General features: G+C 48.9%; 41 protein-coding genes (1 of these 41 only partly in view). 25 read left to right on the forward strand and 16 right to left on the reverse strand.

The window, feature by feature from the left end; genetic code table 11:
• The 4 genes from NG795_RS04255 to NG795_RS04270 form a co-directional block, all read right to left on the reverse strand.
• Positions 1-3,175 (reverse strand): DUF4347 domain-containing protein (locus tag NG795_RS04255; RefSeq protein WP_367287425.1); only part of this gene is annotated, 3,175 nt, incomplete at its 3' end.
• Between the two features lie 258 nt (positions 3,176-3,433).
• Positions 3,434-4,360, reverse strand: a complete 927-nt coding sequence (locus NG795_RS04260; RefSeq protein WP_367287426.1) for a S66 peptidase family protein — start codon at positions 4,358-4,360, stop codon at positions 3,434-3,436.
• Between the two features lie 239 nt (positions 4,361-4,599).
• Positions 4,600-5,796 carry a HEAT repeat domain-containing protein gene (locus NG795_RS04265; RefSeq protein ID WP_367287427.1) on the reverse strand — a complete coding sequence of 399 codons (1,197 nt, stop codon included), beginning with the start codon at positions 5,794-5,796 and terminating at the stop codon, positions 4,600-4,602.
• 170 nt (positions 5,797-5,966) lie between these two features.
• Positions 5,967-7,076, reverse strand: coding sequence for a DMT family transporter (locus NG795_RS04270; protein WP_367287428.1), 1,110 nt, complete (start codon positions 7,074-7,076; stop codon positions 5,967-5,969).
• Positions 7,077-7,424: 348 nt separating this feature from the next.
• On the opposite strand from NG795_RS04270, the gene sppA reads away from it, so the two are divergent.
• Positions 7,425-8,240 (forward strand): signal peptide peptidase SppA, encoded by an 816-nt coding sequence (gene sppA / locus NG795_RS04275; RefSeq protein ID WP_367287429.1) that lies wholly within the window; start codon positions 7,425-7,427, stop codon positions 8,238-8,240.
• A 95-nt stretch (positions 8,241-8,335) separates the two neighbouring features.
• Positions 8,336-8,725, forward strand: coding sequence for a chorismate mutase (gene aroH, locus NG795_RS04280; RefSeq protein WP_367287430.1), 390 nt, complete (start codon positions 8,336-8,338; stop codon positions 8,723-8,725).
• A gap of 132 nt (positions 8,726-8,857) precedes the next feature.
• On the opposite strand, the gene crtR is transcribed toward aroH, so the two are convergent.
• On the reverse strand, positions 8,858-9,763 hold the full coding sequence (gene crtR / locus NG795_RS04285; RefSeq protein ID WP_367287594.1) for a beta-carotene hydroxylase: 906 nt from the start codon (positions 9,761-9,763) through the stop codon (positions 8,858-8,860).
• Positions 9,764-10,070: 307 nt separating this feature from the next.
• On the opposite strand from crtR, the gene pyk reads away from it, so the two are divergent.
• Both pyk and NG795_RS04295 read left to right on the forward strand, forming a co-directional pair.
• Entirely contained in the window at positions 10,071-11,852 is a 1,782-nt protein-coding gene (gene pyk / locus NG795_RS04290; protein ID WP_367287431.1) for a pyruvate kinase, read from the forward strand.
• Positions 11,853-12,307: 455 nt separating this feature from the next.
• On the forward strand, positions 12,308-12,535 hold the full coding sequence (locus NG795_RS04295) for a hypothetical protein (RefSeq protein ID WP_367287432.1): 228 nt from the start codon (positions 12,308-12,310) through the stop codon (positions 12,533-12,535).
• Positions 12,536-12,801: 266 nt separating this feature from the next.
• On the opposite strand, the gene NG795_RS04300 is transcribed toward NG795_RS04295, so the two are convergent.
• Both NG795_RS04300 and NG795_RS04305 read right to left on the reverse strand, forming a co-directional pair.
• Positions 12,802-14,742 (reverse strand): CocE/NonD family hydrolase, encoded by a 1,941-nt coding sequence (locus NG795_RS04300; RefSeq protein ID WP_367287433.1) that lies wholly within the window; start codon positions 14,740-14,742, stop codon positions 12,802-12,804.
• 30 nt (positions 14,743-14,772) lie between these two features.
• Positions 14,773-14,970 (reverse strand): hypothetical protein, encoded by a 198-nt coding sequence (locus NG795_RS04305; protein ID WP_367287434.1) that lies wholly within the window; start codon positions 14,968-14,970, stop codon positions 14,773-14,775.
• 276 nt (positions 14,971-15,246) lie between these two features.
• On the opposite strand from NG795_RS04305, the gene NG795_RS04310 reads away from it, so the two are divergent.
• Positions 15,247-16,572: an MFS transporter gene (locus tag NG795_RS04310; RefSeq protein WP_367287435.1), complete on the forward strand. Its 1,326-nt coding sequence runs from the start codon at positions 15,247-15,249 to the stop codon at positions 16,570-16,572.
• A 236-nt stretch (positions 16,573-16,808) separates the two neighbouring features.
• Positions 16,809-17,792, forward strand: a complete 984-nt coding sequence (locus NG795_RS04315; protein WP_367287436.1) for an aromatic ring-hydroxylating dioxygenase subunit alpha — start codon at positions 16,809-16,811, stop codon at positions 17,790-17,792.
• Between the two features lie 80 nt (positions 17,793-17,872).
• Here the strand turns inward: NG795_RS04315 and NG795_RS04320 are convergent, their stop codons facing one another.
• Both NG795_RS04320 and NG795_RS04325 read right to left on the reverse strand, forming a co-directional pair.
• On the reverse strand, positions 17,873-19,513 hold the full coding sequence (locus NG795_RS04320; protein ID WP_367287437.1) for a DUF1565 domain-containing protein: 1,641 nt from the start codon (positions 19,511-19,513) through the stop codon (positions 17,873-17,875).
• Between the two features lie 332 nt (positions 19,514-19,845).
• Complete coding sequence (locus tag NG795_RS04325; protein WP_367287438.1) at positions 19,846-20,457, reverse strand: DUF1802 family protein; 612 nt, start codon at positions 20,455-20,457, stop codon at positions 19,846-19,848.
• Positions 20,458-20,540: 83 nt separating this feature from the next.
• Here NG795_RS04325 and NG795_RS04330 point away from each other — a divergent pair, with 83 nt between their 5' ends.
• Positions 20,541-21,503, forward strand: coding sequence for an aldo/keto reductase (locus tag NG795_RS04330; RefSeq protein WP_367287439.1), 963 nt, complete (start codon positions 20,541-20,543; stop codon positions 21,501-21,503).
• Positions 21,504-21,918: 415 nt separating this feature from the next.
• Here NG795_RS04330 and NG795_RS04335 read toward each other — a convergent pair whose 3' ends face one another.
• Positions 21,919-22,821, reverse strand: coding sequence for an ADP-ribosylglycohydrolase family protein (locus tag NG795_RS04335; protein WP_367287440.1), 903 nt, complete (start codon positions 22,819-22,821; stop codon positions 21,919-21,921).
• 180 nt (positions 22,822-23,001) lie between these two features.
• Here NG795_RS04335 and NG795_RS04340 point away from each other — a divergent pair, with 180 nt between their 5' ends.
• Entirely contained in the window at positions 23,002-23,715 is a 714-nt protein-coding gene (locus NG795_RS04340) for a pentapeptide repeat-containing protein (protein WP_367287441.1), read from the forward strand.
• Between the two features lie 119 nt (positions 23,716-23,834).
• A complete protein-coding gene (locus NG795_RS04345; protein WP_367287442.1) occupies positions 23,835-24,644 on the forward strand; it encodes a hypothetical protein in 810 nt (269 codons plus the stop codon).
• Positions 24,645-24,680: 36 nt separating this feature from the next.
• On the opposite strand, the gene NG795_RS04350 is transcribed toward NG795_RS04345, so the two are convergent.
• Positions 24,681-24,890 (reverse strand): Nif11-like leader peptide family natural product precursor, encoded by a 210-nt coding sequence (locus NG795_RS04350; RefSeq protein WP_367287443.1) that lies wholly within the window; start codon positions 24,888-24,890, stop codon positions 24,681-24,683.
• An 87-nt stretch (positions 24,891-24,977) separates the two neighbouring features.
• Here NG795_RS04350 and NG795_RS04355 point away from each other — a divergent pair, with 87 nt between their 5' ends.
• From NG795_RS04355 to NG795_RS04430, 16 genes are all read left to right on the forward strand, one after another.
• Positions 24,978-27,479, forward strand: coding sequence for a substrate-binding domain-containing protein (locus NG795_RS04355; RefSeq protein ID WP_367287444.1), 2,502 nt, complete (start codon positions 24,978-24,980; stop codon positions 27,477-27,479).
• 127 nt (positions 27,480-27,606) lie between these two features.
• Positions 27,607-28,173 (forward strand): phage tail protein, encoded by a 567-nt coding sequence (locus tag NG795_RS04360; protein WP_367287445.1) that lies wholly within the window; start codon positions 27,607-27,609, stop codon positions 28,171-28,173.
• 10 nt (positions 28,174-28,183) lie between these two features.
• Positions 28,184-28,999 carry a hypothetical protein gene (locus tag NG795_RS04365; protein WP_367287446.1) on the forward strand — a complete coding sequence of 272 codons (816 nt, stop codon included), beginning with the start codon at positions 28,184-28,186 and terminating at the stop codon, positions 28,997-28,999.
• A gap of 41 nt (positions 29,000-29,040) precedes the next feature.
• Positions 29,041-29,514, forward strand: coding sequence for a CIS tube protein (locus NG795_RS04370; RefSeq protein ID WP_367287447.1), 474 nt, complete (start codon positions 29,041-29,043; stop codon positions 29,512-29,514).
• 82 nt (positions 29,515-29,596) lie between these two features.
• Positions 29,597-31,753 (forward strand): VgrG-related protein, encoded by a 2,157-nt coding sequence (locus tag NG795_RS04375; RefSeq protein WP_367287448.1) that lies wholly within the window; start codon positions 29,597-29,599, stop codon positions 31,751-31,753.
• Positions 31,754-31,849: 96 nt separating this feature from the next.
• Positions 31,850-32,149, forward strand: a complete 300-nt coding sequence (locus NG795_RS04380; protein ID WP_367287449.1) for a hypothetical protein — start codon at positions 31,850-31,852, stop codon at positions 32,147-32,149.
• Between the two features lie 283 nt (positions 32,150-32,432).
• A complete protein-coding gene (locus NG795_RS04385) occupies positions 32,433-32,849 on the forward strand; it encodes a GPW/gp25 family protein (protein WP_367287450.1) in 417 nt (138 codons plus the stop codon).
• Positions 32,850-33,084: 235 nt separating this feature from the next.
• Positions 33,085-35,316: a putative baseplate assembly protein gene (locus NG795_RS04390; RefSeq protein WP_367287451.1), complete on the forward strand. Its 2,232-nt coding sequence runs from the start codon at positions 33,085-33,087 to the stop codon at positions 35,314-35,316.
• 38 nt (positions 35,317-35,354) lie between these two features.
• Positions 35,355-36,440, forward strand: a complete 1,086-nt coding sequence (locus NG795_RS04395; protein ID WP_367287452.1) for a phage tail protein — start codon at positions 35,355-35,357, stop codon at positions 36,438-36,440.
• Between the two features lie 178 nt (positions 36,441-36,618).
• Complete coding sequence (locus tag NG795_RS04400; protein WP_367287453.1) at positions 36,619-38,070, forward strand: hypothetical protein; 1,452 nt, start codon at positions 36,619-36,621, stop codon at positions 38,068-38,070.
• A gap of 63 nt (positions 38,071-38,133) precedes the next feature.
• Positions 38,134-40,056 carry a cyclic nucleotide-binding domain-containing protein gene (locus tag NG795_RS04405; RefSeq protein ID WP_367287454.1) on the forward strand — a complete coding sequence of 641 codons (1,923 nt, stop codon included), beginning with the start codon at positions 38,134-38,136 and terminating at the stop codon, positions 40,054-40,056.
• Between the two features lie 31 nt (positions 40,057-40,087).
• On the forward strand, positions 40,088-42,322 hold the full coding sequence (locus tag NG795_RS04410) for a hypothetical protein (protein WP_367287455.1): 2,235 nt from the start codon (positions 40,088-40,090) through the stop codon (positions 42,320-42,322).
• A gap of 86 nt (positions 42,323-42,408) precedes the next feature.
• Complete coding sequence (locus NG795_RS04415; protein WP_367287456.1) at positions 42,409-45,081, forward strand: transcriptional regulator; 2,673 nt, start codon at positions 42,409-42,411, stop codon at positions 45,079-45,081.
• 137 nt (positions 45,082-45,218) lie between these two features.
• Positions 45,219-46,739 (forward strand): pentapeptide repeat-containing protein, encoded by a 1,521-nt coding sequence (locus NG795_RS04420; RefSeq protein ID WP_367287457.1) that lies wholly within the window; start codon positions 45,219-45,221, stop codon positions 46,737-46,739.
• A gap of 46 nt (positions 46,740-46,785) precedes the next feature.
• Complete coding sequence (locus NG795_RS04425) at positions 46,786-48,480, forward strand: tetratricopeptide repeat protein (protein ID WP_367287458.1); 1,695 nt, start codon at positions 46,786-46,788, stop codon at positions 48,478-48,480.
• A gap of 420 nt (positions 48,481-48,900) precedes the next feature.
• Positions 48,901-50,028, forward strand: a complete 1,128-nt coding sequence (locus NG795_RS04430) for an RNA-guided endonuclease InsQ/TnpB family protein (RefSeq protein ID WP_367287459.1) — start codon at positions 48,901-48,903, stop codon at positions 50,026-50,028.
• A gap of 91 nt (positions 50,029-50,119) precedes the next feature.
• Here the strand turns inward: NG795_RS04430 and NG795_RS04435 are convergent, their stop codons facing one another.
• The 5 genes from NG795_RS04435 to NG795_RS04455 all read right to left on the reverse strand — a co-directional run.
• Positions 50,120-50,578 carry a type III secretion system chaperone family protein gene (locus NG795_RS04435; RefSeq protein ID WP_367287460.1) on the reverse strand — a complete coding sequence of 153 codons (459 nt, stop codon included), beginning with the start codon at positions 50,576-50,578 and terminating at the stop codon, positions 50,120-50,122.
• Positions 50,579-50,792: 214 nt separating this feature from the next.
• On the reverse strand, positions 50,793-53,777 hold the full coding sequence (locus NG795_RS04440) for an eCIS core domain-containing protein (protein ID WP_367287461.1): 2,985 nt from the start codon (positions 53,775-53,777) through the stop codon (positions 50,793-50,795).
• 158 nt (positions 53,778-53,935) lie between these two features.
• A complete protein-coding gene (locus tag NG795_RS04445; RefSeq protein WP_367287595.1) occupies positions 53,936-54,094 on the reverse strand; it encodes a GxxExxY protein in 159 nt (52 codons plus the stop codon).
• A 163-nt stretch (positions 54,095-54,257) separates the two neighbouring features.
• Positions 54,258-57,023: a C2 family cysteine protease gene (locus tag NG795_RS04450; protein ID WP_367287462.1), complete on the reverse strand. Its 2,766-nt coding sequence runs from the start codon at positions 57,021-57,023 to the stop codon at positions 54,258-54,260.
• Between the two features lie 367 nt (positions 57,024-57,390).
• On the reverse strand, positions 57,391-57,671 hold the 3' end of the coding sequence (locus tag NG795_RS04455) for an ATP-binding protein (protein WP_367287463.1). It continues 1,717 nt past the right edge of the window; 281 of the gene's 1,998 nt are visible here — the last part of the coding sequence; its start codon lies beyond the right edge, outside the window — the gene reads right to left on this strand; it ends in the stop codon at positions 57,391-57,393.

Here is a 57,671-nt window from a genome sequence, read left to right on the forward strand (position 1 = left end):
GTGGAATTGTCCCTGAATTATTTCCGGGTGGAATTGTCCCTGAATTATTTTCGGGTGGAATTGTCCCTGAATTATTTGCTGGGGGAATTGTCCCTGAATTATTTGCTGGGGGAATTGTCCCTGAATTATTTGCTGGTGGAATCTCTTGTGTAACGATCGCCTCAACAATATGTCCTGCCTGGGTCACCGTACCATTAGCAGAGATAGGGATAGAGTTACCATTGGCTGCTACAATATTGCTACTGTTCAGACCAACAGAGAGAGTAGAACCTGCTTGTAACCCGTTCAACCCTCCAATGAGCAAATAATTGTTATCTCCTATTGGCACAGTAAAGGAACTCACCCGAATCCCATCAGTAATATCCAGCGGCATTTCCATCGTTCCAACCTGCAAATCTCCCGGATCATAAATACCGTTATTATTAACATCGGAAATTAGCTGCAAATTGCTAAAATTGGTATTTCCAATCCCCGTGGCAGTAACTGCAAAAGTCAGATGATTGGTGATAATGGGTTCATGAACCGCACTCAGACGGAACCGATGCCAAACTGTATGATCAGGGAGGGAAGTAGAAGCAGGAGGAAACTGGTCTAATATTTGACTGACGGAATGTTCATTCAGGGTGAGTACCCCTTTCGGGTTGACGGTTATTGGGATATTTCCCGCCACTTCTAGGGGGGCGACTTTACCCGTATTGCCCAAATCATTCACCGTAATATTAATCGTATCGGCCCCGGAGTAATTCGCACCACTTTGATAAGTCAGGATACTCAAAGCACTATTAATCTCTGCTAGAGTTCCGGTAAAACTCATCGACTGATCCCCAGTCCCATCACCGTTGACAAAGGTCAGATTGAGGAAATTATTTAAGGTGAGGAAACCATTGGTAGCAGATAAATTCACTCGCAGGGGTTGGGTCCCGGTATCCACATCAGCAACGCTAATTCCAGGAATCGATAAATTTATGCTTTGATTAACTACTTGGTTAGTCGGCAGGGTCAAAACTGGGGCATCATTGACCGGATTTACAGTAATAGGGACGGTTTTCGTATCGGTGAGTGCCCCACCACCGCCGTTACCGACATCATTGGCAATAACGGTGAGAGTATCAGGGCCATTAAAATTGGGGAAACCCTGATAAATCAGACCGGCTGTATCGGCTAGAACTTGATTAATTTGGCTGATTGTCCCAGTGAGGATCACGCTATTTGTGCCATTAGCATTGATATTTGTCGCTGCTAGACCCCCAGTTACTCCTGAATTGACTGTGAGAGTGCCATGATTAACTGTTAGGGTGACGGTTATCGCATTAGGTCCCGCATCTGCATCGGCGACGCTAATTCCAGGAATTACCACTGACGTATCTTCATCCACGGATAAAGGCAATAAACTGCTGCCAGTTGTTACAGAAACTGCCGATAGATTAAACTCAGCGCTGGCACTAGGAGTATTGTCCCCAAAAAAGATAAAATTGGGTGTGGTGTAGGGATTTGCCGGTAGAAAACTTGGGCGACTAGCGTTACTGTAATCCCGCAGTTTGCCACTAATTACCCGGATGCCATTGGCGAGGAGTTGGTAGGTTTCTCCTAACACCTCTAACTGATAAACCGACGTATTTGTCGTGGGAAAAGTGACGCTTTCGGGTGAGTTAAGCTTGTGGGTGAATAGAGTATAAGTGTCGAGGGGATATTCCGGGTTAGGTGGGGCGGGAGGTTCGGCAGCACCTGCCTCCTGGACCCAGATTCTATCTTTCCAGAACCCGATTTCTATGCCTTTTTTTCCATCGCTGCTGATGGCGATTAGGCTGAAACCGGCGCGATCGGCAAGGCCATCGCCATTTTTGTCTGGGTTGGGAGTATTTGCACTAGGAATAGAATGGTCTTCAGCCAGAATTTGGGCCGTAAAGTTGATGTTGTAGCCAGTATTTCTGTCTAGCAGGGGGATCCGGTCAGGTCGGGCAATATAACCGGCGTAATCACGGCGATCGCCGCTTGTATTAAGATTGGGCCCATTTTGGGTGGCGGCGATCGGACGATAGGGTAAGGTGCGGTACTCAAAACCTTGGTCATTGGGGGTATCGGGGGTATTCGTGCTATCGTAAAGGGGGAAAGATGCACCGGGAATGGCAATCAGGGGTGCATCGTTTGCAGTGGTGAAATTGATGGTTTTACTGACAGGAATACTCGCACCACCGGGAGCACCTGTGACTTGGAATCGAACGGTGCGATCGCCCTCTAACGGCTTGTCAGAAATATTGCCATAACTAATGTTCCGCATCAAGGCACTAACAGCGGCATGAGTAGCATTCGTGGTGAAATTAATAGTGAGAGGTCTGCCTTGAGTCCCCCCGGTGAAGGTGGCAAAGGGTGTGGGACTGTTGTACCAGATGCCGTTGAGGCCTGGAGAGTCAATACCAGCTACAATTTTGTTGAAACCGCCGCCTTCATTTCTAATCATCAAAATGTCATCGGTTGTAGCACCCGAGGTAAAGTTAATTGTCAGGGTGCCGCCGTTGAAGTTAGGTGAGTTAGGATCGGTGGCAGTGGCGTTGGGGTCAAGAATGGCAAAACCCCCATTTTCGGTATAGGTGAGATTGCCGCTGGGGAGGGTGATTTGGGGGGCGAGGACATTCTGGTAAGCGCCGATCGCCTCCGCAGAAAAGGGAATTTGCACTTCAATCGCACCTGTGCGCGCTTCCAGTTCCCAGTCTCCCCCCAAAGCGGCGTTACCTGTCAGGTTATCACTGGCGGCAATATCAGCCCCAGTGATGGCGGCAAGGCGATCGACAAATCCTCCCAAGTCAGCGGCGAGATTGCACCCGTAGAGTTGGATATCCGCATCAGAGGTAAGGAACTTTGCCCATTGAGAGATTTCCGCTTCTGGGAGGGTTTCGGCGGTGAAAACCTGGTTTCCCAAGTGTAACATCCCGGATTGGGCATGAGAGAGAATATGAAGTCCGTCGAGGGGTTGTTTTTGATGGGAGAGAATCTCACTAATTTGGGCGATCGCATCCCGGTTGGGGTCTAACACCACAACTTGTAATTCTGCGGGGGTACTGGCGATGAGGGTTTCATATCCAGTCACTGTGGGGTCAGCAAATAGAATTTCTCTGGGGGAGGTGTTTTCCCAGATGGGATAGAGGGGGCTTGTAGATTCCGGGAGCAAAAATGGCATAGTTTATGGTTCGTGGATAAAAGTAGGGTAATCGCATCTATATCAGGTCGTGACCCGGAAGGAAACACTACATATCCAATACCCGGTCATGCCCACGCTAAACACCGCATCTTGAACAATGCTGTACCTCACCAGATTGAACTGACTCTAATCTTAATATATAGTAACCCTATTATTTCTGAGGAGATTATCCCAACTCTCCTAGACAACACCAAGCGGCTTTTTGCAGTCCAGTTGGTGTTGCTATCTTCACAGATTTTAACCCGCTAAAATACTTAAACTCCCTCGATCCCCATTTAACTCCACCGGGACTCCGACAGGCAAGGCAGCATTTTCGCCATCATGTCCGAAGGGTAAATCTGAGACAATGGGAATGTCTAAATCTACCAGGCGATCGCGCAAGACTTCGCTCACGGTAAAACTGGACTTACTGGCTAACGTATCACATTGACTAAATCTGCCTAATGCAATTCCCCTCACTCCCGTTAATGCACCCATCATCCGCCATTGAGTCAGCATCCGATCAATGCGATAGGGGGCTTCTCCCACATCCTCAAAGGCTAAAATGGCTCCATCTAACACAGGTTGGGCGGAAGTGCCTAAAAGGTGGGTGGCAACGGTGAGATTGGCGGGGAGTAAATATCCTGTGGCGCTACCATTTCCCCATCCATTGCCTTGGAGAGGGGGGATTGTCTTGCCTTCGACAAAATCAAATAAGCGGGAAAGGGTCCAATCGGGTTCAGCGGCGATCGTGGTGAGGAGGGGACCATGCACTCCGACGATGCCGGTTTTACTTAGACTCCATAACAAGCTGGTAATGTCGGAAAATCCGATTAACCATTTGGGCGGGGAGGTTTCTGGGGTCCAGGTCCAATCTTCTAAAATTCGGGCCCCCCCATATCCGCCTCGGACGCAGAGGATAGCGCGACACTCAGGGTCTTGCCATGCGGTGGCGAGTTGTTGACGCCGATCGCGATCGGTGCCTGCCAAATATCCCCAACTGTTGTCATAACCCGCAGTCAGTTCCACGCGATACCCGCGCGATCGCCAAATCTCTAGCCCCTTCTCAAACACCGACTGCTCTCGCAGAGCCCCACTAGGGGCAACTGCCCGCAACAAATCCCCCGGTTTTAATGCCGGTGGCACAACTCGATTCAAATTTAACCCCGCGATTTCCGATGCCATTGTGTTTTCCACCCTCCCTTATTTATTGATAATTTATCACCCCTAATTTGCTTAACTTCCGGCTCTTTTTCACCTAAAAAATTCGGAAATTTTTACACCCTAAAAATATCATATACCTTTTTAAAATCCTCCACAGCCCGAGAACTTGGCTTAAAAATCACCCGAATTCAAGTCTCAGACTCTTCCTGGCACATGACCTACTTATGAACAGGCCAACCGAGTGCTTATTCACAGGCCAACTACGGAATATCTTCTGGATAAGTTTCCGTTGGAGGGGACCAATTTTGTAACGAAGAACGGGATTCAGAATTAGCACCGGGACGGAGGCGATTGAGTTGGGATAAGGCCCACTGTGCCGCTTCTCGGACCTCGGGATCGGAATCTTCCGAAGCGTGGCGCAGGAGTTGACTGGTTTGGGAGACTAAATCATAGATGCGGGTTAAATCCCGAATCGCATTTTTACGCACTTCCGGATTGCTATCTTGCAGGGACAGAATCAAAGCGCGATTCATCGGTTGCAGTGTCCGATTTCCGATTTCCGCCAAGGATGCCAGGATTAAACTGCGCTGCCGAGAATCGGAATCCATTAATAAAGTAACCAAGGGTTGCATCGCCCGAGAGTCCCCCTTTTGTCCGAGTTCCCAAATCGCTTTGCGTCGTTGAGTCGGGACTCGACTTTGCAACTCTTCGATTAAGGTTTCGATCGCATCAATTTTGGCAAGCTGAGGGGGTTCACTCCGGGCTAACCCTTCTTCTGGAGGAGGGGGAGTAGGGGGAATCCCTGATGATGGAGGGAGTTTGGGGGAGGGTTCTATCGCCCTCTCGTTGTAGCCATTGCCGTGATGGGGTGGCACTGGGGCCTGGTCAACTGGCTCCCGCTTCTCTAACACCGGAGATTCCAACTCGGGTTGGGGACCCATTTCTGATTCTGAAAACTGATCCGGTGGGTCCTTGAACCCTTCAGGACTCTCGGGTATTTCCTCCCCTTCTTCATCATCAACTGCTTCACTGGAATGGGTAAGCAAATAAAAGCCCCCCGCAAAGATTCCGGCAAAGGCAAGAGTCCCGAAACTCAGCAGTAACAGCCAGAAAAGGTCTTTTCGGCTAAAACGATTTCTGGGAGGGCGTTCAGGTTTGGTGGCGGGTTCGGGTTGATTTTGGGCCAGTTCCAGGGGTTCCGGGGTTGCCCTAATCGGCAACTCCGGATGGGGGGATAGACTCCCAGAGGGGTCCGGAGTAGTCTGAGTTGGGGCGCGATCGCGAAGCGAGGGCAGATCCCCGGGGACTGGAGTCCGTGGAATCTCTCCCAGGGAGAGAGTTTGGGATGTAACAGTGGCTGGGATTTGATGAATCAAACTCCCACCTTCGGCACTGGTAAAATCTCCCAGGCCGGTTAAAGTAGTAATCAGTAATAAAACGGGATGGTAGGCGATCATAATAGGGGTACAGATCCAACCAGTTGATCCAAAGAAAGCATGACACTAAGCTAACTTGCTTTCTGTTCCCAACGCGATGCGCTAAGAATACAATCCCTTTAATAGCACACCGGAATGATCGCAATCTTCAGCTAGGGGGATTTGGCTAGAATCAGTCAACCTCGGATGGCTTAACCTTCTGAATCTGAAACTCGAAGTTGAATGGGAATTTCAACCGGGTGACCTTCCGACCCTTTCAAGACGGGGATCGGTTCCGATGAGGGATGTTCGCTACTGGGGATGTAGCGAGTGGATGCACGGGATGTTCTGAGTTTCTGGGTCAAAGTTGCGATCGCACCGGCAGGGAGTTGTTCGCGTTGATTAATCAGGTAGATGCTAATCAGAGTGAGGATAACACCACTCCACTGTAACCCAGAGAGGGTTTCGGATAAAAATAGATTCCCGAAGAGAATGGCAAAAACTGGGGTCATAAAGGTTAGGGAACTCAGACTGGTGAGGTTCCCCTTGGAAGCAAAGTAGAAAAATAAGCCATAGGCGATCGCCGATCCAAAGACGGTAGAGTAACCCAATGCCATCCACCCATTCCAGTCTAAATGCACCCACTGCTCAGATTCCGTGAGTCCTGACAACATCCACAACGGCAAGCCCCCAATAATCATGTGCCAGCCTGTAGCAACAACTGGATCAGCATAACGGCATACAAATCGTACCATAATTGTCCCCGCTGCCATTGACAGGGCCGCCAATAGCATTAACCATTCGCCACTCTGAAATAACCCGGAAAGTTGCAGGGGCGGTACTGTGAAGGAACCGTTAAACAAGCCCCAAATCCAGGCATCGGGTAAACCAATCAGACTAATACCCAGAATACCCAGTCCCAACCCCAGAAAACCCCAGCCTCCAATGATTTCTCCAAACAGCCATGCACTCAACAGGGCCACCGCGAGGGGTTGGGAGTCAATCATCACCGAACCCAAACCGGCACCCGTTTTGACTAATCCTTCCGCGAGAAACCCTTGAAATAGGAACCCATCGACGGCGGCAAAGAGGGAAATCCATAACCAGGCTTGCCATCCCCGGGGTTGAGGACGTCCGGCGATCGCCCCTACGGCCAACACCAACAGTCCCGCTGGAACTAACCGCACCCCCGCCATAAACAGGGGTGTGGTACTGGTGAGGGTGCCTTTCATCGCCACCATTGCCGTACCCCAGAGGAAAAATGGAGCAATCATTAATAGGGGCGTGAATGAGAATTTAGATTCTGTTAATTTGAGTTGCATAAGCCTTTATATTGGGATGCCGTTTTATTTCCGGCGATGGAACTAGGGGTGAAAAAATTACTTTTATAACAGGATTGTAGCAAATTATGTACTTTTGTTACAAACTTGAAACAAAGCCAGCCCCCAGTTCAAAGAGCAAGGCACAACGAGTCGGACCCGACTGATTGCACAAATCAAGTAAAATGTCAACCTAAAATGAACAACTCAAAGATAAGGCAAACTATAAATTGAAGTGCCAAGACGACACAGAACCCTGACTAAAGACAGGCATCCTGAATTCTGACCGGACTCCCTTTGGCAGTTTATTTTCCCGCTCAACTGATTTATATTGCTTCGTGCTACTGAACTATGATTTGGCCTTTTCGGAAATTTCGGAAAAAAATTGCTCGTATTGAAATTAACGGTGCTATTAACGGGACAACCCGTAAAACGGTGCTTGCCGCCCTCAAAACCATAGAAGAGAGAAAATTTCCAGCCTTACTCTTACGGATTGATAGCCCTGGAGGGACCGTTGGGGACTCCCAGGAAATTTACAAAGCCCTGAAACGACTGAGCCAAACCGTAAAAATCGTCGCTAGTTTTGGGAATATTTCCGCATCCGGTGGGGTTTACATCGGCATGGGTGCTCCGCATATCGTCGCGAATCCGGGTACGATTACAGGAAGCATTGGGGTGATTCTCCGGGGAAATAACTTAGAACGACTGCTCGAAAAAGTCGGCGTTTCCTTCCAAGTGATTAAATCGGGACCTTACAAAGACATTTTGAGTTTTGACCGGGAACTGACGCCACCGGAACAAGAAATACTCCAAGAGATGATCGATACCAGTTATCTCCAGTTCGTCCAAACCATTGCGGATGAACGATCCCTGAGTGTAGAGCAGGTGAAAAGTTTTGCCGATGGGCGGATTTTTACGGGAGAACAAGCCGTGGAATTGGGAGTCGTAGACCGATTAGGGACTGAGGAAGATGCCCGAATCTGGGCCGCAGAACTCGCGGGTCTTGACCCTAAAAAAACTGAGTGTTACACCTTGGAGGACCGCAAACCGCTCTTAAATCGTTTGCTGGCAAGCACCTTGGGTTCTAAGGGTGTTTTAGCTGGGATCGATTGGTTTGAATTTGAGATTTCTCATAATGGACAGCCCCTTTGGTTGTATCGACCATAAGGATCTCATGTCTAATGTCGTTTTACCAAGGCGCAAGGACAAACGACAAACGATAAACCACAAATGACCCAAACTAGAAAAGGAGGATTTTTGGCGTGGAGTGGACAGTTAAGGCAATTCGTGGAGCAATTACAGCCTCGGACAATACGATTGAGGCGATTCGAGAGGCGGTGAATGAACTGCTTGACGAATTAGAAGCCCGAAATAAGCTGGATCCCGAGTTAATTATTAGTGCGACTTTTTCCGTGACGCGGGATTTGGATGCGATTTTCCCAGCAGCGATCGCCCGTCAACGGCCCAACTGGGAAAATGTCCCGTTGTTGGATGTGCAGCATATGTACGTTCAGGGAGATTTAGAGCGATGTATTCGATTTTTGATTCATGTCAACGTTGCCTCACCCCACACAGAGATTTATCATCCCTATCTGCGTCATGCGAAAAATCTTAGACCGGATTTGAGTTTTACCTCTGTTGGGGAATGGTGAGGGGGACAGATCAAACCCTCACGGGGGTCCAAGAGTAGAAAAAAAGCCCGTAAGCGATCGCCCCTCCAAGGCCCAGAAGTAGGAGCCAAGAACAGCCCCTATCTCCTGGATCCGGTATGAGGGGCGATTGTTTTAAACTTTTTCGAGTTTGCGATCGCCACGATGCCGGTGATGAAACCGAATCCCCAGAACCACATCGTACAGGAAACTCCAAAAGTCTTTTCCCTGGAAAATTCCCAGACACAAAGGCGATCCTTTCGCTTCTAAAAGGGGTCGGGTTTCCCGATAAGCGCGCTGGTAGTAGTACCAGGGAATCGAGGGCCAGAGATGGTGAATCAGATGGTAATTCTGTCCCAAGATTAGGATATTGAGAATGGGACTGGCATAAATCCGGGCATTTTTCCAGCGATCGCGTTCTGTAAAGGGTCGATGGGGCAGATAATCAAAAAACAATCCCAGGGCCAACCCCACCACTAACGCCGGAGAAAACCAAAAATTGAGAATGTAGCCCAAACAGTCATATTGGCAAGCCACATAGACAATAGTTGCTACAAACAAGCGGCTCAAAAACCATTCCAACAGCTCATATTTGCGCCACAGTCGCCGTTTAAAGAAAAAGATCTCGTGGTAAAAAAACCGCGCCGCAATTAGCCATAGGGGACCCCCAGTGGAAACAAAGTGGTCCGGGTCATTCTCCGGGTCATTGACATTGGCGTGATGCTGATGATGAACCCGAGTAAACACAGGGAAGGCAAATCCCAGCATCAAGGCGCTGCCATGACCTAAGATGGCGTTCATGAGGCGATCGCGGTGGGCCACATTATGGGAAGCATCGTGAATCACCGTCCCCGCCAAATGCAGGGCCAGAACATTCGTACAAAAACAGCACCATTCGGGCCAGTCTAGCCGCCAGTATCCCAAGGTCGAGAGCGCGATCAAGGCGAGTGCGCCAAAAAACATCAGCAGGGTCGGATTGAAGTCGCCGGGAGGCCCCAGTAACTCTTTCGGAACAGTTCGGGGCGGCATCGCCTCTGGCATTGTCGTCGTAACTCCTTTCAACAGATCCTCAAAAAATGTATGATAAGCATTCTTAAATATAAAGTTTTGTGAATCCCTGAGTCTAATCCTAGAGATTTCTATAAAGATTATTTATAGGTACGAGACTCAATGGTTAATTAGCTGCAACTGTCTTTGAGGGTACAACCAAAAAGCCAGTCGATCTACGGACTGCTTTCATCTCTACCACTTTTTCGAGGATTATAGTAGGAGTCTTTAGCAGCTAATTTTTTGATGAAACACTACCCTCATCAGCTAGGGACGTACTTCTACCCCCCCTTGGACGTTCATGCAATTCCGAAACTTTCTGCGTCGAACCAAAATTGTCGCTACCATAGGCCCTGCTACCAGTCAGCCGGACATCCTCCGAGAACTGATTGAAGCCGGTGCAACCACCCTGCGACTCAATTTCTCCCACGGGACCCACGAAGATCATCAGCGAAGCATTCGCCTGATCCGACAGACCTCGTTTGAACTCAATCAGCCGGTAGGAATTCTCCAAGACCTCCAGGGCCCTAAAATTCGCCTGGGCAAGTTTGAAGAAGGGTCAATTTACCTGCAAAAAGGTGACCCCTTCATTTTGACCAGCCGATTCCTGTCCTGCAACCAAAACATTGCCTGCGTCACCTATCCACCCCTCGCCGATGAAGTTCCTGAAGGGGCCACAATCCTCCTGGATGATGGTCGCGTCGAAATGCGGGTGGAGAAGGTGGACCGGGTGACCCGAGAACTCCACTGTCGCACGGTGGTCAGTGGGACCCTCTCCAACAACAAGGGGGTGAACTTCCCCGGGGTCTACCTGTCTATCAAGGCCCTCACGGAAAAAGACCGGGAAGATTTACTCTTTGGTCTGGATCAAGGGGTGGATTGGGTGGCCCTGAGTTTTGTTCGCAATCCCCAGGACATTCTCGAAATCAAAGAATTAATCTCCGCTAGTGGCAAAAACGTTCCGGTGATTGCCAAAATTGAAAAGCACGAAGCGGTGGAACAAATGGAAGCCATTCTCCCCTTATGCGATGGCATTATGGTGGCGCGGGGGGACCTGGGCGTAGAAATTCCCGCTGAGGAAGTCCCGATTGTTCAAAAACGCTTGATTGCCACCTGCAACCGTTTGGGGATTCCGGTGATTACGGCAACCCAAATGTTGGACAGTATGGTGCATAGCCCCCGGGCGACTCGGGCGGAGATTTCTGACGTAGCCAATGCTATCCTCGATGGTACTGATGCGGTGATGCTCTCCAATGAAACGGCTGTAGGGAAACATCCCATTGAGGCGGTGGCAACGATGGCCCGAATTGCCTGTCGCATTGAACATGATCAGACGATTGGTCAGGGTTCTGCTTACGATCGCAGTCGTTCGATTCCCAATGCCATTAGTCAAGCGGTGGTCAAAATTGCTCAACAACTGGATGCCGGGGCGATTATGACCTTGACCAAATCCGGGGCCACTGCCCGAAATGTCTCGAAGTTCCGTCCCCAAACCCCGATTCTGGCAGTGACCCCTCATGTGGATGTGGCCCGCCAGTTGCAATTGGTTTGGGGGGTTAAACCCTTGTTAGTTTTAGATTTACCTTCCACTGGACAAACGTTCCAAGCGGCCATTAATGTGGCCCTGGAAAAAGACCTGCTGCAAGAAGGAGACTTGGTGGTGATGACTGCGGGTACTCTCCAAGGGGTTTCGGGTTCGACGGACCTGGTTAAGGTGGAAGTGGTGACGGCGGTCCTCGGTAAGGGGATCGGTTTGGGTCAAGGTTCGGTGAGTGGTCGGGCGCGAGTGGCGCAGACTGCCCTGGATGTGGGCAATTTTGGTCCCGGGGAAATTCTCGTGGCCCCGCGCACCAATGCGGATTATATTGATGCGATTCGCAAAGCGTCGGGAATTGTCACCGAAGATGAGAGTTTGACTTCTCATGCGGCGGTGATCGGGTTGCGCTTAGGTGTTCCGGTGATTGTTGGGGTCAAGAATGCCACGCAGTTGATTCGCGAAGGGGCGATTCTAACGATGGATATGGAGCGTGGGTTGGTTTACTCCGGTGCAATGTCCCAAACTGATACCGTTTTGACGACTTGAGGGAAGGGGGTCGAGGGACGGGTGGAAGTCTGAAGGATGAAGGGGGAAGGGTCGGCAGATCCCCCCCTTGATTTTTTTGCGGGTTCAAGTTTGCGGAGGAGTTCTTCGTGATTTGTCTCTATCTTTCAGATGGATGCCGCTTCAGAAGGTCCGATCGCCGGGATGATTTCTGGATGGAAGAGGCGGTTGGGTTTGCGGGAACGGAGACGATCTCCCGGTTGTGATCAGCTACGGACTGACAACGGGATCAAGATGTGCGATCGCCTCCGCACCCACTGCGGCCCGTCCTTGGATTGTTTGAGTTTCAAAACCCATTAAACTAGCGGCGATTGATAACGATAACTGAGGGTGATTTTTTTGAAAAAATCCTCAAAAATTCGGACAGATCTCCAGCAACTGCGCCAATATGAGGTATAGATAAATAAGCCTGCTAAAAATTAAATATCGACACAGCAATGCCCAAACAGCAGTTTAATCTCAATCTCTCAACCAGCTTGATGAATGCTATGAGTCACAAGGCCAAAGTAGACGGGATTAGCCTAGAGGACCTCGCGCTATCGGCTATTTCCGAGTATGTCGGCTATACCCCTTTAGCACCCAAAGCGGCTCTCGATAAGCGGTTGGTGGTGATGGAAACTCGGATTGCCAAGCTGGAGGCATCCTTGGGGGAATCAGTCGCCTGACTGGTATTCCCACCAGTCAGGCACTCCCTCCCCTCACCCAACTGCAATTAGCTAGACGCTTTGGGATTAACCCCTCTAGTGTCTCTCGCCAAAAAAATAAGCCCAATTTCTGCGATTGGACTCGGGATAAAGATCCAGATGGAGTCAGTTGGCTCCATAAGAAGGGTAAGTTTTACCCGCAAGTGTAAAACAAGGTGAGAATAAATTCAGGAGATCGGTTTGAGACTACTAATTAGGGCAATAAGGGCGCGATAGGAATCGCGCTTTTATTTTGGAGTCATGATGGGTAAGTCGATATGGGAGGGATAGATGGCGTTCCGATGCAGGGTTAGGGTGGCGTTTCCTTGGGCCGGATATCGGGCAAAGGTGTCGGCATCATGACCGGCGATCGCCACTCGCAAGCGATGTCCTTTCTGAATTAGGACTGAGGTGGGTAATAAATCAAAGGACAGTTCCATGATTTCCCCCGGTTGTTGTGGTTGTCCATCTTGTCGTTCAAAGGAATGATAAGGTCCAAAGACTGCATAAGGGGGTTTTTCTGGAGAAATCTGCCGATGCAGCGATCGCAATTGTCCCTCGGTTACATATAGCACTTCTCCCTCTGGAGCAATATCTTCTAAATATACATAAAATGCGCCATCGTTGACCGTAGAACTCACATAAAATGTAACTACCGGATGCCCTGTAATTTCCATCGCTTCAGAAAGAGGGCTGCTTGTATAGGTCAATAATTTTTGGTCTTCCCTAGTACGGTTGTTGTATATCACATCTGTTCCCCCCGCTTTGGTATGCCAGCGGTTCTGGGTGCCGGTAGTGGCCTCAAAGTTCACCGCATATTCATCGGTTCCCGCTTCTGTCTGAGGTGCAGTTTGGGTCAAACGGTTATCCTCACCAAAATACCAGGATTGGGAGACAATGCCTTGAGGCGGCCAAACTGGGGTGGTCTTCCATTGGTCCTCTACCATTGTGTAATAGCGAATTTCCCGGGTAATGGGGGGGCGGCTGCTATCGGGTTTCAAATAGGTATCAAAAAACTCTAACAATTCTTCGATTTGTTCATACAGGGGCGGGTCCGGAGACAGATCCGCTGGTTGATAGGGACTAGCATCTTCCGTCCCGCCATGATTCCAGGCCCCGATGACGACTTTCTGGGGATTACTATAGGTGAGAAATCGACTGAGTGCACCATTGGCAGTTCCCGCATCTAACCAACTGGCAATACTAAATATAGGCACTTGGGACTGGGAGATTTCTTCTTGGAAGCGGTAGGGGCTAAAAGCTGGGAGAGTTACCCCGGTTGTGCCATAGCGATCATCGCGATAGGTGATGGTTTGGGCGGCTTGATATACATCCAGGTTAGCAATGCGATCGCGGATGGCTTCTGCTTGTAGGGTCCCATCGCGATCGGCATCGACAGGTTTTGCCCCGGTAATCACCACTTTCATGGCGTCACAAATGGCCCCTTCCAATTGTTCCATTAAACAAACAAAGTTGGCATCGTTGGCATCTAATTGTCGATTGTTTTCACTCCATCGTCGGACAAACCATTCATTAAAAATCCCGCCGGGAAAGGCGAGTTGGGTGTAAGGGTCAAAGTCATTAAATCGGGGGGCGATCGCTTGGACTGCGGGATGATTTAATCGCCCTAAAAATTCTGTGGCATTCCCCGCATAAGAGGTGCCATAGCTGCCAACTTTGCCATTGGACCAAGGTTGGGCAATAATCCAATCAACGATTTCTCCATAGTCTTGAATTTCATCTGGGGACCAAGGATAGATTTGAGTTCCGAAGGAGGAACCCGTCCCTCTGGCATCGACTAAAACTAACGCATAACCGGCATTATTTGCCAGTTGCGCCTCGGGATAGTTCGGGTCAAATTCGGGAAAATAGCCCATAATTCCCAGCGATCGCCAGTAGCGGTCCATCCGCATCAGGGTGGGGACTTTTTCACCCGGGTTTAATTGTTTCGGCAACCAGATATCAATGGCAATTTTGACGCCATCGCCCATGGTTACATACAATGCTTGGTTGGTGGGGTAACGGGATGAATCCAGGTTTTCTATACCGATGACCCCGGATAAGGGAGAGACTTTTGCCCAGGTTTCTCCTGCGGGTTCCAGTCCAAAAATTAGGGTAAAAATTAGGGAGAGGGTGAAGAGGAGGGGGCGATGCCATCTGGGTTTACACCGTCTCCGGTGAGTGTTCATAAAGGACTATTTTTAGAGACTGCACTGTTTCTATTTTAAACGGGAGTTTTGATTCCGGTGATGGGGAATTTTGGGGGGATTCAAGGGTCCAATTGAGCCAGGAGGGACTCGGAAACGGAATGTCTCGGACTGATGTCCTTTGGAGGCGATCGCAGCGGATGCAGAATGAGATTGATGGAGGATATTGGGGGATGGACAAGGTATCCCACCCCCAATATCCTCCATCATGCCTTTTCCCTCGGAAGCAGAATCAACCGGGAGTCACTCTCCAGAAAAATTTGTCACGTTGTCCCAAGTCAGCTATAAACTAAATAAATTCACTCCCTAGGTCATGGGTACAGTTTTAGACCCCAGGAAAAAGAAACCGGGTTTTTGCCCCGATTGGTTGCTAAATCGTAAAAAGTTGGGGAAAAAACCCGGGTTTTAACCTCTACAGTACCGAAGTCCTAAGAAGTGCTTTCCTCGGATTATCCCCATTGATGCTGAAATTACCTAGAACTCCCAATGTTAAACAATAAAAAGCAAATATTCGGTTGGGTGATGTACGACTGGGCAAATTCTGCCTACGTTACCACGGTATTGGTTGCCCTTTTGCCGCCTTACTTTGCCGCCGTCGTCGTTCCCCGGGAAGGAATAAATATAGGCGGGGCCTTTTTTACCGCCGAGTCCATTTGGGCCGTGATGATTAGTTTTTCGGCCTTTGTGATGTTCGTTTTTGCCCCTATTTTAGGAGCAATTTCTGATTTTTCTGCGGCAAAAAAGCGCTTTCTAATGCTGTTTTGCTATGGGGGAAGTTTGGCAACGGTTGCCCTAGTTTTTTCGAGTTCTGGGGATATCTTGCAGACGATGATATTGTTTGTGATTGCTCAAATTTGTTTTGTGGGGTCGAATATTTTTTATGATGCCTTTCTGCCGCAAATTGCTTCAGATGACCAAATCGATTGGGTTTCGGGGAAAGGGTTTGCTTTTGGTTATGTGGGCGGGGGACTGCAATTGGCCCTGTCTTTGGGATTGGTTACGGGACATGATGTTATAGGGATTTCCCAGGAACTTGCCGTCCGACTGGCGATCGCAATGGCCGGTTTATGGTGGGGGGGATTTGCCATTATTACCTTTTTAAATGTGAAAGAAGAACCCCCAGTAGAATCTTTACCTGCCGCTTATCACCATTTGCCGAAATGGAGGGCTTATACTGAAGTCGGACTCATCAGAATTGTGGTTACCCTCCGCAAGGTTAAACAGTTTAAACACCTGTTATTATTTCTGATTGCCTATTTGCTCTACAATAATGGCATTCAAACCGTTATGGCAATGGCAACCATCTACGGACAGCAAGAAATCGGTCTAGGAACTACAACTTTGATGGTGACGTTATTATTTATTCAATTTGTTAGTGTTTTTGGGGCATTAAGCTTTAGCAAATTGGCAGAAAGAATAACGTCCAAAAAAGCCTTGATGCTGAGTTTGGTCGGCTGGTGTTTGGTGATTGTTTATGCCTATTTTCTGACCAATGCCACGGAATATTTTATTTTAGGCGGAATTGTCGGCATCGTGCAAGGGGGGTCTCAAGCGCTCAGTCGCTCGTTTTATGGGGCAATGATTCCTATTCATGCCTCAGCGGAGTTTTATGGATTTTACTCGGTTTTTACCAAAGGTTCAGCGATTTTAGGTCCGTTAACCTTTGCGGCGATCGGCTTAATTACCGGCAGCAACCGTCTCGCTATTTTAGGGGTGATTGTCTTCTTCATTTCGGGGTTAATTTTGTTGGCTTCTGTAGATGTAGAACGAGCCAAAGAGGCTAGAAATTCGGTGGAATTTAGTCAACATTAGAGGGCTTGAACCCGCACCCTTCCGGGTGTGGGTTTTTATTGTAAAAGCCGAATTGGGTATCAACAGGACTTGTGCAATATTTAACATAAACCACAAATGTAGCGGCGATTCGCTAATCGCTTCTACATTTGTGGTTTATGGTCTAAGAATGCGTAAATTTTGCCTAAAAATGCTATACTGACCAGGGTAAAACTCTCAAATTTGATATCCTAGTAACCGTTAACAATTTCATCTCTATGAACATTGATCCAATTTTAACGAATGATTGGCATCCCGTAGCGGCAGTGCGTGATTTACCCGAAAAAACCATCACTCCTGTGCGCTTATTGGGAGAAGAATTGCTGCTGTGGCAGTCGGGCGATCGCATCATGGCATGGCAAGATATTTGTCCTCACCGAGGTGCCCGACTCTCTCAGGGCAAAGTTTGCGGAGATACCCTCGTTTGTCCCTATCACGGACTCGCCTATAATCCCGAGGGTCAGTGCGTTTTGATTCCCGCCTATTCTACCCCCAAACCCCCTCCCAATATGCGCGTTAAAGCTTATGCCTGTGTCGAACGCTATGGGTTAGTTTGGGTCAATTTAGGTGAACCTGAAACAGCGCTATCCTCAGATAAAATTCCACCCTTTTTAGAGTGGGAGGATGCAAATTTTAGGAAATTTTTATGCGGTCCGTTCCGCTATCAATCCAGTGGGTTGCGGGCGATGGAAAATTTTATTGATGTCTCCCATTTCCCCTTTGTCCATGATGGATTTCTCGGGGATGCCAATCATACCGAAGTATCAAACTATGAAGTGACAACCGATGCTGAAGGTATCAGTTTAAACAACCTCAAGGTTTGGCAACCGGACCCCGATGGTACCGGAGTTGGGGGTGAAGTGACTTACAATTATCGGATATGGCGTCCGTTAACTGCATCCTTTGCTAAAGCAGCACAAGGGGGAAAATTAGGATTATTTTTTACCATTACTCCCTTAGAGGAAGAGATGTGTCTAGGGTGGATGTGGATTGCTATGAATTACGGACAGGATATTCCCGAGGAAGATTTGCGGCAGTTTCAAGAAACCGTAGTTCAGCAGGATATCCCCATTGTAGAATCCCAACGTCCCAAACGGTTGCCTCTGGATTTAGCAGCAGAGGTGCATTTAGCTTGCGATCAATCCGCGATCGCCTACCGCAAATGGCTCAAACGCTTAGGCGTTACTTATGGTACCGTATAAATCAGAATCGGGATGCAGCATTGCCGCATCCCGACTCCGGGGAAATTACAAGAAATGTGAGGCGACTACCCCAGGGACAACTAAGGAGTTGCAACTAAGTAAGGAGAGGGAATCGCTTCTGCTTTGCCCGCATTCACCAACGCTTGGTAGACAAAGGCAGCGACTTCCGCGCGAGTTGCTTCCCGGTTCGGATTGAATTGACCAATTTGGGGATAGTTTACCACCAGTTGATTTTCCGTTGCCCCGGCTACTGCTGTCAAGGCATAGTCTGGAATTTGTGCCGCATCATTGTAGCGCGAGAGGGAGGCAGTATCATTGGTGCGTAATCCCAATCCGCTGACTAAGGCAACGATCGCCTGGACTTTCGGAATTTCTTGGTTAGGACGGAATACCCCTTCGGGATACCCTGCCAGGAATCCGCCTCGGTACGCCACGGAAATCGCCTCGGCACCCCAGAAACTGCTTGTTACATCCCGGAACGCCATTCCCTGCCGTTGTGCTGCTGGTGCAAATGCTTTGGTAACGATCGCCGCAAATTGGGCACGAGTCACAGGTTCGTTGGGTTTAAATGTGCCATCGGGGAATCCGGCAATAATCCCTTTTTTCGTCAACGCGCTGATATACGCTTGCGCCCAATGTCCTTCTACATCCTGAAAGGCGATTTGCACATCGGCGGGAACAAAGTTAATCGAACCGATAATGCGATCGCGATCGATATCATTCCCCACCGCCTGAATCAATTCCGAAGACACACTATATAACGCATGGCGTCCATTATTGCGGATGCGGTTCTGTCCCTCACTGGATGCCGTCCCCAAGTCCGGACGTGCGGAAGAGATGACTACAATCCCATCCCGTTCATTGCCCTCGATCGCATTCTCCCGTATGACAGGGGTTGCAGAATTGGAAATCACCATCCCATCAATATTCTGGGAAATCGTATTCCCAATCACCATCACCGAGGAAGTTCCCCCGATCGCCAACCCAAATCCCGTCTTCTGGAAAGTGTTCCCGCGAACTTCCCCCCCTGCTTCCCGGGCGATGGAAATTCCGTTTGCCTCATTCTCAATAAACACGTTACTTTCAATTTTCGGTGAGGCATTGCCGGTGACGAAAATCCCATCCCGACGGCTATTTTTGAACGTGCTATTCCGAACCACAGCATTGGTGGATTCAATCCATAACCCAGTGCCACTGCCATTGGGGTTGGTAATCGTTACCCCTTCAATGATACTATTATTCGCAGCATTCACCGTTACATTTTGACTGGCAAAGGTGCGACTCAGATAAGTACCCCCGCCAATAATCAGCACCCCTTGTCCTTTATTGCTGCTATTTCCGCGCAGGGTGACTCCAGATTTGGCGGGAAGAGGAAACGATTCGCCGGTATCTTTGCTATAGGTTCCGGCAGCTAATTGAATCACCGTACCTGTTTGAGCTTTTTGCAACGCATAAGTGATGGTGCGATAAGCTGCTGCTTCACTGGTTCCGGCATTGGTATCCCGTCCCAGTTGGGGATTGACATAGAGAACATTACTGGTGGCAGCAGCAATGGGGATATCGCCGGTTCTCACTTGGGCGATTGTTGGCAGTACGGTTGCTGCACCTGTACAAAGTAATAAGGCAGCTAAACTGGCCGGTAGAGAGGCGATGACGCGACGAGAATTAGATTTATTGTTCATAACAGTAGAAGATTGAGAGGTAGAATATTGACGTTTCATAATTAGGTGCTAGTTAGAACGTCGATTGATTTTTCACACTCTCAATCTAGGCAGTTTCTCCTCAGTACGGGAAACCGATTGGGTCACTCTTTTAACTGACTCCTATACTGCAAATTGCGCCAATTTCCCCAGAAAGTGCAGACTGTCTGGGAATGCATCCTGGGGAGAATTTATATTTAGACAGAGAATAAAGGTAAACTGTAGGACAGTCCAGGAAGTGGTATAGCGATCGCCTGTAATCATGCCCTACAGGTTTCAGGGTATTACCCCAACCCTCCTCTGGACAAAATCCCCAAACTATGACATTTTAATACCCAATGCGCCGGAAGCAATCAGGAGCGATCGCCAGAGTCAGTATAAGTCAGCGTTGCCACAATTTCCCGGAGGCGATCGCGCAAATTGCTGTATGCCACCTCATCCAACACCGGGAATGAGTCTACGGTAGCGACTGCCTCGGTTAGCTGTATCCAGGACTTACATCCGCCATAAGCCTGACTATAAGCAATTTCTCGCGGTTCAGCAAGACGATAGGTCCGCAACAGCAACAGATACAGGGGTTGGCGGGGTTTCCACTGGAGGCGATCGCCCACAAAGCGATCGTTCCAAATGTGATAGGGTAGCAACTCCGATTGCACAGATGCAGCAATTTCCTCCGTTTCCACGGCGATCGGCCACAAATCGGTAATACTCGCCCAACTACCAATCCGCACCCGTTCTGGATGCCATCCCGACCCCACTGGGGTGACATTCTCAGCATAGTCCGACTTGAGCAACTCAGGTTTTTGATGCTCAAACGTTGGATACAGCAACACCTCCGACTCCGGAACCTGGAAGCGACCCCCCACTTCCCGAATCCCGCCTTTGCGGAGTAACAGGATAGTCTCCCCTCGTTCTAACGCTTCCACCGCAGTCGCCCATTCCTTCAAAGCAGCCGTTAATTCCATGCAAACACCCCTGTTGAGACGAATCGTTAAAATAAGAAAGACAACTGTAAAAAGTCGTCTTTATTCTAGTTTAAGAGGTCAACATGGAAACGAGAACATTAGGCAAATCCGAGTTAAAAATTACCCCCATCATTATGGGAACCTGGCAAGCTGGGAAAAAGATGTGGGTAGGGATAGAAGATAATGATATCATCCAAGCCCTCCGCGCTGCCTATCACGCTGGAATTACCACCTTTGATACAGCGGAAGTGTATGGAGATGGATATTCAGAAAAAATCGTCGCCTCGGCCCTGTCTGATGTGCGAGAAAATGTCATTTATGCTACAAAAGTTTTCTCCAACCATCTGAAACCAGACCAAGTAATTGAAGCTTGCGATCGCTCTTTAAAAAACCTCAAAACCGACTATATCGACCTCTATCAAATTCACTGGCCCTCGGGAACCTGGGGCGGTGAAAAGGTCCCCATTTCCGAAACAATGGGAGCAATGGTCAAACTGAAAGAAGAAGGCAAAATTCGGGCAATTGGTGTCTCCAACTTTAACCGTGCCCAAATGGAAGAAGCAGCGCAATATGGACAAATTGATAGTTTGCAACCCCCCTATTCCTTATTCTGGCGAAAAATCGAAACTGACCAAATGCCTTACTGTGTAGAAAACAATATTTCAATTCTCTCCTATTCTTCCCTCGCCCAGGGACTCTTAACCGGCAAATTTGGACCGGATCATCAATTTGCAGAAGGTGACCATCGCTCTAAAAATAAACTCTTTTCTGATAAGGAGAATTATGCTCGGGTTCAAGAAGCCTTGGACAAACTTCGACCGATTGCCAGTCGCCATCATTGTACCCTAGCCCAACTCTCCTTAGCCTGGTTAATTGCTCAACCCCAAACCTGTGCCATTGTAGGCGCAAGAAACGAGCAACAGGCCACGGATAATGCCAAAGCCGCCGATGTGAACTTATCCCCAGAAGAGGTCCAAGAAATTGATGCGATCGGGCGAATTGTTACCGACAAACTCGATGAGAATCAAGTGATGTGGAACTTCTAAACCTCCGGTTATAAACAGACCCCTGACCTAGGCGATCGGGTTGGGGGGATGACCCAGATTTGTTAAGTCTAAAATAGGCTAATTTTGGGCGAAATTCCGAGATTTAAAACCTGCAAAAAATACCGGGATGTTTCATTTTCCCAACAAACATACAAGCTATACAAAATTCATCTTGAGCGCTTCAGGATTGAGGGTGATAATTTTATCTCATCAGGGCTTTGAAAAGCACCTCATGAGTCCGGGAACTGCTATAAAACTGCTTAAAGAAAAACCTGACCCCGTTTTATTGAGTCAGATTTGGACTGTACCTATCAGCCTTCCTCTGGGGTCGGTCCCGACTAAATTGGCGAAGGTATGGGTAAAATCATCAGATTTTTCTGGTCCCCCATCTCTCCGCCACTACGGTACTGAGGCTCTAGAGTTGCCAGGGACGAATCACATTAGGGGCGGCGACAGCGCGAAAATGAATGGCTTCTGCGGGTTGATACTGGACATCATAGACCCCAGACCAGGAGGCGAGCAGGCGATCGCCCAAGTGAAAGATTTTATCCGTTGGCAATGGACCCTGTTGCCCGGTCCAAGGAATGCCCGGAATGCTATTATAAGCCCCGGACAAAATTCCCGTGATTACGGTCGTCACAGCAGATTGACTACCCGTCCGCGTGGCACGACTGATGGATAATCGAAAGTCTTCTAGGGTACTCAGAAGACAGTAAAATCCAAGGGCAAAGGGGAGGCTGGCGGTCCCCTCAGTCCGGGTCAATTGTTCTCGAACCCGTTCTAAACTGGCACCTTGAGCGAGGAGGGTTTCGACGGTTGCCAGTTGGGGAATCAGCGGGGAGGGGGTTTCCTGGAGATAAGCAATAGTTTCTCCAATCAAACTGTGCCGGTTCAGCCGTTCCGTCAGACTGGCGGCGATCGCATACCCCAGGGCCAAGAGTCCATCTCTTTCGGATAAGGGGATTGACAAACGGTCACTAATCTGATATAGAGTTGTTCGCAAAAATTCTAATTGTTCGTGGTAGAAGAGGAGAACCGGAAGCACAGCCATCAGGCGATCGGCCCCTAAGATTGCCGTCGATTCAATTCCCTCGGACCGTTGAGACACCGAGGCAACTGCCTCAAACCAACTTGAGGAGTCAAATCCGCCATTTTGGATTAAACTTTTCCCACTCGCCACCAGGTATTCATCTTCCCCGGGCCTCGGGCGCACCTCAAGCAGAGGGCCGCTCAAGGAAATCATCCCGCTTCCTATCCCGTAGCCTATATTAGCACCGAGTAGGGTTCCCTGAAACCGACTTAAAACTGAATATCGCATTCCGATCACAATTGCCCGTGAATATTATATAGAGCGAGTCTAAATCAGTTTGTTATAGAAAATGCTGGCGATTCAGGCTCCCGATCAACAGCAAGCCGATCGCATTCCACCTCTGTCTAATAGCCAAGGGGAAAACCTGGGGGAGACAATCATAACATTCGAGGCAACTTTGAGGCATCCATGAAACAAATCCTACTGGCGATCGCCTTCTGGGTGACTAGCGCAATTCCCCTGCAAGCTGAGAACCCCCTGCACCTGCAACAACTCTTCAATACCCGAGACTGTCCGAACTGCGAACTCAGCGGCATCAACCTCAGCGGGGCGAACCTGAACGGGGTCAACCTCAGCGGGGCGAACCTGAACGGGGTCAACCTCAGCGGGGCCAATCTCAGTGGGGCCAATCTCAATGGAGCCTCTCTGCTCAATGCCAACCTGATGGGGGCCAATCTCAGAAGTGCCTCCTTAATCGTCACCAACCTCAGTGGTGCAATTTTGCATGAAGCGGACTTAAGGGAGGCGGATTTATATGGGGCGATCGCCCCTCATGCCGAATTCAACTTCGTCAACCTCGTGGGTGCCTCTCTCCCCAAAGCCAATCTCTATCTCTCCGATTTAACGGAAGCGGACCTCTCCACCGCCAACCTAGAAGGTGCCAACCTAGAACGCGCCGACTTAACCGATGCCAAACTCCGGAATACCATCCTGATTGACGCCTCCCTCTGTCGCGCCATCATGCCTGATGGTTCTGTCTCGGAAATCGGTTGTCCCCCAGCCGAACCGGCACCTGAACCGGCACCTGAACCGGCACCTGAACCGGCACCTGAACCGACACCTGAACCGGCACCTGAACCGGCACCTCTTCCGCCACCGCCACCACCGCCAGTTACCCGGTAGTCATTGGGATAACTAGCCATAAGTCGAATGTGACTCTCCAACCAAGTCCCGTAAAATAGGTGGATTCCATCTCAGGCGATTGATGCGGTACCGCGCAACTCGCGGCAGGACGAGTCTTTATGAAAAAAATCAGAACCCTAGTTCAGCGTAAAAGTGCGAAAAAATATCCTCAAGCCTCTACAGTAGAGGGTCAATTTGAGTCGCGTCCTTTCCCCTCACCCACCGAGGCATCCCCGGAACAGACCCCGGGGGTCCAAGCCGAATCCGAGGGGAAAAAGCGTCAGGGTTTCAACTTTGCCAATATTGATATCTTTCCACCGGAGGAATCAGAAACCCCGGGGGTCCAACCCACGATTCAGCGTCAGGGTGGCGATCGCCGCGAATCAGAGGCAGAGTTGATCAAGCCGGATGCAGAGGCAACCGCCACTCCCGAGACCCTGCAACTCAAGGAAGAGGAAGAACTCCAAACCCAGGCAACTGCCACTCCCAAGGAGGAATTAACCGTCAATGCCGCAGCGGAAACAGCCCTTCAGAGAAAAGGCAAAGACCGCCACGCGCCAGTAGACGATCGCCATAGTATCAGTGACCCCTACATCGAACCCACGCGCTGGTTAGAAACCCTCAAACGGGAACGAGTCGCGGATTTATTTCGCACCCCTGGAGGATTCGACGGTCATGTTGAACAGATCCAAATCGAAATCAACCGGCTGATTTCAGAACGCAATCGGCGCAAGTTAGAAGGTCAAAGCGGGGAAGAAGTGGTGCAATATACAACCGCCTTGAATACCTTGCGAAATTCCCTGATTGCCAGTGCCCAATCCGCAGAATTTGATTTTGCCAAATTTGGGATTACTTTTGCGCCCCTAGGCTCGGACCTTTATCTCGAATGTACCGATGGTCAGGTCAAAGTTGATGGCAAGCCTGTCTAAGTCTAGGCACGGCCATGCCGTGCCTTTTTGTGGGGGTTAAATTCCCGGAATTTCCGATAATTTTGACTCTAATTCTTCCACCTTAAACTGGGTCGCTTCCATCCATTCCTCGGTGGTAAAATCATATCCATCTTGACGAGCCATCGCGACTAATTTATCTAAGCTGGGAGCCGAATTATATTTTTCTTTAAGGGAAGGATTGGCTTGCACTGATCTAAACAGTCGAACAACTTCGGCTAGTGCCATTTGAGATTCCTCCAAATATTCAATATCAGTCTATCAACTGAAACATTCCCCTCAATTCTAAAACAACTTTTAAAAAACAACCAGGTTATGTCTAAAGATATTGGCAAAAAATTAGCCCAAGAAGCCGGTAGACGAGAACTCAGTCGAATCATCATGCGGGGTTCCTCCATGAAAATGGGGATGAAGAATCGCCTGTTCCGATTCGTCCCGGCTCCATTCCAATGGGTGATTCCCTTTGTGCAGCAAAACTTAAAGATTCAACCGCCCAAACTGGCCGAATTAAAATTCCAGCTACCCGGAGTATTTCGGAAAAGTCAAGACATCACCAAACAGTCAGAGCAACTCGCCCCAGAAATTGAAATAGGGACGCTACCGGAAGTTTTTCAACCTGTTAAACCCCTGTATTCAAAGTATGATTGCCCCCGAGGGAATCCTTTAAGCTGCGAAGTGGCTCAAGAGACCCTGGAGGCAAAACCCCAAGCCAAATATTGCCGACAATGTGGGTTTCCGGTTCCTTTAGCACCGGAAACCAAAATCCGAGGCGATCGCGGAACTTACCAAATTGAAAGATTGCTGCGCCATCGGGGAATGGGACGGCTCTATGAAGCGATTCAAATTAGCGATCGCCAACCCGTCATCCTCAAAGAATATGTCTTACCCAAACGCTATTTTAACTCCGAAGAAATTCGCCAGCGCAAAGACTTATTTCGGTTAGTCGCTGGGATTAATTTAGCCGATGGTCGCATCCAGGACCAGCGGCTGATTTCCCCCTGGGAGGCAGTCGCCCCCTTACGCGAAGAACGCTGCTATCTCATCACCAAAGGACAAATCGACGCCTTCCCCACCCTGTCCAGCTACCTCCTAGAAACAGGACCCTTTACTAGCCCCCAAGTTCGTCAAGTCCTCGACCAAGTATTACAAAGCTTAGAGTTTCTCCATGAGCAGAAATTTCGCCTGCGGTCCGGTGCACTGAAACAGGGAATCATTCATGGAAACCTCAGTTTAGATAGCCTAATTTTTGTCCCCAATACCCAAGGCTTCTTTATTTATTTATGCGATTTAGCCCTCTGGGAAAATTTGGGTCAACCCCTCTTATCCGACTCGGGCTATTCCTCTCCAAAACTAGATTTAAAAGCATTAGGATATATCGCATTCTATTTATTAGTGGGACGGACATTTAACCCCAAATCTGAACAGGAACTCGACCCCAGGTTAGAGGACGATTGGCCAGTGGGCATACATCCGGGACTGAAAGATTTTATTTTAAACTTAATTGGAGGGGGAACTAAAACATTTGAAACCGCTCAAGTGGCGCGGCAAACTCTGCTCAAATTATCCGGTGAATGGTGGCTTGGGGATGGCAGCGTGATTCCCTCGGGAATACCGGAAGCAGTCGTGATTGAAACCGTTGAAAAAAAACGCCGTCAACGCACCCGAATTTTAGCATTTTTATTGGGAACTTTAGGTTTAATATTACTCGCCCTGTTAATTTGGTGGGCAATGGTGAATCGGCAGCAACAATCGGTGGCAAAAGACCCGGTTTGTTGTATTGACAAACTAGCCGGTATTCCCCTGGGAAACTTTACCTACACCGCATCAGTAAATGGCACTTGGAGTTATTTACTCCAGCAACCCAATTTAATTGCCCCCAGCAGAACGTTAGAGCAAGAGTTACAACAACGCCTCCAACCAGAAGACCCCAGTGAACCGCCGAAATACACCTTTCGCTATTTACCTGAACCCACGTCAACCGAGGCGATCGCCAAGGTTTTATCGGGAGAAACTGACTTTGCCATTACCAATTTGCTCAATGCTCGCACCGCTTACGATAATTTAATTCACACTCAAATCGGCTATCGAGAATTTGCTTATGATGGCATTGTGGTGTTCGTTCCCTTCAGCTATTCTCGCCGAGAAAATGGCCTCCCCCAACGGTTAAATGGAAGCATTACCTTCGACCAATTACGGCAACTTTATACGGGTAAAATTACCAATTGGCAAGAATTAGGCGGTCCCAATCTTCCCGTCAAACTCTATATTCCCAATGAAGAAGAAGCGTTGCGAATCTTTGAACAGCGCGTGCTCAAAGATGAACGGGCGATCGCTGAATTTCAGAACCTCCTGAAAACCCCAACCACCGCCGATACCCTCGTCAGAATTCCCGCCACAATTACCCCACTTTCTACCTTCAATATGCTGCGAACCGTTATCCGAGATTTTGAAGATAGAAATATTGGCAGTATTGGATTTGCCCCCTTGAGTCAAGTCTTTGGACAATGTTCCGTTTATCCCCTCGCCTTAAGTGAGGGGAACCAACCTCCGGTTTCTCCCTTAGTTAGAACTCTGGATAACCAACCGATTTCTCCCCAGACTGACTTATGTAATAGTAAAGGCAGTTATAGCCCGAATGCGACCGCATTTTCCCAAAATCACTATCCCTTAGCCTATCCTTTGGTAGTGATTTATCCCCGGGATAACCGTCTCCCCTCCGCTGGAGAAAAATTTGCCGAAATTCTCAGGACCCTAGAAGTTCAAACCCTCCTCGATCGCGCGGGACTTATTCCGATTTACCGACAATCTCCCCCCTAATCCAAATCAGTCCAGGACGGGTGAAGTTCGACCTTTGTCTAGTATCCACAACAATCCAACAAACCTAAACTGAGCTATAGTTTTGGGGGCTCAATGCGTCACCAAATCACAGGGGAGTCATTAATTCATGACCAAACAAAATCAGCCGGAAACCCACGGACTGAATTATATTACGGCCAATCGGTTTTATGTAGAGATGCAGGAAACCAACTCCATCTCCGCTTGTTTTAATGAATGTTCGGGGTTGAGCGTTACGGTTAACTATGACACCTATTTTGAAGGGGGAGTCAACAACCAACAGCGAATTATCCTGGGAAACACCCAATTTTCAGAAGTCACCCTCAAAAGAGGGCTAACCAATGATGCCGCATTTTGGGGCTGGGCATCGCGAATGCTGACTAAAATCAGCCCGGAAAATGGCGGGAGTCCCCAGCGTCGGGATATCAATATTTTACTGTTTAACACCGCCGGAGAAACGATTCAGTGTTGGACCCTCATCGGGGCGGTTCCCGTTGCCTGGAGAGCCCCGGCATTAAGGGCAGATGCGGCAACCGTGGCGATCGAAGAGTTATCTTTGGCTTATGAAGGGTTAAATGTTTCCGTGGATACTAACCCCGGTGGCGGTGGCAATGCCCTCGGTGGTGGTAGTAAGATTCACAAGAGTGGCAGGGGTGCCGGTGGGTTCTTTATTTAGGGGTTAAATTATGGTAGAATCTGTGGAAAATTATGGGGAGGAACCGCGCGATCGCAGTCGCCTTTCTGGGTTGAAACCCCTGGGAATTCAAAAACCCTTTTTGCCCCATCAAACCCTGGGACAAAACTCCTTTGAACCTCAATTTTTAGCCCCGATCGCCCGGGAATCTCTAACGGTTCTTAGTTGGAGCGATCGTTTCGCACCCGGTGAGGAGGAAACCGTTGAGGAACGGGAGCAATTTCAGGAGGAACGCCCAGGAGAGAGTCGGGAACTGACCGAAATAGCGATCGCCACCAAAGCAGGACAACCTCTGGGACAGTGGCATTCCATCGGCGATCGCTCAACCCAACTTACCCTCATAACCAACCCGTCGCCGCAACTCCCCCTCACCCTCTCGGTAGAAGAGATTTCCCCGAATTTTCCGGAAGTATCCGCCTTAACTCCCGAAGGGAGTCCTCCTCTGGATCTGGGCATCGCAACTACCACAGACTCCATGCCAACCGCTTGGGCGAATCTGGAAGACTTACTCAGCCAAACCGCTGAAATTGATACAGAAGGGGAATTTGTGTTAACCCCTTGGGGAGTACAACGAGACAGTCCCCCAGAACCCCAGCGCGATCGGTCCCCAGTCCCCGCCCAAAATCCCCCCGACTATCCCGATCCTAGAAGTCGAGAAGTCACCATCACCGCCCCGGGATATGGACCCACACCGGAACCGGAAAACTTAGAGATTTTAGCGCGAAAAGTTTACGATTTGATTAAACAGCGTCTAACAATCGATCGCGAACGGAATGGAGGTCGCTATTCTCGGCGATCGCCCTGGTAAATACAGTATAACTGCACTATTAATAATGAGGAAAAACCCCCATGCCTGGTAATAACGTTGCCTCCGGGAAACTCGAAAAAGCAAAACTAATTTCCCAAGAAAGTGACACCATAGAATTCATGTTCAACCCTACTGAACTGGTATTCGATCAATCCGTTACCCTCAATCCCAGTCGAGGCGCGCGCACCAGTTCTGGATTATCTAAAGTCAGCTTTGCCCATCCCGAACCCTGCACCCTTACCATTAGTAACATCATCTTTGATACCTACGAAACCGGCACCAGCATCCTCCCTTCTATTAATCTTCTCAAACAAGCCGTCAGTTTTGCCACAAAAGGAACTGCCGCCAAAAAACGTCCTCCCACCTATATTTTTGCTTGGGGACAACAACAATATATGCGCTGTTTCGTCACCCGCCTCAGCTATCGATTAACCCGCTTTTTACCCGATGGAACTCCCGTGCAAGCGCGAGTTGATTTGACCCTGACTGAAGTGGATAAAGCAACTGGGAAGTAGGGAGATAGGGGGGATGGGGGAGATTGCGTTTTTTATTGATTAATTATCATCAGAAATTTATACCAAAACCACATTAAGAACCATGACAGCAATCTCTTACTTAGCTCAACCTAGCTTAAAAATAGATGGAACCGAGGCTTCTGAAAAATTAAGGGCAGATATTATAGAAATCTCCGTAGAAGAAAGCCTTCATCAGCCGGGAATGTTTACCCTGATGATTAACAATGACTACTTCCCCGGGACGGGAGAACCCTGGGGACATGAAAAATTATTTGCCATTGGTAAACCCATCGAAATTGGGTTTAGTTCCAGTACCACCGAAGCCCCGGAATTTTCCAAAGGAAAAACCACTGCCAGCCTATTTAAAGGAGAGATTACCTCCATTGAATGTAGTTTTACCGAAACCTCAGAAGCTACCATGTTGATTCGCGGCTATGACGTGGGACATCGGCTGCATCGGGGGAGATATAATCGGTCCTTTCAAAATATGAGCGATACGGATATCCTGAAAAAAGTGATTGGGGAAGTGGGAATCACCAGTGGAACCATTGATTCCAGTGGTTCTCCCCATGATTATGTGTTTCAAGAGAACCAAACTAACATGGAATTTCTGCGGGAACGAGCAACCCGCAATGGATTTGAACTGTTCGTTCAGGATGGAAAACTTAATTTTAGAAAACCTAAAGCAGGCAGCACCTTAGAGTTAAAATGGTTGCAGGATATCCATAGTTTTAGAGTGCGCGTGTCCAGTACAGAACAAGTGAGTTCGGTGGAGGTACGCGGATGGGATTATAAACAAAAAAAAGCCATTGTTTCTAAGGCTGATTCGGCCAAGGTACTGACCACTACCCAATATCAAGAGGGTAAAAAAACCAGTTCTGCCTTCAATGGAAAACCCTCCAAAGCCACGATGATAGTCGTGGATAAACCTGTTTTTAGTAATAAAGAAGCCGATACGATCGCCCAATCGTTGTGCAATGAATTAGGTGGAGAATTTGTCCAAGCCGATGCCGTTGCCGAAGGGAATCCCGACATCCGCACCGGCAAACTGGTCCAATTTGCCGACATGGGAAAATATAGCGGAAAATACTATATTACCGAAGCTCGCCACCTGTATCAAGAAGGGATTTATACCACCGAATTTAGTGTCAGAGGATTGCGGGCGGATGATATTTCCACCACCGTCGCACCAGAAACCCGACTAGAACCGGGACAAACCATGATGGTGGGAGTGGTATCTAATAATAACGACCCGGATGGGTTAGGACGAGTGCGGGTGAAATTTCCCACCCTGACAGAAGAACATGAAAGTAATTGGGCGCGAGTAGTGGCGATCGGGGGTGGACCCGATCGCGGATTTGACTGCTTGCCAGAAATCAACGATGAAGTCCTAGTTGCCTTTGAACATGGAGATATTCATCGACCTTATATCATCGGGGGCGTCTGGAATGGCAAAGATAAACCCCCAGAAAAAGTAGCCGAATCCGTCGCCGGTGGAAAAGTGCGTCTCAGAACGATTAAAACTCGTCTCGGTCATAAATTGCAATTTGTCGAAGAAGATAAAGGCAACAGTAAAAAAGGAATTTATATGGAGACTGTTGAAGGAGATAAACATAAACTGCATCTGAATGATACGGAGAAAAAGATAGAAATGAAAACCAGCGGGTCTCATTACCTGCTGTTAGATGATAAAAACAAAAAACTTGAAGCTAAAACCAAGGGCAGTCATACCGTCTTAATGGATGATAGCAGTAAAAAAATAGAGGTAACCTCTGCCGGGGACATGAACGTGAAAACGGGGAATTCGGGAAGCAGCAACACCCTCAAAGTCAATGCAGGAGAAATTCAACTCACCGGCGCTACTAAAATCGTGCTGAAAGTTGGCTCGAATAGTATTGAAATATCCAATACGGGGATTAAAATTGATGCGATGAAAGTGGAAGTGGTCGGAAAACAAGCAGTCGAGATTAAATCCCCACTTAAAGTTGACATTAGTGGCGCAGCTGAAGTCAATGTCAGTTCAGCCGCGAAAGTTGCGATTCAAGCCGGGGCCTCCCTAGAGGCTAAAGCGGGGGGTAAATTGGATCTCCTAGCAGGCATGGCCTTAAATGGCACTGCAGGGGGTTCGGTAAGTTTGACTGGTGCGGCTGGAGCGACTATTACCACCGGGGCCTCATTCCAAGTGACGGCAGGTGTAACTGCGGGGATTGTAGCACCCCTAATTCGCCTCAATTGTTGAAATACCGGAGAATGCGACTTATGGCTAATGGTCAGTCCCCGGTGAAGCCGTTAAAAATGGGGACTAAATGATCCAGCCCATAATTAGAGAAAAATCATGTTTCCTGTAGCAGTATTAGGAGATCTAGCCGGTGGGAGTCCGATTGTAGGACCCTGTGCACCCACGGTTTTAGTCATGGGACGACCGATCGCCTGTATGGGGGATGCGGTTGCCGGAGCACCGATGGCAGCGGGGACCTTGGTGATGCCTGCTTCGGTGACGGTGTTGGCGATGGGACGTCCCGTAGCGCATACCATGACAATGGCCGTGGGGATGAGCGTCCCGGCACCGATTCCAGTTCCCTTGACGTTACCTGTGGTTGGCACCGGGGTGACCGTGTTGGTTGGACCTCCGTAACCGGGGAACACCCCTTCAGGGGTGACTAAGAACGGTTTTACAAACAGTTTGTAGTGACCCCTTCAGGGGTCAGGGATCACCGAGTGGCTACCATTCCTTGCAGATCAGACTTGCAACTCCTTGACGATGTTGGGTCATCTTCAGACCTCTGAGCAACCGCATCTTCAAGACCAAAACCCCCAGAAATTCCCCGGCCAGTCCACTACACTCGACTTTTGGCGAATATTCCTAAGTCTATAGATTTTAGTAAACTAGCGACTAAAGTCTGTGGGCTAACTGTTTCATGGCAAACGATTACAACCCCCAACCGCCTCGGGATTACGTCGGAACGGGATGGTCATTCCCGTTACGGATCAATGTCCAGGGCAAAATGCAACTGAGTTCCGATGTCCGCAATGTGGAGGAATCTATTCGGCTGATCCTCAATACCAAATTGGGGGAACGGGTTTACCGCCCTAATTTTGGGTCGCGCCTGTCGGAGTTGGTGTTTGCACCGATGAATACTCAAACCCTCTTACTCATCCGAGTCTACATTGAAGAAGCTCTGGAATTGTGGGAACCGAGGATTCTAATCGAGGGAATTTACACCGAACCCGATCCGGTTCGAGGTCGGGTTGAGGTTCGGATTGAATATAGTCTCAAAGACAGTTACGAGACTCGTAGCATGGTCTATCCCTTTTATTTAATGCCGTCATCTTAGGGAACTCCAAAAAATAAAACCGCTAAAACGTTCGGAGTGACTCCATCAAGGAGTCATCTTTAGAGAAACCCGGTCAAGGGGGGACGTTGAACAGTTGGATGATTTATTTTTTGCACTCCCCTTAAAGGGGTCGGGGGTCGTTGGTCCGTTGTCATTTGTAGCCCTGAATAATCAGGACAAACAAACCACAAAGGACCCATGATCCATGACAAAAAACCAATAAAAAATAACCATTATGGACTTTGATTTTTTACCGAATTTACCTAAATCAGATTTAGACGATCGCAAGTTTCAGGACTTGGTGGATGAATGCCTGCTGCGGATTCCGCGCTACTGTCCGGAATGGACGAACTATAATCCCAGTGACCCTGGGGTAACCCTGGTGGAACTGTTCGCCTGGATGACGGACCAAATGTTGACCCGGTTTAATCAGGTGCCCCGTCGGAATTATGTGACGTTTTTAGAGTTGTTGGGGGTGCGCTTACGTCCACCCACTCCGGCTAAAACGGAGGTGACGTTTTATATGAGTGCCACCTTACCGGAGAATTACACGATTCCCGTAGGGACGGAGGTGGCGACGGTGCGGACGGAAGAGGAAGAGGCGATTGTGTTTAGTACCGATGCGCCGGTGGCAGTGGGGAAACCTCGGATCCGGCATTTGTTAACGGCACCGTCAGCGGAACAGGAACCCCAGATTTTGCGCGATCGCTTCATCGGGTCTTGGCGCATGGAACGCACTGGGGAATGGCAAGGGTTAGAGTTACCCTTTTTTGACGATACTCCTGAACCGGGCAATTGCTTTTACCTCGTCTTTGATTCAGAATCACTCATCGAAGGAAATGTCATCGCCCTCACCCTGAAAGGGGAAGCTGCTACCTCCACCGGGATTAACCCCGAGATGCCTCCGAGGCGGTGGGAAGGGTGGAATGGGGAACGGTGGCAACCTATCCTCCTCCATGAATCGGACGATAAAACCCAAGGGTTCAGTTTTAGCGAAATCGTCCGCCAAGGGGGCGACCCCCTCTCTGGGGCTGATGTGGTGCTACATACCCCGAAAACTTGGCCGGTGACGAACTTTTTTACCTACCAAGGTCGGTGGATCCGCTGCGTTTATACCCAACCGGGGACTTATCAAGCGGGATATACGCGATCGCCTCGCATTGTCGGGTTGAGCGCCCGGTCCATTGGCGGCAGTGTCACCGCTTCTCAAAGCACTCTAATTCGCAATGAAATCCTCGGGGAAAGCGATGGCAATCCCGGCCAAACCTTTCAGATCCAGGGGGTGCCGGTACTGCCGCGACGAGAAGACGAATATATCCTCGTCACCCCCATCGGGGGGTTACCCCAAATCTGGCAAGAAGTCAATGATTTTTCCACCTCCGGGCCGGAAGACTTGCATTACACCCTGGATTCCCTCACGGGAAAAGTTCAGTTCGGACCCCTGATCCGCGAACCGACGCAATTGCGGGAAAAAATGGCTTGGCGGGCATCGGAACAAGGTGCACGTCAGGGTTCCTTGACTTTAGCCAATGGACGCCAGGGCGATCGCCATGCCTTTGAACCGATGACCGCGACGGGAATCGAGTCGATGGAACGACAATATGGAGCAGTCCCCCCCCGAGGGGCAAATATTCAAATTGTCAGTTACCGCACCGGAGGCGGACTGCGAGGGAATGTCCAAGCCGGAACCATTTTAATTGTCAAATCAGCGGTCCCTTATGTCGCTGCGGTGATTAACCATCTGCCAGGACGAGGGGGGGCCGATAGCGAATCCCTGGATGAAGCGGTAATTCGCGCTCCGCGAATGCTCCGCACCCGCGATCGGGCCGTCACTGTAGAAGACTTTGAAACCCTCACCCTGGAAGCAGGAGCCGGTGCAGTCGCCCGGACCCTCTGCTTACCCCCCACCCACAAATCCGAAGCGGGAACCGTGCGGATGCTCCTGGTTCCCAAACCGGACACCCTCAGCATTGAACGCGGGGAAGGCATTGACCCGGACTTGTTCAACCTCTCCCCAGTCCTGATCAATCGCGTCTTGACCTATCTGGACGAGCGCCGTTTACTGGGAGTCGCCGTCAAATGTAACCAACCCGACTATATGGGGGTATCGGTGCAAACCGAAGTGGCCCTCAAACCCGAATATAAAAACCCCAGCGCCCAACAGCAAATCATCTTTTCCATGCAGGTGGCGCTCTATCGCTTTCTCAACCCCCTCACCGGAGGACCGGACGCGACCGGCTGGCCCTTTGGACGTCCGGTGTATCCCTCCGATATCGTCACCATCCTGCAAAATATTCCCGGGGTCCTCTACCTCGGTTCTGTCCAACTCTTTGAACTGCGCCTCCGGAACGGAGTTTGGGTGCGAAGTCTCCCCCGAGACCCCGTAATCAACCCCGGTCCCTTGGGGTTAGTCTGTTCCTGGCGCAATGATACCCTGCGATCGGGTCACACCATCAGTGTCATCTAAACTCTGTGAAAATCCGTGCAATCCGTGGTTCAACCATCATGACTCAAGCCCGTGACACCCTCCCCTTAAGACTGCAATTGGTGCCCATGCAAGTGCCAGAAGCACCGACTCAGCCGGTGGGACGGTGGCATGAAGCTTTGGAGATTGCCGAAGGGGTGCGATCGCCCACCGTCAACGGCAGGAATGTCTTGCCACCCCCCAGAAATCCCTGTGACCTGGTGTTGCATCCAGGAGAACCCAGCGAAATCCTAGTCAAACTGGAAAACATCGGCCTTCGCACCCTTGCCGTCAATGCAGCGGTGACGGGCAATTTTCCCCCAGAGTGGTGTCAGTTGGGAACCGAAGGTCACGAACTGCCTCCGGGAGGCCAGATGGAAGCGGTCCTCTACTTCAACGTTCCCCCCAACTTCTTCGAGAGTCCAGAGATTATCAGTGCCAATCCTGCACTTTTGGATTTTCAGGGCTACTTGAGCGTCTCCTGCACCGAGGAAAATCGCACCGGAGAACATCGGGATTCCGCTGCCTTCAACCTCTACTTGCGTCCCCGGAGTCTCTACCTGGAATTTTTACCCGAACTCTACCAGGAAGTAGACTTCATCGGTCGATTGCTCTCGATTTTTGAGCAGAGTTTTGAACCCACAGTTCAGGCAATGGATGCAATCTGGGCCTACCTTGACCCCCTGATGGCTCCAGAAAGCCTGTTACCCTTTTTGGCCTACTGGGTGGGTTGGGAAATCGACCCGCACCTGAGTCTGGCACAACAGCGGTATCTCATCCGCTATGCGATCGAACTCTACCGTTGGCGCGGCACTCGTCGGGGATTGCGTTTTTATCTGTATCTTTATACCAATTTGCCTCTGGATGAACATCTTCCCGAAGATGAAAAACATATCAGTATTCAAGAGGTTTTTACTCAGGGATTAGTTATGGGCAGGAGTCTTCTGGGTCAAGATACGATTATCGGAGGGGGACAACCCTATCATTTTATTGTCAAACTGCGACCGGACTATCCTAACCAAATTGATGAAAGATTAGTTAGAAAAATTATCGAACAAGAAAAACCGGCGTTTTGTACTTATGACCTTTATATCAATCCGGTTAATACTGTCCAACGCATTGAGTAGTCCTGGGTCATTTGTCCTTGGTAGCGAGTAATTGTAGTCATTGTAGGGTGGGCACTGCCCACCTACTGTAAGGTGGGCAGTGCCCACCCTACTCTACAACTCCAAAGGACCAACGACCAATGACCAATGACTAATGACCAATGACAAAGAACAACCCTATAATTGGTAACTTCCTAACATGACACTACCTTGGCTCCCTCCTAATATCAAACCTTTAAATCGGCTGCACGTCAGTGATGGACTGTTAATTGATGCCGAACGATGGCGCTTGGCTCATGATTACCACCGCCATCGTCAAAATGCTCATTTTCAATCCTTGAATCAACCGGGAATTGTCAGTGATATGGGGGTGCGGTTAATTGAACCCCCCAATGATATTCCCTCCCAATATCGGGATAAACGATGGGTGCAAATTCAGCCGGGAATTGCGATTGATTTGTTTGGAAATTTGATTGTGATTCCGGAACCCATTGATTTTCGGATTACTTCGGCGGCGCTGATGGGAAAACCGTTGATGGTTTATCTGGTGGTTAGTTATGTAGACCCCGATGGATTGGTGCGGGCGGAAAATGGGAATGGAGATATTGTCACCGAATCCTTTAGAATTGATGAAAAAAACAGCCCTCCGGCAGAGTGGGAGGTCGAACTATGTCGAATTTTGTTGCAACCGGGAGAGGTGGAACTTGCGATCGCTTTAGATGCTTGGTTTCCTGGGGTGAATCATTTAGACCTGCGGTATCGACCCCAAGCGAATGCGCGAACCCAGGCGGTGGTGCGGTTAGCCCAGGTGGTTAAAAATACCCCAGAAGATGCTCAGATTTATGCTAATTTGGCCTATCTGAGTCAGGCGATCGCCGGTCTTTATCCAGTCTGGCAAGGGTTTAATGAAATTGGGCAGTTTACGTTAAATTCTCCCTCGGAGATTAACGACTTAGTGACCTACGATGTCTTATATTTTAAAACCCAACCTTCTCTATCCCTCACTCCTGGGGAGTTTGACATTTTACAGCAGTATATAGAAATGGGGGGAGTGCTGTTAGTGGAGGCATCCATTAAGGGGACAAAAGTCGAGGAATTGATTGGATTACAGTACCAATTGCAAGAGGCGATCGCGCGCCTGGAAATGAGTCTGAGTCTTCCCACCGACCCCAATGAAATCTCCGGAAAAACCCCTGCCGGTTCTCGGGATGAATATCGGGCAAATCACCTAGAAATTAAAAAGTCCTTAGAAGAAGAATTAATCTCCATTAAAAATGCCTTAAGCGAGGAAATTAATACTCTCTCTTCTGCCTTTAAAAAATTTGCCCGAGACTTAGGACTCCCTTTAGAAGACCTAGATACCCTTAGTCGAAATCACCCCCTGAGAACTCAACCTTTTCTATTTTCAGCGTTACCAACGGTCAACGGACAAGCATTAAAAATCTTAGCCGGGGGGGGGATTATCATTTTAATCGGTAGTTTATCCGCCGCTTGGGGATTAGATGAAAAACTGTCTTTAGGCCGAGAAACGATTCGGACCGCCCAAGAAATTGGCATTAATATTTTACATTATGCCCGCACCAGGCGGAAACTCACCCAATTACAAAAAGCGAAAGAATTCGCACCGCCCACCCTACCCGATTCGATTTGATATTAACGGTCCCGTTGCCCGCCAGATGCCAGGGTAAGTTTAAGCCGCATAAGGGGAAAAAAGATGGTTTCAATCCGCAAAGTTCTACCCGCCCTAATCGTTTTTCCAATTTTTGTCGCCGTCGGAGTGACTGGATGGCTCTCCTTTCGCAGTGGACAGCAGTCGGTTGAGATGCTAGTTCGCAAGTTAAGTGAAGAGGTCAGCGATCGCATTGAGTCCGAAGTCGCCATCTATATGAAAAACCCCCAGGTTTTCAATGAATTAACTTTAGCAGCGATTCGCAGTGGCAATTTAGATGTCCAAAATTTAAGACAATTAGAACGGTACTTGTGGTATCAAACCGTTTGGGATAATTCCATCAGCTCTTCTTTTTATGGGAATGAAGCCGGTGAGTTTATTGAGATTAACTTAACCGAGGATGGAAACCGAGTGCTGCGGGTTCGGGAACAAGAAGCCGGTCCCATCCGCAAAACCTATCAACTGGATGAGCAGGGGAATCGACTCGGGGAAATCAGTATCGGTGAGTATGATCCGCGCCAACGACCCTGGTATCAGAAAGCGAAAGCAACGGGGGAAATGAGCTGGAGTCCGATTTACCCTTTTGCTTTCCAAGAGTCGGTCTTGGGGATTACCGCTGTTGCGCCAGTCTATGAGTCAGGGGGAACCCTACAAGGGGTGTTGGGAATTGATATTTCCCTGAATCAACTCAGTGATTTCTTAAACAGTTTAGAAATTTCTCCAGCAGGAGCGGCTTTTATTGTTGAACGGTCCGGTGCAATTGTGGCGAGTTCGGTGGTCGATAATCGGTTAGTTGAGGGGGAAAATAGATCCACGGAAGAACCGGGGAATTCTAATCGAATCTTGGCGATTGAGAGTGCTAATCCCACGATTCAAGGCACTGCACGAGAGTTATTAGCACGGTTTAATCGTCTGGATACGATTCAGACTCCCCAGAATTTTAAATTTTCCCTCGATGGGAAAATGCAACTGGTGGCGTTGACTCCCGTCCAGGATGGTCGGGGTTTGGACTGGCTCGTGGTGGCGATCGTCCCGGAATCAGATTTCATGGGGTATATTTATGAAAATACTCGCAATACGCTTGCCTTGTCATTAGTTGGATTGGTCGGGGCGACTCTGTTGGGAATTGCGATCGCGCGGTGGTTAATTCAACCCCTCTTACGACTCAGTGCCACCGCCCAAGATATCGAACTGGGTAAGTTTGACCCCAATAGTTTAACCGATGTGCTCAACCGTTCCGATGAAGTGGGTCAATTGGCACGAATCTTTCAAGATATGGCCAACAAAATCTATGCGCGTGAGCAAGGATTTAAAGACCAGTTAAGCTTGCTTCAAAACGAGACGGATAAAGCCAAAAAAGCTATGGTCTTAACTCAAATGAGCGATAGCACTTACTTTCAACAGTTGCTGGTTCAATCTAAGCGTACTCGCAGCAAAGCGGAAGAATTTCAAAAAATTGATGTAGCTGAACTGTTAAAAAAAGTCTCTTATTTCCACAGTTTCAGCGATGCGGAAATCCAGCAGTTAATTGAGATGGGATATCGCAAAATATTATATCCTGGTGAATATGTTTGTCGGGAAGATGAGCCCGGAGATGCGTTTTATATTATCCTGGAAGGGTCGGTGGAAATTTTTGTGGAAAAAATTAATAAATTTCTCACCAATTTGGGCGTTGGCACTTTCTTTGGTGAACTTTCCTTGCTGCTAGGAATTCCCCGAACGGCCACGGTAAGAACCCGAGAAGATACGGTTTTATTTGTGCTAGACCGGGAAGGGTTGCAAAAACTCTTAAGGAATTATAAAGATTTAGCCGAACAAATTGCCCAAGCTTTGCATGAACACAAAGCCGAATTAGAATCGAGAAAAGAACTGCTGCAAAAAATGGGTTTATTAGATGATGAAGAGGGGTTCAATCAAAACCCCTTGGGCTGGATCCGCAACCGCATGGCGACGTTATTTGGCTTGTAATTTTAATAATTTTTCAGACAAGAGCAATAGCATGGCAACTACAGTAATTAATACAATTGTCTCAACGAAAGAACTCCATTTCCAACCGGGAGGAGTCCCAGCATCGTTTGAAGTCACGGTGGTGAATGGCAGCGATCGCTTTGCCAGCTTTCAAGTCGAACTCGTCGCTGCCGGTGCCGCGGCCGATCGCAATGGCGACTGGTACAGCATCTCCCCCACCGCCAGCAGCAAAAAACCCCCCGGTGCCGCCACCCAGTTTCAAATCTCCATTCTCAATACCCCAGTCCCGGGATTTGTGGGCATGATGAACATCCGGGTGCGTGTTTTTTCCATGGAACTCCCGGATGAAACAAGGGAAATTCTCCGATTAGTGGTGGAACGGGGAACGGGATTAATTGCCCTGCAACTGGAACTCCCGGTCAAACAATTTCAAATCAATCCCGGGAGTCGCATCGAAGTTCCCGTGCGGGTTTCTAACCCGGGTCAACTCCTGAGCAATGCCCTCCTCACCGAAGTGGCGATCGACCCCAGATGGCTGCCGCTTTCCGGAGAACGCCGCTTACAAGTCCCTCCGGGTAAATCGGTCGAAACCACCTTTACCTATCAAGCCCCCTTTGGTGCCACGGCCCCCAGTCAAGCCTACCCCTTCATCATTGAAGCCACCCATAATAATGGCCCTGCCTCTCAGGTCAGCGGCTCCCTAGAACTGATGCCAATGGGGTTTGTGGAGTTTACCTCCACCCCCAAACAGCGCACCATTCCCAGTAAACTCGGCTGGAAATTTTGGCAGTCTGACCCGGTTACCTACAGTCTGGAAGCCAAAAATGCCAGCAATTTACCCCAGGAAGCAACCCTGGAAATGGCGGGAGACAATTCTGTGGAATGTAACCTCACCCTCATCCCAGAAGCCAGTGCGATCGCCCCGGAAGAAACGGTCGAATTCCTATTAACCGCCAGCAAAAAGCGGCCCTGGTTCGGGAGAAGCCGGAAACTCCTCCTAGATTTAACCGGGATTTGGTCCGATCCCCGGGTGGATACCCGCAATGAACGTCAAACCCTAGAATTAGTCGTTAAACCCGTCCTCCCCCTCGCCGTCCAACTCCTAGGCGGACTCTTCCTCCTCTATCTTCTGTGGTGGTTATCCTGGCTCAATTCCAAAAATCCCTTTTTTGGACATAATGAACCCGTCAACACGGTGAAATTTAATGGGGTGGGGGAAAGACTCATTAGCGGTTCCAATGACCAAACCATCATCGAATGGAACATCCCTGGCTTTTTTAATCCCATCGTCAACCAAGAAATGCAAAGATTCCCGAACAAAGGGAATCGACTCGGGCAATGGCTGACTCGTCCCTTTCAAAACCGCACTAATTGCCAATCCCCAGGCTGTAGCGACTTACTTGCGGAAAAAGCAGTGCGGGTGGTGCAGTATCGTCCGGTTAACAATAATTGGGTCGCCACTGGGTTAGAAAATGGGGAAATTCACTTCTGGAATTTGACCGAAAAACGACCGGACCCGTTTCACTCCTTTGTTTATCAAAGAGATGACCGGGTATTTGCCTTAGAATTTACCCAAGATTCTCGCTCTTTATTTAGCGGTCATGGGAGTGGAACAGTCTTACAATGGGACTTGAGAGACTTGGAACGGACTGATTCCAACTTGGGTGCAAGGGTATCGAATCTCAAAGAATTTAACTTTGCTGTTTATGCCCTGAAATTTGTGGGCAATGACGATCGCATCTTAGCCGTGGCGGGACAGTTAAATCAGTTGATTCTCTGGAATTGGCAAACCCAGACTGAAACGGTCGTACCGTACCGGGGAGGGGGAAAAGATGCCTATATTAACAGTCTGGATACCGCCGAGTTCAACCCCAACCTGCTCGCCACTGCCGATAACCAAGGGTATATTACCCTATGGAATATGCAGCCCTGTTTGAACGGGGGTTCCGATTGTCAAAGAATCCAACAATGGAATGACGGTCACAACGGCCAACCTGTGCGATCGGTCGCGTTGAGTGAAGATGGCTGTTACCTCGTCAGTGGCGGCGATGACGGCAGGGTGATGTTGTGGCCGCTCAATATCGATGGCAGTCGCGCCCTGTCCCAGGGAGAGCAAATTATTCGGGCCAAAAATAAAAACTTTAATAGTGTCGATCTTAAAGAAGTCGGTGACCATCTGCTGATTGCTGCCGGTAGCGATAATCAACAAGAGGTCCGGGTCGAATCCCACCCCCGATTACCGAACTTGGGGTGTGATGTGCCTTAACGGGGGGGATTGGTCATTTGTCATTTGTCCTTGGTGGTTGGTTGTTTGTGGTTGGTGGTTGGTTCTTCAAGGAAGGAGCAGAATGAATGGTCATGCAGAGTTATAGTCCCAAATCGGGGCAGATAGTTAATGGATTTGAAGACAATAATGGCGATCGCCCTAAGATTCGTCCGATTGGGATTATCCTCAATCCCGCAGGCGTTGCCTTAGTCACGGCAGGGGAGGTATTAGAACTCACCGCAACCATCACCAATCAAGGTTCTGTCAGCGCCATCATTGATGTATTCATCGCTGAAACCGTCCCCGTTCATCAGTGGTTTGTTTGTCCTCGGGAACGACTGGCCTTAAGTGCGGGACAAGCCAGTGAAGTCGTGTTTCAGGTCCAGATTCCCGTGGATGCCATCCCCGGCACCTACGACTATACCCTGGTCATTGATGCGCCCCAACATTACCCCGAAGAAACCCCCATTGACCAGAAGGTGCGACTCCAGGTCATGCCCTTCATTCAAGAAGCGCGGACCGTTAGCGACCCCACCTTTACCCTCCAACCCCCCACCAGTTCCGTCTCCCCCGCCCTCTGTGCACCGGGACAACCCCTGGAACTCCAGGTCACAGTTCATAACCGTTCGGACCGGGTAGACCGCTTTTTTCTGACCTGTCCGGACCTGGAATCGCGGTGGTTTACCATCATCTATCCTGAAGGGTTCCAACAAGCAGGCATGGCGATCGCCTCCGATGGGCTCGAACTCAATCCCGGAGATGTCGGTCAAATCCTGCTCTTTATCAGCCCCCCTCCCGATACTTGGGCCGGAGTTTATGCCCCCACCATCCGGGTTTATTCCGCCAACCATCCGGACCTCGCCCTGTTGGATGTCGTTTATCTCCAGATTGCTCCCCTGCATCTGGTCACCGTCGAACTGCTCTCCCTCGTTGCCAAAATTAAGCGCGAGGCAGGACTGTTTGAACTGAAATTATCCAACCAAGGCAATGTCATCCGCGAAATTGCCATCCATGCCAAAAGTACCGATGAAGAGGACATCTGTACTTATACGATCGCCCCTCCGGTGGTGCGACTCTTACCCGGAACCTCTGTTACCGTCGGGGTTTCGGTCAAACCCACCAAGGGATGGCGGCCTTTCTTCGGGCGGATGATTAATTTCAGCATTGAACTTGAAGACCTCCAACGGTTCCCCTTAATTAGCGATCGCTTTCAAGCCTCTTTATTTTGGGAACCCCGTCCCTGGTGGCAATTTTTGCCCATTGTCCTCCTCATGTCCGCCAGTGTTGCCGCCCTGATTTTTCTGATTTGGTGGCTGTTAACTCGTCCCCCAGTGCGCGCCCAAGTCATGCAATTTTCCCCGGAAAGTAATTCTTATCAAGAACTGAATAATGAAGCGATTCGCCTCAACTGGACCATAAACAATCCCAATCACCTCAAAACTGTAACCGTAGTCGGGTTTTCTCCCGATGGACTGGTCCGGAGTGGACCGTTTATTTACGAGTTGACCCCGGGATTGCCCAATGGGTTGGAGCGCTTTTGTACCCAAGGGGAACAACTGATTTGCCGCAATGTCTGGACTGACGCCAGGGAGGCGGGGGATTATGTATTTGAACTGACTGCCATTCCGATTAATCCCAAGGCCGAAACCCAAACCATCCGAACTAATCCCATTCGGATTTTACCCGTTCCTGAACCTAAAATTGAGGAATTTTCCTCCACTCAACCTGTCTATCAAGAACGTCTAGTACCCCCAGGGAACCCGACGGCATCTGCTCCCCCCGCCACCGTGGGTAATCGGATTTTGTTAAATTGGACGCTTTCTCATCTAGCTCAGATTCAAGAAATGAGATTGGTTGGGTTGGGTCCTGATGGCACGGTTAAAAGTGTCGAAAAACGCTATAACTTTGCCGAGGGAATTCCCGAAGAGTTGCGGGGATTTTGTGGAGAAAACCCCGCCAATCGCCAAGTGATTTGTGCCAATGTTCCCACCGATGCCATTCAACCTGGGGACTATATTTTTGACTTAACGGTTATCCCCAAAAAAGGACAACCGGAACAATTAGAAATCCGTAGAACCAATACGATTAAAATTCTGGCTCAAAAGATTCCCAGCCGGATTGTGGAATTTACCTTTAATGGACAACCCGCACCGCCGAAATTGCTTAGACAAGCTAATCCCCAACAAAATTCCCTGATGATTTCCTGGAAGGTAGAAGGGGGGAACGGCATGAAAGTTGAACTGCTACCCGCCCCGGGAACGGTGCCCCCAGAAGGGAGAATGCCCTATCCCGTGAGTCAAGAACCGGGCAGTGAAACGATTACCCTACAAGTTACTGACGCCGAGGGCAACCAACAACAGCGATCGGTGATTATCGAGACATTAGCGCCCCCGCCACCCCCAGAAATCGTGGAAGTTCCGCCACCCCCGGCAGTCGAACAAGCCCCGGCAATGGTTCCCACTCCCGGGGCACCCGCCACCGCACCAGGTGACCCAGCAGCTTCCCCCGCACCCGGGACTCCAGAGGCCGCCTTGGTCATTCCTGCACCGCCCACCCCGGGCGGCGATGCTGTGGGTCCACCCCCGGTAGAACTCCCCGTTCCTGGGGCAAATCTCCCCGGTGGTGTGGATGGTGCCGCCCCAGGAGGAACCCCCGATGGTGCTGCCGAGGGAACAGAGGAAGCAGAAGAAGAACCGGGTCCCAAGTTCTTTGAGACTGAACCCCTTGCTCCAGCCGAACTGCCTCCGCAGTTTAATTAAATGGGTCATTGGTCTTATGTCATTGGTCATTGGTGGGCTGTTTCTACTTTGCTTCTCGCCCTCGGGGGCGGGGTTGAAAAAATATCTATCTTGCGCGTAATAGTTATCTTGAACCCCAGAAACATAGGGTAATGAACATGAAAAAATCCCGCCCGCCCATTCCTATCTTTTGTTATTGGTCATTGGTCTTATGTCATTGGTCCTTATTTTCCCTGATTTCCCTGCCGAGTCCTGTCTTCGCCGCCAAAGGTTCGGATGTGGCTAAATTGCAAGAAACCCGTCAATGCACTGGCTGCAACCTCCAAGAAGCAAATCTGATGGGGGCGGAACTTCAAGGTGCAGATATGTCCGACTCTAACCTGAGATTGACGAATCTTAGAGGTGCGAAACTTGATGGGGCGAACTTGTCGCGATCGCGAATGTGGGAAGCGGATTTAAGCAATGCCACCCTCGGCAGCGCCACCCTAGAACAAGCGCAGTTAGAAAAAGCCAAATTCAACGGAGCAACCTTATTTAGAGCCAACCTCCATCAAGCGAATTTAGAAAAAGCCGAATTCTTAGGCGCTAATCTCAATTCCGCTAATTTGGAACTCGCTAATTTAAAAGAAGCTATTTTAGAAAATGCTGACTTACAAGACGCCACCCTCCCTCTGGCTAATTTAGAAAAAGCCAATCTCAAAAATGCCAACTTTAAAAATGCTAATTTATCCGGTGCTAATTTAAAAGAAGTTAACTTAGAAAATGCCAACCTAGAAGGTGCAAATCTCAGTAGTACCAACTTAGAAGAAGCCAAACTGTTTAGAACCAATCTCAAAGGCACTCTCCTGAATGGTGAAACAATTCTCGATAGTAAATGGCAGTTTATTTGGACGGTTGTCAATCAACCCTTAGCCAGTCAAACCCTTGCCGGAAGCGACTTGTCCGGTGCAAATCTCGAAGCGATGAACTTAACCGGCATCAATTTGGAGGGAGCCAACTTGGAGGGCGCTTCCTTATTTATGTCTAATTTAGAACGGTCAAATTTAACGGGAGTCAATTTAACTCAGTCTTATCTCCATTATACGGATTTTACTTCAGCCAATCTCGTCGGAGCAAATCTGCAACGTGCTGATTTACGTCATAGTATTTTATTAGGAACTGATTTAACCCGGGCTGATTTGAGTTATGCTAATTTCCAGGGAGCAAATCTGCGGGATAGTAATTTATTCGCAGCTAATTTAGAACAAGCAGACTTAGGCAACGTTAACCTATTTGGTGCGAACTTAGGGAATGCGAATCTGCGAGATATTAAAATTAATGAAGGAACAGCCATAGAAAGTCAATGGCTGTTTATCTTAGACTTAATCAAACATGGGGCGGAAAACCAAGATTTAACCGATGCGAATCTGGTGGAAGCGAATTTGAGCGGGATTAACTTAAAAGGGGCGAGACTGGCAAATGCCAATTTGCAGGGAGCCGATTTAAGTCGGGCGAATCTGGAAGCCGCCCATTTATTTGGGGCGAACCTGCAAAATGCCAATTTAAGTGGAGCGAATTTAACCGGGGCAAATCTGGGCGGGGCAAATTTGACCGGGGCAAATTTAGAAGGGGTGAATTTGAGTCAGGTTTATTTATGTAATGCGATTATGCCCAATGGTATCGAAAATCGCTGCAATTGAAGAAGAAACTAATCCAAACCAGTGATGACAGAAGCAGAGAAATTATATGAATAACCAGCTAGGAAAAACCGGAAGAAAGTCAGTAAAAATCGGGGTATCCGTTCTATTGATGATGGCGGGGATGGGGGTGGGAAGCGGCAACTCTCGGGTATTGGCACAGGAGGGGTTAGAGGATTTTTCCCATTGGGCGGGGTTATGTCGAACCTTGCTGGAACAAGCACAATATGAGGAGGCAGTGGCTGCCTGTGATGCTGCGATCGCCTTAAATACCAATGACCCCCTCGTCTGGAGCGATCGCGCCGATGCCTTATTTGCCTTAACCCAATATGCCGAAGCCGTCGCCGCCTACAACCAAGCCATTGAACGCGACCCGAACAATTCCCTATTACTCACCAAACGCTGTTCCGGGTCAGTCGAACTGAGTCAATATGAAGAAGCAATTGCCTCCTGTGACACCGCCTTACGCATGGATAACAACTGGGAAACCCAATCCCCTGCTGTTGCTTGGTACCATCGCGCAGTCGCCTTGAGTCGTTCCGGTCAAATCGAAGAAGCCCTCGCCTCCTACGAATGGGCGATTAAAATTAATCCTAATTATTCCATCGCCTTGGCGGGACGATGCGCCATTCTCTCGCAATTGGGACAAGGTGCAGAAGCGCTGACAGCTTGCGATCGCGCCTTGCAAGTCGATCAAAATTGGGGAACCCTCAACCCTGCCGTTGCCTGGGCGAACAAAGCCAGACTGCTCAAATCCCAACGACGCTATGACGAAGCCTTAGCCGCCTACGATCGCGCCTTGGGATTGGAACCCAATGATGCTGCATCCTGGACCGAACAAGGCATTATCCTCGGCATCCTCGGTAGACACCCCGAAGCGCAACTCTCCTTCCAATGGGCGGTTAAAATTAATCCTAAATCTTCCTTTACCTTGCTGCATCAATGCGCCAACTTGAACCGATTAGGCAGCTATGAACCGGCAAAAGCCGCTTGTGAAATGGCACTACAGGAGGGAGATGGCAACTGGGGCGACTTGGGACCGGCTTATGCTTGGGTGCAGTTAGCCAATGCCTTAACTGGACTGGAAAACTATGAAGAATCCCTGGCTGCTTCTAATAAGGCGATCGGACTCAATCCCCAGTTAGCCGATGCTTGGAGTAATCGCAGCGTTCCCCTGTGGCATTTGAACCGAGAACAAGAAGCCTTAGCCGCCACCGAACGGGCGATCGCCCTCGCCCCCGGGTCATCCTTAGCCTGGTTCAACCAAGGGCGAATTCTCACCGGATTAGGCCGATATGATGAAGCCGTAGATGCGTACAATCGCGCCTTGAGAGGGGATGCCAACGTAGGCGATCGGCCCACAATGGCAGATATTTGGGTAAATCAGAGTGCCGTCCTCTATCGCTTAGAACGCTATGCCGAAGCTGTTGCTTCTGCTGATAGCGCCCTAGGAATGGCCCCCGAATCTGCCCCGGCGCTCTACAATCGCGCCCTCGGACTGATGGCACTGCGCCGCTATGGAGAAGCGGTTACGACTTACGAACAGGCTATCCAAATTAATGCAGAAAATGCTGATTTTTGGGCAGGCAAAGGCATTGCCCTACGATTTTTAGAAGAATATGGGGATGCTTTAGCGGCGACACAAAAAGCATTGGAACTAAATCCGACTCATTCTCAAGCGTTGATTAATCAAGAGATGATTCTGGAGGAAATGAAGCAGCCGAATCCGACTTCCCGGAATTAGGCATCTGCGGGAAGAACAAGAAACCGGGTTTCTGCCGTAATAGTTGCCCAGATGCAACAGATTGCGATGAAGAAACCCGGTTTCGGACCCGATTGAGGGTGAGGGGGCACAGGGAGAAGAGGCGATCGCACCTGGATACCCAAATCAGCGCTAAAAGGCTAGACAACTTAGCCGGGAACTGGCAAAATAAACTATTATGCTGTTATTTTAATTGTTGCCATGCTAGTTGGAACCAAAGAAGTCGCTAAGTTATTGGGAGTTTCGAGCGATCGCGTCCGACGCTTGCTTTTGGATGGGAGCTAGATTTAATCCTAAATTCCCTGAACATTTCAGGACAACAAGGTAAATATCCCAGGGAATTTGCAGATTAAATCTGCAATCCCACACCCTAATGTAGTCAGACTATCGTAAAATGGAGCAATGACTTACAAGGCTTGGAGCACCAAACTAAAACTCAATGACCGTCAAGCTACCTTGATGGTCAAACACGCGGGCTATGCTCGGTTTGTTTTCAATTGGGGATTAGGTTTGTGGATGTCAGCCTATGAAGATGGCCTAAAGCCTAATGTCAACTCCATTAAAAAGGTTTTTACTAATTATGTAAAACCTCAATACCCTTGGATGTCCGAATTGTCCTCTAAGGTGTATCAATATGCCTTCATTAATTTAGGTGACGCCTTTAAACGCTTCTTCAAGGGCCTAGGCGGTTATCCCAAATTCAAGAAGAAAGGTCGCCATGATAGCTTTACGCTCGACAATTCCGGCAAACCATTCAGATTGTCAGGAACTCGCCACAAACTTCCTTTTGTGGGCTGGGTTTCTACATTTGAGGCTCTACCCGAAAGTTGGGTTAAGAAAGTCACGATAACGCGCCAAGGGGGTGACTGGTATATCAGCTTTTTTGTAGAAATCACACCAGAGATTACACCTAAGTGTCGAGAGAGAATCGGGGTTGACCTAGGAATTAACACTTTAGCGACGGCTAGCGATGGGACCACATTCCCTAATCCCAGGGCGTATAAAGCAGCTAAACAAAAACTAGCTAGATTGCAACGCCATTTAAGCCGCAAAGTCAAAGGCTCGAAAAATCGGGCCAAATGTCTCTTAAAAGTCCAAAAACTACATCAGAGAGTAGCAAACATCCGTCGAGACGCCATTCACAAAATAACTACGTTTTTGGCTAAGAATCACAGTCAAGTAGTCATTGAAGATTTGAATGTGTCTGGGATGTTGAAAAATCATTGTTTGGCCGGTTCTATCGCTGATGCTTCATTTTATGAGTTCCGTCGGCAACTCGGTTACAAAACGGAGCGCTATGGTTCAAAGTTGATTATTGCCGATAGATTTTATCCATCCAGTCAACTCTGTTCTAATTGCGGTTATCGACAAAAAATGCCGTTAAGCCAACGGACTTTTGAATGTCCCAACTGTGGTCTGAAGATTGATAGAGATTTGAATGCGAGTATAACGTTAGAAAAATCGCCGGGTTCCGACGATTACACTTGTGGACGGGGTGCTGCCGACAGTCCCGGACGAAGCAAGAAATAAACATCAATATCCGGCTATGTCCGGGTTTGTTTAAGTTTTATAGAGCAGACAAGTAAAATGCGATCGCATTCTATAAATCACAGCTCACTCCTTATGAATTAGGAAAAACTTGCTCAAACGCTTCTTCCGCCGTTACCTGATCACGAAGGATAGCTTGAATGGCAGGTAAATATTTTTCCATTGTTAAATTCGTGTAAAGAGTCAGTTCTTTAATATAGGGGGAGCCTACATCCATAGTTTCTAAATCCACCCCTACACGATAGCGCATTTCACCATCCCGGCGGTCCATCACCCATGCTCCATGAGTCATGCCAAAATTAGCGCGATCAAAAAACTCCGACATCACGTTAAACTTTTCTTTAGGGCAGGATTCGGGGACCCGGGCAAACATCACGATTAAGCCATTCTCTTCATCAGTAGAAGCGACAAACACCCACTGACCATTTTCACCGCCATAAGTGACCGAAAGAATCGTTTCATTGGGAATTTTTTCTACCTCCCAGTTAATACTTTCGTAAAAATTGACTAATCTATCAAACAATTGAGTCATGTTTCTGAATCCCGGTTGATTTGACGCGAATGCTTGTGTAACTTTATCCTAATCTTAGAAGAATCTGCCTAAAATAAAATTTTCCAGAAAAGGGGTTACAAGAGTCCGATTTAGCCGGTAGCATCTCAAATTTTGCCTAAAAACAAATCTGAACCAACCCCCCTGTAGGGAGGTTATGTCTCTTTTCAAAATTGAGATGCTCCCATTTAGCCTCCTATTTTATGTGGTTGGTTAATTGTTTTTTCAAAACCTCTTCCTGTTTGTCAGCAGGCTGCTTTTCTGCTTCGTTTAACCATTTTGCCCACCGTGCCTCTGTGATAGCAGCCGCCTTTAAAAGCCCCAAAAGAGTAATGTTACCAAATTCTTTTAAGGTTTCAGGATCAGCTTGTCCGGTAGGTTGAATCGGAGCTTCTACAAATTGTCCCTTTTCTTTGTTAAATCCTCGAGTACATAACTTGTACAATGCTGCAACCACATCTGCTACATTGGCTTCATGAGCTTTGCCACTCTTATGACTAGAAGCACTCACATACAGCTTGAGTCGGCCTATTTTGCCTTTGGGTGCTTCTTTCGTAATCACTTTTTGTTTTTCGTTCTGGATTTCTATCCAAGTCTGTTTCATCTGAGACTCACTTAATTTTTTCACCTCCGGTTCAATCTTACTTTTATCTTTCTTATCATTTAGCCCTTCAATTTTAATGATATGTTTTTGTTTGTCCTTATTAACCCGGTCCTCTTTTTCTTGTCGAGCAAAAGTCTTGATATCACTAAATTCATCCTCAGATAAGCCCGGAGCCGGATCGCGGGTCAGCACTTGGGTCATGTGGCTGTAATAACATTTGTAAACCCGGTTTTCCATTTCTCGATAACTGACATCTTCATCCCGTTGAGCTTTAGGTTTTCCACCAGACGTTATTCGCCGAGAGATCGTAGTTAAGAGGTTTGCTGCTTTATTCCGACTGTACTTAACGATCGCAAAACCCAATGAGAGGATACCGCCAATCGCAGCAACGCCAATCGCAATAGGCGCACCCACACCAGAAAGGACCAAGGCACTACTGGCAACCGACGTTCCTCCTTGCGCCATTTTGAAACCCCCTTCTTCCATCTTGCGATTTTGAATTTTTTTCATGGCGGAGGTAGCCGGTGAAAATTCATCTTGCACTACACTGAGTTCCTTAAGGGTTGCGGAGAGTTTGATGCAGCCTTCCTCAATCTCCTCTATTTGGATAATTATGGCGCTGACTTGTCTGCTCTTGGTTTCATAATCGATACTTGGATCATCTAAAAATGCGAATTCTTCCTGGAGTGAAGCTGATTCTTCTTCGATTTGTAAGTAGCGAGCGTAGATGGTATCTATCAATTCTTGCTGTTTTTTCTCAGTTTCCTTAACAGCATCTTTTGCTCCTTTTGCCCGATAAATTTGGAATCCACCTTGGGCGATCGTAATCGAGCCAGTCACAATACCCGCAATAGATGCGGCCTGGGTCATAGCTGCCGCTCCCGAGTAGGTTCCTCCTGCCCATGCCTTTGATACATTTCCAATACCCTTAGCGGTATTAAAGCCATCTTTAACCGAGTCAGCAATATTACCTGCTGCTTCTAAGCCACTTGCTATTTTTTCTTTTGCGGTAGAAACCCGCCAATTAGTATATATATTATGCAGAGAGTTGAAGGTTAGCGCAATGTTATTGATTGCTGAAGCTCCATCTGCCAAAGCTCCACCGAGATCTCCCGCTCCTCCCCACTTGTCCTTTGTCGCCTCTGCAAGATCAGGGCCCCCGCTCACTACGCCGCTGGCCTTCACTGTTTTTCCAACTCCGTGTGCCATTTGTCCCGCACCAGATCCTATTTGGGTTACAGCTAGAATTTTTTCTCCTGTCGTTTCTGCCTCCGTCCAAGCGTTTTTTCCACTGCGAATAGCTAATGCACCTCCGAAAAAATTGGCCCCTCCGTCCAGAAAGTCTGTCGCCGTACCATTTAGATGCTCCTCAACCTTCCCCAAATCTGAAATATCGCCGGTGATGCCAGAGCCACTCCCAACACTTGTCAATCCGCCTTCTAGCGCTTCATAAGTTTCATCACTAAGACCTGTAGAGCCACTCTCTTCTGCCAAACTAGGAACACTTGACCCTGGATTGCCTACTCCTCCAGACAGTTGGAGAGCTTGGCGAGTTAAACCGATAAGTTCTTCAATGATAGGCTTACGGCCTTCACTGGAGGATTTTTTGCCAAATGGTATTTTGTCGGAATTTCCGTACCGTGTCATCCACTGTTCACAAGCCTCCAAAACTTGTATCAAGTTGTACTGTTGGTCTTCCCATGTTTCTGAGTTATCCGTAGCTTGTAACCATCGGTCAATCAGAGTAATCTCTGCATCTCGGGTCCAAGTTTTCCCATAAGTTTGTGATTTGAAAACAGTGGGATTTAAGTTAGAATTTAAATTATCGGGTTCGCCATCTTCTTTGCTTCGTTGAATGTTGGGAGCCTGTTGCCGCTGTACAGTTCCTTCATTTTGCTGCACCACATGAGTCAGTTCGTGAGCAAGTAATTCTTTTCCGCTTGAACTACTAGGATTATATTCTCCCTGCTTGAAAAAGATATTAGTTCCCGTGGTGAAAGCACGAGCGCTCAGGGAACGGTTGAGAGTATCAGCCGTGTTATTGGTATGAACGCGCACCCCACTAAAATCTGTCCCAAATGCGCCTTCCATCTGGCGACGAATCGGTTCCCCTAGGGGCGTCCCACCACTTCTGGCTTGACTGATGGTACTTTCCAAGTCTGATGAAGCGGCTCCCCCCTCTACGGCTTCTCGGCGTTGCACCGTGAGTCTCATGATTGAAGGTTTAGAAAACATTTGACGCTGCACCGCATCCCCACCTCCGTTCCCATCTGGGGGTGTAGGGGCGCTAATTTGTTTGACGACTTTGCGAGCAATGGTATCGGCTTCTTGCTCGTATTTATCGTCCGGTGCGCCAATGGTGAGTTTGGGTTGGATGGGTGGGGGGGCAGAAACATCGATGCGCGAGAGGCGGCTTCCCCCGATTTGTCCCGGTTCTGCTTTGGTTTGTAATTCCGGTGCGATCGCCGTTTCGGATTCGGCAGCCTGGGCAAAAGGACGGGGTTTGAACATCCCCGTGGCAGGAGTCGGTGTGGTGTTCGATGGTCCTTTTTTCTGAATCTGCCGTCCGCTTGCCATAGTCTTGCCTCAGCGATCGCTATTGATAGGGTATTTTTATCTAGTATTTCATGAACGGGTAACTCAGGTCTATTGGACTAAGGTCTAGATTTTTAACCCCTGATTACACGGATTTGCACGGATTTGGAGAGGGTCACGGAGTGGGAGGTGGGGAGGGGTTAGTTGATGAAGCGTTTGATTTTTAGGCTGGCTTCGCCGAAGTTGAGGAGGAGTCCGAGGCGGTGGTAGCTGCCTTTTAAGTAGTTGATGACTTGGGCTTGCCCATTGTTGTTTAACAGTTGAACGGCTTTGGCTTGGATAATGATTGGGGTAAAAATGTAGTTTAATTACTCCCCTGGCATTTATTTAAAATGGGTAAAAAATTGGGCGGGTAACGATTTGCATAGTCAATAAAAAGGCTAGGCTGCTATCTTTAAGGATAGCAGCCTAGGGCATTTTGAATGCGATCGGATAATTAATTTCCCGACTGGGTAGAGACGATTACTGAGACAGGCTCACCGCAGCAAAGTTCTGCAAAAACTGATCGAAGGTTAGGGACACAAATCCATCATTAATATTATCCACTGCCCCGTTTTGAGTATCGCTGCCCCAGGGGTTCCGGACTAGGATCATTTTCGTGCCACTCTGATCAACAAAAGCATTATGAACACTATAGGCATGGCCGCCCACCAGCATACCCTGAGATAGCTGTTCGGCATTTGAGATTGTCCCAGACATGGCATAGCGACCGCCATTCAATGTGTTTTGAATGTTTTGAAAGATTTCATCCGGGGTAATATTCCCTAATAAACGATAATTACCGCTCATCTCATCACTGAAGTCGATTAGAGAATATTCGGTATTATCTTGGGAATCATCCCAGCTAATCTCTTGGATGGCTTGACCCGTCACTCGGCGGAGGGGAAGCCCCCCGAAATCACCATTTCCTATCACATCATAGCCATTGCGACCCGTCTCCTCACCCCGCCACTTCGCATAGGCTCGTTCAAAAATTGAGGCCCAGACGGGTTGCCCCGAGGCTTGGTTTGGTGAGACAGAATCATTGCTCCACTTTGCCCCAAACAAGAGAGACTGATCGATTGGCACTTGGTTATCCACCGTTACTGTGGTCGGATTGCCCGTTTGGTAGTTATAGAACTGGAAGGTATAGTTATTGCCATCAGTGGTAACCCCACTGTTGAGAACGGCACTGGTTGCTAAGGCAGCGGCGCTGGGATCTTCTATCTTGCCGAAGGTAGCAGCCAAGGCTGCCAGAAAGGCGCAGTCCCCAAATCCGCCTTGGTTCAAGTTATTGATTTGAATGGGAGAGATCTGACCCCCGGTTAGGGGTTGGTAGGTAAACTCATGAACCTTGTCTTGTTCTAAACCCGTATCACTCCGCCCGCCTTTTTCCAGAAAGACTGGCGCTGGCAGGGCGATAGAACCCAAAGACAAATTGTTGGTTCGGATAGAACCCGAAGACCAATTGTTCGCTGCATCCAACTCAAGGTTACTGCTGGCACTGGCACTGCGGACTGCTGGGGGAGTCGGCGTCCCTGTGACTAGGGCATTTAGGGTATAGTCGCCAAACCCCGGAGAATCCACACTGGAGGCATAGACGACATACTTGCCACCTTGGGTTGTAGTGAAGCTCACTTGAGCGTCGTAGTTGCCGCCTTCGATGTCGATATCATCGTTTTCAGCAACCACTTCGCCCGTGAGCAGATCCACTACGGTTAGATAAGCATCAAAATCCTGTGATTCCTGAGTCACTGTGACTGTTAACCCGGCCCCCAGTTCTGGCAACAGGTAGGGATCGGCGTAGTTGTCCTGATCGTTGGGATCGAACTCATCGTTGCGATCAAGCTGCCCCTTCCTGGGGATACCGGGGAGTAGGGGGTTATAGCTTTCAATGCCGACGCGACTGCCCGGTTCGGAGATGGCAAAAATTTCGTAGGGTGTTGCCGCGCCCGGAGCAGTGACATTGATGTAATAGATGCCGGGGTTGATACTGTTGAGTTCGATTTCATTTGTCCCCTGTGCAATGACCTCATCGGGGTCTAACTGGTCATTGCCGTTGCGATCGCTCCATAGGCTCAGGTTGAGATCGCTCTCCTGGTAATCGGTAAACATATCTATATATCCCCCAGCAAATACCTCCAGGCGATAGGTATCCACGGGATCGCTCCCCCCTACATAGTCATGCAATTCTACATCGCCGTCTGCTTCTAGGTTGCGTGCACTACTGGGCCGATCGCCGGCTAAATCTCGGGCTACTGTTCCGGCAACTCCAGCTAAACTGAGGATGTAGCTGGTATCTCCCTCAAATTGCTCTACCCCGATGAAATATTGACCCGGATCGAGGGAGACGTTTTCGATGCTTTCATCAGCACTGTCCCATCGTTCTGAGGAGGTAATAATTTCCTCTCCTCCCAGTTCCCCATCCTCATCCAAATCCTGATAGAGTAGCAAATCCGCATCGGCACTCAATCCGGTGAGACTGAACTCAACGATGCTGCTTTCGGTTACTTGGAATTGGAACAAGTCCAGAAAATCCCGATCGCCCACTTCCCCTTGAATGCTCACTCTCCCAGGTATCAACCCCAGATTCCTTGCCCCCGGTTCTGTGTCGTCGCGGGTGGCGCGCACGGTACTGAAAGTCTCTGTTAAGTCTTCGGCACTGACTCCCTGAACCCGCGCTAGGAACTCTCCATTCGCCTTGAGGGAAATAAATGTATCGGTGCCCACGGTTTCTAGGGTAATATCCGCTTCGGTCAGGGCATCATTGGCTCCATCGGTGAGGGCAAATACATCCCCGTCATCGTTACTAAAATCGGTAATTAGATCAGCAAGGTTGCGATCGCTCGTGGTATGGCGGATATCTAAGACAAACGCATCGGAACCATCATCCCCAGTCAGAGTGTCACTCCCGCCATCTCCAGATAGGAAGTCATCACCCTGGCCGCCCATCAAGATATCATCCCCCTTACCGCTAAAGATGATATCATTGCCGCGTTCCCCCATGAGCAGGTCTGCTCCCTCGTTCCCGAACAGGAGATCCGCTCCCCGACCCCCGTGAATAGTGTCTGCTCCCTGGAGACCCGAGATAGTATCGGCTCCAATATTGCCCAAAATGAGATCAGGATTGCCTGAACCGTCAATCCTATCCGCCCCATCCAGACCGCGAATTGTAGTGCCAATGGGTATTTCGGCTCCTACTGTAAACACATTGGGAGCATTGTCTAAATCAAAAAAATTATCAGCCACGGGTAGCACTCCTGATGATGGGAAAACCCAGTCCCCTTGCTTGTTCTTCGCGATCGCGCTACTCATCTCGATCCTGAATGTGAGGTAAGAAACACTAAGAAATATGGGATCTAACGGTCCCTAGATTAGCGCTTGTTGAAAATTCAAGATCGAGCATGAGAACGCAGGCCAAAAGTCGGAACTGTTTTGGCGATCGCGTCGTCTGCCGTCTTCCAAGTAGGGAAAATCTGGTTATATAGATTAGCTTTATTTACTTTCCCACGAACACCCCAGGATCTCCATCGACTAAAGTCTAAGTTAAAGCGCGATCGCCGGGTGACCAACGTCTAAGTTCCTAGATTCTCTCGTTCAGGGATGCGATCGCCCATCACACCCATCCCTTCACCTCCATATCGGTCAAAGGTCTTTCTAATTTCATATATTCACTTTTTGACGCTTCCAGGATATGTTTCATCATCACGGGCTCATTAGCATCGGCGGCAATGAAGGCGGAGTTTAAGGCAATATTGCGGATGTTTCCTCCAGCGACATTGAGTTTACCGAGTTTAGGATAATTTAACCCTTCAGTTGGAGTTTGTTTGGGGAAAATACGTCGCCAAATTTCTTCCCGTTGATTGGCGTCGGGGAAGGGGAATTGAATGACGAAGC

The sequence above is a fragment of the Laspinema palackyanum D2c genome (assembly GCF_025370875.1).
Taxonomy (GTDB): domain Bacteria; phylum Cyanobacteriota; class Cyanobacteriia; order Cyanobacteriales; family Laspinemataceae; genus Laspinema; species Laspinema palackyanum.

Coding starts and splice junctions, on each gene's coding strand:
- NG795_RS04260 (WP_367287426.1), bottom strand. CDS start 4,360: ATGGCATCGGAAATCGCGGGGTTAAATTTGAATCGAGTTGTGCCACCG.
- NG795_RS04265 (WP_367287427.1), bottom strand. CDS start 5,796: ATGATCGCCTACCATCCCGTTTTATTACTGATTACTACTTTAACCGGC.
- NG795_RS04270 (WP_367287428.1), bottom strand. CDS start 7,076: ATGCAACTCAAATTAACAGAATCTAAATTCTCATTCACGCCCCTATTA.
- sppA (WP_367287429.1), top strand. CDS start 7,425: ATGATTTGGCCTTTTCGGAAATTTCGGAAAAAAATTGCTCGTATTGAA.
- crtR (WP_367287594.1), bottom strand. CDS start 9,763: ATGCCAGAGGCGATGCCGCCCCGAACTGTTCCGAAAGAGTTACTGGGG.
- pyk (WP_367287431.1), top strand. CDS start 10,071: ATGCAATTCCGAAACTTTCTGCGTCGAACCAAAATTGTCGCTACCATA.
- NG795_RS04295 (WP_367287432.1), top strand. CDS start 12,308: ATGCCCAAACAGCAGTTTAATCTCAATCTCTCAACCAGCTTGATGAAT.
- NG795_RS04300 (WP_367287433.1), bottom strand. CDS start 14,742: ATGAACACTCACCGGAGACGGTGTAAACCCAGATGGCATCGCCCCCTC.
- NG795_RS04305 (WP_367287434.1), bottom strand. CDS start 14,970: ATGATGGAGGATATTGGGGGTGGGATACCTTGTCCATCCCCCAATATC.
- NG795_RS04310 (WP_367287435.1), top strand. CDS start 15,247: ATGTTAAACAATAAAAAGCAAATATTCGGTTGGGTGATGTACGACTGG.
- NG795_RS04315 (WP_367287436.1), top strand. CDS start 16,809: ATGAACATTGATCCAATTTTAACGAATGATTGGCATCCCGTAGCGGCA.
- NG795_RS04320 (WP_367287437.1), bottom strand. CDS start 19,513: ATGAAACGTCAATATTCTACCTCTCAATCTTCTACTGTTATGAACAAT.
- NG795_RS04325 (WP_367287438.1), bottom strand. CDS start 20,457: ATGGAATTAACGGCTGCTTTGAAGGAATGGGCGACTGCGGTGGAAGCG.
- NG795_RS04330 (WP_367287439.1), top strand. CDS start 20,541: ATGGAAACGAGAACATTAGGCAAATCCGAGTTAAAAATTACCCCCATC.
- NG795_RS04335 (WP_367287440.1), bottom strand. CDS start 22,821: ATGCGATATTCAGTTTTAAGTCGGTTTCAGGGAACCCTACTCGGTGCT.
- NG795_RS04340 (WP_367287441.1), top strand. CDS start 23,002: ATGAAACAAATCCTACTGGCGATCGCCTTCTGGGTGACTAGCGCAATT.
- NG795_RS04345 (WP_367287442.1), top strand. CDS start 23,835: ATGAAAAAAATCAGAACCCTAGTTCAGCGTAAAAGTGCGAAAAAATAT.
- NG795_RS04350 (WP_367287443.1), bottom strand. CDS start 24,890: ATGGCACTAGCCGAAGTTGTTCGACTGTTTAGATCAGTGCAAGCCAAT.
- NG795_RS04355 (WP_367287444.1), top strand. CDS start 24,978: ATGTCTAAAGATATTGGCAAAAAATTAGCCCAAGAAGCCGGTAGACGA.
- NG795_RS04360 (WP_367287445.1), top strand. CDS start 27,607: ATGACCAAACAAAATCAGCCGGAAACCCACGGACTGAATTATATTACG.
- NG795_RS04365 (WP_367287446.1), top strand. CDS start 28,184: ATGGTAGAATCTGTGGAAAATTATGGGGAGGAACCGCGCGATCGCAGT.
- NG795_RS04370 (WP_367287447.1), top strand. CDS start 29,041: ATGCCTGGTAATAACGTTGCCTCCGGGAAACTCGAAAAAGCAAAACTA.
- NG795_RS04375 (WP_367287448.1), top strand. CDS start 29,597: ATGACAGCAATCTCTTACTTAGCTCAACCTAGCTTAAAAATAGATGGA.
- NG795_RS04380 (WP_367287449.1), top strand. CDS start 31,850: ATGTTTCCTGTAGCAGTATTAGGAGATCTAGCCGGTGGGAGTCCGATT.
- NG795_RS04385 (WP_367287450.1), top strand. CDS start 32,433: ATGGCAAACGATTACAACCCCCAACCGCCTCGGGATTACGTCGGAACG.
- NG795_RS04390 (WP_367287451.1), top strand. CDS start 33,085: ATGGACTTTGATTTTTTACCGAATTTACCTAAATCAGATTTAGACGAT.
- NG795_RS04395 (WP_367287452.1), top strand. CDS start 35,355: ATGACTCAAGCCCGTGACACCCTCCCCTTAAGACTGCAATTGGTGCCC.
- NG795_RS04400 (WP_367287453.1), top strand. CDS start 36,619: ATGACACTACCTTGGCTCCCTCCTAATATCAAACCTTTAAATCGGCTG.
- NG795_RS04405 (WP_367287454.1), top strand. CDS start 38,134: ATGGTTTCAATCCGCAAAGTTCTACCCGCCCTAATCGTTTTTCCAATT.
- NG795_RS04410 (WP_367287455.1), top strand. CDS start 40,088: ATGGCAACTACAGTAATTAATACAATTGTCTCAACGAAAGAACTCCAT.
- NG795_RS04415 (WP_367287456.1), top strand. CDS start 42,409: ATGGTCATGCAGAGTTATAGTCCCAAATCGGGGCAGATAGTTAATGGA.
- NG795_RS04420 (WP_367287457.1), top strand. CDS start 45,219: ATGAAAAAATCCCGCCCGCCCATTCCTATCTTTTGTTATTGGTCATTG.
- NG795_RS04425 (WP_367287458.1), top strand. CDS start 46,786: ATGAATAACCAGCTAGGAAAAACCGGAAGAAAGTCAGTAAAAATCGGG.
- NG795_RS04430 (WP_367287459.1), top strand. CDS start 48,901: ATGACTTACAAGGCTTGGAGCACCAAACTAAAACTCAATGACCGTCAA.
- NG795_RS04435 (WP_367287460.1), bottom strand. CDS start 50,578: ATGACTCAATTGTTTGATAGATTAGTCAATTTTTACGAAAGTATTAAC.
- NG795_RS04440 (WP_367287461.1), bottom strand. CDS start 53,777: ATGGCAAGCGGACGGCAGATTCAGAAAAAAGGACCATCGAACACCACA.